This is a genomic window from Promicromonospora sp. NPDC050880 (assembly GCF_044456525.1).
In the GTDB taxonomy this organism is placed as follows: domain Bacteria; phylum Actinomycetota; class Actinomycetes; order Actinomycetales; family Cellulomonadaceae; genus Promicromonospora.
Map to the genome: position 1 here is coordinate 335,209 of NZ_JBITFV010000001.1, position 54,889 is coordinate 390,097.

56 protein-coding genes and 2 tRNA genes (2 of these 58 running past the window's edge) are annotated in these 54,889 nt (G+C 70.5%); 29 read left to right on the forward strand and 29 right to left on the reverse strand.

What is annotated here, in order from left to right; all coding sequences use genetic code 11:
- Positions 1 to 221, reverse strand: the beginning of a protein-coding gene (locus tag ACIBBF_RS01600) for an alpha/beta hydrolase family esterase (protein WP_397409791.1). 733 nt of this gene lie to the left of the window's left edge; 221 of the gene's 954 nt are visible here — the first part of the coding sequence; its start codon is at positions 219 to 221; its stop codon lies off the left edge, out of view.
- A gap of 54 nt (positions 222 to 275) precedes the next feature.
- Here ACIBBF_RS01600 and ACIBBF_RS01605 point away from each other — a divergent pair, with 54 nt between their 5' ends.
- Positions 276 to 617: a MerR family transcriptional regulator gene (locus ACIBBF_RS01605; RefSeq protein ID WP_397409793.1), complete on the forward strand. Its 342-nt coding sequence runs from the start codon at positions 276 to 278 to the stop codon at positions 615 to 617.
- 32 nt (positions 618 to 649) lie between these two features.
- Positions 650 to 1,246, forward strand: coding sequence for a histidine phosphatase family protein (locus ACIBBF_RS01610; RefSeq protein WP_397410665.1), 597 nt, complete (start codon positions 650 to 652; stop codon positions 1,244 to 1,246).
- A gap of 20 nt (positions 1,247 to 1,266) precedes the next feature.
- On the opposite strand, the gene ACIBBF_RS01615 is transcribed toward ACIBBF_RS01610, so the two are convergent.
- The 5 genes from ACIBBF_RS01615 to ACIBBF_RS01635 form a co-directional block, all read right to left on the reverse strand.
- Positions 1,267 to 1,848: a PIN domain-containing protein gene (locus ACIBBF_RS01615; RefSeq protein ID WP_397409795.1), complete on the reverse strand. Its 582-nt coding sequence runs from the start codon at positions 1,846 to 1,848 to the stop codon at positions 1,267 to 1,269.
- Positions 1,845 to 2,366: a helix-turn-helix domain-containing protein gene (locus ACIBBF_RS01620; protein ID WP_397409797.1), complete on the reverse strand. Its 522-nt coding sequence runs from the start codon at positions 2,364 to 2,366 to the stop codon at positions 1,845 to 1,847. The genes ACIBBF_RS01615 and ACIBBF_RS01620 overlap by 4 nt, the downstream gene beginning before the upstream one ends.
- Before the next feature lie 93 nt (positions 2,367 to 2,459).
- Positions 2,460 to 3,056 carry a pyridoxal 5'-phosphate synthase gene (locus ACIBBF_RS01625; RefSeq protein WP_397409799.1) on the reverse strand — a complete coding sequence of 199 codons (597 nt, stop codon included), beginning with the start codon at positions 3,054 to 3,056 and terminating at the stop codon, positions 2,460 to 2,462.
- Between the two features lie 27 nt (positions 3,057 to 3,083).
- The gene (argS, locus tag ACIBBF_RS01630; RefSeq protein WP_397409801.1) at positions 3,084 to 4,823 is read right to left on the reverse strand and encodes an arginine--tRNA ligase; all 1,740 of its coding nucleotides are present in this window, start codon (positions 4,821 to 4,823) and stop codon (positions 3,084 to 3,086) included.
- Between the two features lie 124 nt (positions 4,824 to 4,947).
- Positions 4,948 to 5,331 (reverse strand): hypothetical protein, encoded by a 384-nt coding sequence (locus ACIBBF_RS01635; RefSeq protein ID WP_397409803.1) that lies wholly within the window; start codon positions 5,329 to 5,331, stop codon positions 4,948 to 4,950.
- 516 nt (positions 5,332 to 5,847) lie between these two features.
- On the opposite strand from ACIBBF_RS01635, the gene ACIBBF_RS01640 reads away from it, so the two are divergent.
- The 3 genes from ACIBBF_RS01640 (at position 5,848) to ACIBBF_RS01650 (ending at position 7,929) form a co-directional block, all read left to right on the forward strand.
- Positions 5,848 to 6,891, forward strand: a complete 1,044-nt coding sequence (locus tag ACIBBF_RS01640) for a glycosyltransferase family 2 protein (RefSeq protein ID WP_397409805.1) — start codon at positions 5,848 to 5,850, stop codon at positions 6,889 to 6,891.
- A complete protein-coding gene (locus ACIBBF_RS01645) occupies positions 6,888 to 7,052 on the forward strand; it encodes a hypothetical protein (protein ID WP_397409807.1) in 165 nt (54 codons plus the stop codon). Before ACIBBF_RS01640 ends, ACIBBF_RS01645 begins: the two co-directional genes overlap by 4 nt.
- A 142-nt stretch (positions 7,053 to 7,194) precedes the next feature.
- On the forward strand, positions 7,195 to 7,929 hold the full coding sequence (locus tag ACIBBF_RS01650) for a response regulator transcription factor (RefSeq protein WP_397409809.1): 735 nt from the start codon (positions 7,195 to 7,197) through the stop codon (positions 7,927 to 7,929).
- Between the two features lie 13 nt (positions 7,930 to 7,942).
- On the opposite strand, the gene ACIBBF_RS01655 is transcribed toward ACIBBF_RS01650, so the two are convergent.
- From ACIBBF_RS01655 to ACIBBF_RS01665, 3 genes are read right to left on the reverse strand one after another with little or no spacing between them, the layout of a single operon-like run.
- Positions 7,943 to 8,320 (reverse strand): GNAT family N-acetyltransferase, encoded by a 378-nt coding sequence (locus tag ACIBBF_RS01655; protein ID WP_397409811.1) that lies wholly within the window; start codon positions 8,318 to 8,320, stop codon positions 7,943 to 7,945.
- Positions 8,321 to 8,371: 51 nt separating this feature from the next.
- Positions 8,372 to 9,268 (reverse strand): VOC family protein, encoded by an 897-nt coding sequence (locus ACIBBF_RS01660; protein WP_397409813.1) that lies wholly within the window; start codon positions 9,266 to 9,268, stop codon positions 8,372 to 8,374.
- Positions 9,269 to 9,293: 25 nt separating this feature from the next.
- Positions 9,294 to 9,803 carry a MarR family winged helix-turn-helix transcriptional regulator gene (locus ACIBBF_RS01665; protein ID WP_397409815.1) on the reverse strand — a complete coding sequence of 170 codons (510 nt, stop codon included), beginning with the start codon at positions 9,801 to 9,803 and terminating at the stop codon, positions 9,294 to 9,296.
- A gap of 89 nt (positions 9,804 to 9,892) precedes the next feature.
- Here ACIBBF_RS01665 and ACIBBF_RS01670 point away from each other — a divergent pair, with 89 nt between their 5' ends.
- Genes ACIBBF_RS01670 through ACIBBF_RS01680 form a run of 3 tightly spaced genes read left to right on the forward strand, consistent with a single transcriptional unit; the run spans position 9,893 to position 12,642 of the window.
- Entirely contained in the window at positions 9,893 to 10,963 is a 1,071-nt protein-coding gene (locus tag ACIBBF_RS01670; protein ID WP_397409817.1) for an LLM class flavin-dependent oxidoreductase, read from the forward strand.
- Positions 10,960 to 11,607: an NADPH-dependent F420 reductase gene (locus ACIBBF_RS01675; protein ID WP_397409819.1), complete on the forward strand. Its 648-nt coding sequence runs from the start codon at positions 10,960 to 10,962 to the stop codon at positions 11,605 to 11,607. The genes ACIBBF_RS01670 and ACIBBF_RS01675 overlap by 4 nt, the downstream gene beginning before the upstream one ends.
- 48 nt (positions 11,608 to 11,655) lie before the next feature.
- The gene (locus ACIBBF_RS01680) at positions 11,656 to 12,642 is read left to right on the forward strand and encodes a pirin family protein (RefSeq protein WP_397409821.1); all 987 of its coding nucleotides are present in this window, start codon (positions 11,656 to 11,658) and stop codon (positions 12,640 to 12,642) included.
- Here the strand turns inward: ACIBBF_RS01680 and ACIBBF_RS01685 are convergent.
- The gene (locus ACIBBF_RS01685; protein WP_397409823.1) at positions 12,639 to 14,549 is read right to left on the reverse strand and encodes a S9 family peptidase; all 1,911 of its coding nucleotides are present in this window, start codon (positions 14,547 to 14,549) and stop codon (positions 12,639 to 12,641) included. The two genes, ACIBBF_RS01680 and ACIBBF_RS01685, sit on opposite strands and share 4 nt — an antisense overlap.
- Before the next feature lie 118 nt (positions 14,550 to 14,667).
- Complete coding sequence (locus ACIBBF_RS01690) at positions 14,668 to 15,402, reverse strand: MerR family transcriptional regulator (protein ID WP_397409825.1); 735 nt, start codon at positions 15,400 to 15,402, stop codon at positions 14,668 to 14,670.
- 174 nt (positions 15,403 to 15,576) lie between these two features.
- Between ACIBBF_RS01690 and ACIBBF_RS01695 the strand changes: the two genes are divergently transcribed.
- Both ACIBBF_RS01695 and ACIBBF_RS01700 read left to right on the forward strand, forming a co-directional pair.
- Positions 15,577 to 16,527 (forward strand): CPBP family intramembrane glutamic endopeptidase, encoded by a 951-nt coding sequence (locus ACIBBF_RS01695; protein ID WP_397409827.1) that lies wholly within the window; start codon positions 15,577 to 15,579, stop codon positions 16,525 to 16,527.
- 22 nt (positions 16,528 to 16,549) lie between these two features.
- Positions 16,550 to 17,287, forward strand: coding sequence for a MerR family transcriptional regulator (locus tag ACIBBF_RS01700; RefSeq protein ID WP_397409829.1), 738 nt, complete (start codon positions 16,550 to 16,552; stop codon positions 17,285 to 17,287).
- A gap of 28 nt (positions 17,288 to 17,315) precedes the next feature.
- Here ACIBBF_RS01700 and ACIBBF_RS01705 read toward each other — a convergent pair whose 3' ends face one another.
- A complete protein-coding gene (locus ACIBBF_RS01705) occupies positions 17,316 to 17,873 on the reverse strand; it encodes an NAD(P)H-dependent oxidoreductase (RefSeq protein WP_397409831.1) in 558 nt (185 codons plus the stop codon).
- Positions 17,866 to 18,942, reverse strand: a complete 1,077-nt coding sequence (locus ACIBBF_RS01710; RefSeq protein WP_397409833.1) for an LLM class flavin-dependent oxidoreductase — start codon at positions 18,940 to 18,942, stop codon at positions 17,866 to 17,868. The genes ACIBBF_RS01705 and ACIBBF_RS01710 overlap by 8 nt, the downstream gene beginning before the upstream one ends.
- Positions 18,943 to 19,048: 106 nt before the next feature.
- Here ACIBBF_RS01710 and ACIBBF_RS01715 point away from each other — a divergent pair, with 106 nt between their 5' ends.
- The 3 genes from ACIBBF_RS01715 (at position 19,049) to ACIBBF_RS01725 (ending at position 21,299) form a co-directional block, all read left to right on the forward strand.
- Positions 19,049 to 19,507: a MarR family winged helix-turn-helix transcriptional regulator gene (locus ACIBBF_RS01715; RefSeq protein WP_397409835.1), complete on the forward strand. Its 459-nt coding sequence runs from the start codon at positions 19,049 to 19,051 to the stop codon at positions 19,505 to 19,507.
- A 9-nt stretch (positions 19,508 to 19,516) separates the two neighbouring features.
- Positions 19,517 to 20,245 (forward strand): ATP-binding cassette domain-containing protein, encoded by a 729-nt coding sequence (locus tag ACIBBF_RS01720; RefSeq protein WP_397409837.1) that lies wholly within the window; start codon positions 19,517 to 19,519, stop codon positions 20,243 to 20,245.
- An 82-nt stretch (positions 20,246 to 20,327) separates the two neighbouring features.
- Positions 20,328 to 21,299: an MsnO8 family LLM class oxidoreductase gene (locus ACIBBF_RS01725; protein ID WP_397409839.1), complete on the forward strand. Its 972-nt coding sequence runs from the start codon at positions 20,328 to 20,330 to the stop codon at positions 21,297 to 21,299.
- Position 21,300: 1 nt separating this feature from the next.
- Here the strand turns inward: ACIBBF_RS01725 and ACIBBF_RS01730 are convergent, their stop codons facing one another.
- Genes ACIBBF_RS01730 through ACIBBF_RS01740 form a run of 3 tightly spaced genes read right to left on the reverse strand, consistent with a single transcriptional unit; the run spans position 21,301 to position 24,376 of the window.
- Complete coding sequence (locus tag ACIBBF_RS01730; RefSeq protein WP_397409841.1) at positions 21,301 to 22,143, reverse strand: carbohydrate ABC transporter permease; 843 nt, start codon at positions 22,141 to 22,143, stop codon at positions 21,301 to 21,303.
- The gene (locus ACIBBF_RS01735) at positions 22,143 to 23,078 is read right to left on the reverse strand and encodes a carbohydrate ABC transporter permease (protein WP_397409843.1); all 936 of its coding nucleotides are present in this window, start codon (positions 23,076 to 23,078) and stop codon (positions 22,143 to 22,145) included. Before ACIBBF_RS01735 ends, ACIBBF_RS01730 begins: the two co-directional genes overlap by 1 nt.
- Entirely contained in the window at positions 23,075 to 24,376 is a 1,302-nt protein-coding gene (locus ACIBBF_RS01740) for an extracellular solute-binding protein (RefSeq protein WP_397409845.1), read from the reverse strand. The genes ACIBBF_RS01735 and ACIBBF_RS01740 overlap by 4 nt, the downstream gene beginning before the upstream one ends.
- A 191-nt stretch (positions 24,377 to 24,567) precedes the next feature.
- On the opposite strand from ACIBBF_RS01740, the gene ACIBBF_RS01745 reads away from it, so the two are divergent.
- Entirely contained in the window at positions 24,568 to 25,599 is a 1,032-nt protein-coding gene (locus ACIBBF_RS01745) for a LacI family DNA-binding transcriptional regulator (RefSeq protein ID WP_397409847.1), read from the forward strand.
- Positions 25,600 to 25,933: 334 nt separating this feature from the next.
- On the opposite strand, the gene ACIBBF_RS01750 is transcribed toward ACIBBF_RS01745, so the two are convergent.
- The gene (locus tag ACIBBF_RS01750; protein WP_397409849.1) at positions 25,934 to 26,347 is read right to left on the reverse strand and encodes a hypothetical protein; all 414 of its coding nucleotides are present in this window, start codon (positions 26,345 to 26,347) and stop codon (positions 25,934 to 25,936) included.
- Positions 26,348 to 27,200: 853 nt separating this feature from the next.
- The gene (locus ACIBBF_RS01755; RefSeq protein WP_397409851.1) at positions 27,201 to 27,506 is read right to left on the reverse strand and encodes a hypothetical protein; all 306 of its coding nucleotides are present in this window, start codon (positions 27,504 to 27,506) and stop codon (positions 27,201 to 27,203) included.
- A 169-nt stretch (positions 27,507 to 27,675) separates the two neighbouring features.
- Here ACIBBF_RS01755 and ACIBBF_RS01760 point away from each other — a divergent pair, with 169 nt between their 5' ends.
- Both ACIBBF_RS01760 and ACIBBF_RS01765 read left to right on the forward strand, forming a co-directional pair.
- Positions 27,676 to 27,816 (forward strand): hypothetical protein, encoded by a 141-nt coding sequence (locus ACIBBF_RS01760; RefSeq protein ID WP_397409852.1) that lies wholly within the window; start codon positions 27,676 to 27,678, stop codon positions 27,814 to 27,816.
- The gene (locus ACIBBF_RS01765; RefSeq protein WP_397409854.1) at positions 27,806 to 28,039 is read left to right on the forward strand and encodes a hypothetical protein; all 234 of its coding nucleotides are present in this window, start codon (positions 27,806 to 27,808) and stop codon (positions 28,037 to 28,039) included. Before ACIBBF_RS01760 ends, ACIBBF_RS01765 begins: the two co-directional genes overlap by 11 nt.
- Positions 28,040 to 28,171: 132 nt before the next feature.
- On the opposite strand, the gene ACIBBF_RS01770 is transcribed toward ACIBBF_RS01765, so the two are convergent.
- From ACIBBF_RS01770 to ACIBBF_RS01785, 4 genes are all read right to left on the reverse strand, one after another.
- A complete protein-coding gene (locus ACIBBF_RS01770; RefSeq protein ID WP_397409856.1) occupies positions 28,172 to 28,435 on the reverse strand; it encodes a hypothetical protein in 264 nt (87 codons plus the stop codon).
- Positions 28,436 to 28,720: 285 nt separating this feature from the next.
- Complete coding sequence (locus ACIBBF_RS01775; RefSeq protein ID WP_397409858.1) at positions 28,721 to 29,218, reverse strand: nitroreductase family deazaflavin-dependent oxidoreductase; 498 nt, start codon at positions 29,216 to 29,218, stop codon at positions 28,721 to 28,723.
- Between the two features lie 267 nt (positions 29,219 to 29,485).
- Positions 29,486 to 29,986 (reverse strand): nitroreductase family deazaflavin-dependent oxidoreductase, encoded by a 501-nt coding sequence (locus ACIBBF_RS01780; RefSeq protein ID WP_397409860.1) that lies wholly within the window; start codon positions 29,984 to 29,986, stop codon positions 29,486 to 29,488.
- A 493-nt stretch (positions 29,987 to 30,479) separates the two neighbouring features.
- Positions 30,480 to 30,550 (reverse strand) — tRNA-Gly (locus ACIBBF_RS01785).
- Between the two features lie 315 nt (positions 30,551 to 30,865).
- On the opposite strand from ACIBBF_RS01785, the gene ACIBBF_RS01790 reads away from it, so the two are divergent.
- From ACIBBF_RS01790 to ACIBBF_RS01815, 6 genes are all read left to right on the forward strand, one after another.
- Positions 30,866 to 31,657: a DeoR/GlpR family DNA-binding transcription regulator gene (locus ACIBBF_RS01790; RefSeq protein WP_397409862.1), complete on the forward strand. Its 792-nt coding sequence runs from the start codon at positions 30,866 to 30,868 to the stop codon at positions 31,655 to 31,657.
- Positions 31,658 to 31,872: 215 nt separating this feature from the next.
- A complete protein-coding gene (locus ACIBBF_RS01795) occupies positions 31,873 to 33,105 on the forward strand; it encodes a Gfo/Idh/MocA family protein (RefSeq protein ID WP_397409864.1) in 1,233 nt (410 codons plus the stop codon).
- The gene (locus tag ACIBBF_RS01800) at positions 33,102 to 34,409 is read left to right on the forward strand and encodes an ABC transporter substrate-binding protein (RefSeq protein ID WP_397409866.1); all 1,308 of its coding nucleotides are present in this window, start codon (positions 33,102 to 33,104) and stop codon (positions 34,407 to 34,409) included. Before ACIBBF_RS01795 ends, ACIBBF_RS01800 begins: the two co-directional genes overlap by 4 nt.
- A gap of 4 nt (positions 34,410 to 34,413) precedes the next feature.
- Positions 34,414 to 35,367 (forward strand): carbohydrate ABC transporter permease, encoded by a 954-nt coding sequence (locus ACIBBF_RS01805; protein WP_397409868.1) that lies wholly within the window; start codon positions 34,414 to 34,416, stop codon positions 35,365 to 35,367.
- Positions 35,360 to 36,220 carry a carbohydrate ABC transporter permease gene (locus ACIBBF_RS01810; protein WP_397409869.1) on the forward strand — a complete coding sequence of 287 codons (861 nt, stop codon included), beginning with the start codon at positions 35,360 to 35,362 and terminating at the stop codon, positions 36,218 to 36,220. The genes ACIBBF_RS01805 and ACIBBF_RS01810 overlap by 8 nt, the downstream gene beginning before the upstream one ends.
- A gap of 71 nt (positions 36,221 to 36,291) precedes the next feature.
- The gene (locus ACIBBF_RS01815; RefSeq protein ID WP_397409871.1) at positions 36,292 to 37,809 is read left to right on the forward strand and encodes a DUF4832 domain-containing protein; all 1,518 of its coding nucleotides are present in this window, start codon (positions 36,292 to 36,294) and stop codon (positions 37,807 to 37,809) included.
- 72 nt (positions 37,810 to 37,881) lie between these two features.
- Here the strand turns inward: ACIBBF_RS01815 and ACIBBF_RS01820 are convergent, their stop codons facing one another.
- From ACIBBF_RS01820 to ACIBBF_RS01835, 4 genes are all read right to left on the reverse strand, one after another.
- Complete coding sequence (locus ACIBBF_RS01820) at positions 37,882 to 38,799, reverse strand: carbohydrate ABC transporter permease (RefSeq protein ID WP_397409873.1); 918 nt, start codon at positions 38,797 to 38,799, stop codon at positions 37,882 to 37,884.
- A gap of 1 nt (position 38,800) precedes the next feature.
- Entirely contained in the window at positions 38,801 to 39,757 is a 957-nt protein-coding gene (locus ACIBBF_RS01825; RefSeq protein ID WP_397409875.1) for a carbohydrate ABC transporter permease, read from the reverse strand.
- Entirely contained in the window at positions 39,754 to 41,067 is a 1,314-nt protein-coding gene (locus ACIBBF_RS01830) for an ABC transporter substrate-binding protein (protein ID WP_397409877.1), read from the reverse strand. Before ACIBBF_RS01830 ends, ACIBBF_RS01825 begins: the two co-directional genes overlap by 4 nt.
- Positions 41,068 to 41,169: 102 nt before the next feature.
- Complete coding sequence (locus tag ACIBBF_RS01835) at positions 41,170 to 43,092, reverse strand: glycoside hydrolase family 127 protein (RefSeq protein ID WP_397409879.1); 1,923 nt, start codon at positions 43,090 to 43,092, stop codon at positions 41,170 to 41,172.
- A gap of 147 nt (positions 43,093 to 43,239) precedes the next feature.
- Here ACIBBF_RS01835 and ACIBBF_RS01840 point away from each other — a divergent pair, with 147 nt between their 5' ends.
- Entirely contained in the window at positions 43,240 to 44,265 is a 1,026-nt protein-coding gene (locus ACIBBF_RS01840) for a LacI family DNA-binding transcriptional regulator (RefSeq protein WP_397409881.1), read from the forward strand.
- A gap of 578 nt (positions 44,266 to 44,843) precedes the next feature.
- Positions 44,844 to 44,917 (forward strand) — tRNA-Pro (locus ACIBBF_RS01845).
- Positions 44,918 to 45,343: 426 nt separating this feature from the next.
- Here the strand turns inward: ACIBBF_RS01845 and ACIBBF_RS01850 are convergent.
- On the reverse strand, positions 45,344 to 46,351 hold the full coding sequence (locus ACIBBF_RS01850) for a LacI family DNA-binding transcriptional regulator (protein WP_397409883.1): 1,008 nt from the start codon (positions 46,349 to 46,351) through the stop codon (positions 45,344 to 45,346).
- 288 nt (positions 46,352 to 46,639) lie between these two features.
- On the opposite strand from ACIBBF_RS01850, the gene ACIBBF_RS01855 reads away from it, so the two are divergent.
- From ACIBBF_RS01855 to ACIBBF_RS01875, 5 genes are all read left to right on the forward strand, one after another.
- The gene (locus ACIBBF_RS01855) at positions 46,640 to 47,578 is read left to right on the forward strand and encodes a carbohydrate ABC transporter permease (protein ID WP_397409885.1); all 939 of its coding nucleotides are present in this window, start codon (positions 46,640 to 46,642) and stop codon (positions 47,576 to 47,578) included.
- A complete protein-coding gene (locus ACIBBF_RS01860) occupies positions 47,571 to 48,422 on the forward strand; it encodes a carbohydrate ABC transporter permease (RefSeq protein ID WP_397409887.1) in 852 nt (283 codons plus the stop codon). Before ACIBBF_RS01855 ends, ACIBBF_RS01860 begins: the two co-directional genes overlap by 8 nt.
- Before the next feature lie 59 nt (positions 48,423 to 48,481).
- Positions 48,482 to 49,798 carry an ABC transporter substrate-binding protein gene (locus ACIBBF_RS01865; RefSeq protein WP_397409889.1) on the forward strand — a complete coding sequence of 439 codons (1,317 nt, stop codon included), beginning with the start codon at positions 48,482 to 48,484 and terminating at the stop codon, positions 49,796 to 49,798.
- A gap of 125 nt (positions 49,799 to 49,923) precedes the next feature.
- Complete coding sequence (locus tag ACIBBF_RS01870; protein ID WP_397409891.1) at positions 49,924 to 51,105, forward strand: Gfo/Idh/MocA family protein; 1,182 nt, start codon at positions 49,924 to 49,926, stop codon at positions 51,103 to 51,105.
- On the forward strand, positions 51,102 to 52,184 hold the full coding sequence (locus ACIBBF_RS01875; RefSeq protein ID WP_397409893.1) for a Gfo/Idh/MocA family protein: 1,083 nt from the start codon (positions 51,102 to 51,104) through the stop codon (positions 52,182 to 52,184). Before ACIBBF_RS01870 ends, ACIBBF_RS01875 begins: the two co-directional genes overlap by 4 nt.
- 66 nt (positions 52,185 to 52,250) lie before the next feature.
- On the opposite strand, the gene ACIBBF_RS01880 is transcribed toward ACIBBF_RS01875, so the two are convergent.
- Both ACIBBF_RS01880 and ACIBBF_RS01885 read right to left on the reverse strand, forming a co-directional pair.
- Entirely contained in the window at positions 52,251 to 54,269 is a 2,019-nt protein-coding gene (locus ACIBBF_RS01880; RefSeq protein WP_397409895.1) for a beta-galactosidase, read from the reverse strand.
- Positions 54,266 to 54,889, reverse strand: the 3' portion of a protein-coding gene (locus ACIBBF_RS01885) for a carbohydrate ABC transporter permease (protein ID WP_397409897.1). 249 nt of this gene lie beyond the right edge of the window; the window shows 624 of its 873 coding nt (coding positions 250-873); its start codon lies beyond the right edge, outside the window — the gene reads right to left on this strand; it ends in the stop codon at positions 54,266 to 54,268. The genes ACIBBF_RS01880 and ACIBBF_RS01885 overlap by 4 nt, the downstream gene beginning before the upstream one ends.

The following is a 54,889-nucleotide window of genomic DNA, read 5'->3' on the forward strand; positions in this document are numbered from 1 at the left end:
CAGTTGCCGCGGTAGCCGTCGAGGTAGGCGACGACGGCGCCGCGGTCGCGGGCCAGTGTGTCGAACATGTGGCCGGTGAAGCGGCGGTGCGCGGCACCGGACTGCCGCGAGCCGTGCAGGACCAGGACGAGGTCCCTCCCCGGCGCGTACGGGCCGTCGACGACGTGGAAGGTACGACGCCGGCCGCCGACGTCGGTGCTCAGGTGGGTGAAGGAGGTCATGCCGGGAGGCTAAACTCTCACATCATGTGAAGGTCAACGGGACGGAGACCCCTGATGATCATCGGCGAGCTCAGTGCACGCAGCGGCGTCAGCCCGCGGCTGCTGCGGTACTACGAGGAACAGGGGCTGGTCACCGCGACGCGGGGACCGAACGGGTACCGCCAGTACGACGAGAGCGCGGTGACCACCGCCCGGATCGTGCGCATGATGTTCCAGATGGGGTTTGCGCAGGACAAGGTCCGTGCGGTGCTCGCGTGCGCGGGCGACGGGGCCGCCGAGGCCGACCACGACGCGGCACGTGTGAGCGTGGCGCAGATGCGCGACGACATCGACCAGCAGATGCAGCAGCTCGCGGCGACGCGCGAGGTGCTGACGGACTTCCTGGAACGGCGGTGACGGGCGGCCCGGACGGTGGCCGGCCCCGGGCGGTGGCACGGACCAGGCTGTGGTGCCTGCGGCACGGCGAGTCGGAGAACGTCACGGGTGCGACCGCGGGCGTGATGCCCGCCGCGCCGCTGACCGAGCGCGGCGAGCAGCAAGCGGCCGCTGTCGCCCACGCCTTGGGCGGGGAGCACATCCGGCGTGTGTACAGCAGTACTGCCGTACGGGCGTTCCGGACGGCGCAGACCGTCGCTGCTCGCGCGGGCGTCGGGGTCGTGGCATTCCCTGGGCTGGCTGAGGTCAGCGTCGGGCGATACGAGGGCAGTCGTGATCCGAGGGTCCGCCACCGGACCGCCGCGGTGCTGCGTTCCTGGGTGGTCGAGGGCCGCCTCAGCGAACGCGTGGGGGACGGCGCGTCCGGGCAGGAGGTCCTGGACCGGATGGCGGCGACCTTGGAACGTGCAGCAGATGCACACGTGGGTGAGACGGCGGCCCTGGTCGGGCATGTCGGCAGCCTGACCGTCGCACTCGCCCGGCTCTGTGGCCTTGGGCCCTCCGTGTGGGGAGCGCCGTTGCCGTATGCAGAGCCGTTCCTGGTCGAGCGCGGGCGTGGCGGGTGGAGGTGCTTGGAATGGCCTCGGTGACGGACGCGTCGGCCGACCGCTCAGAAGGTCTCGCGGATCATCGCAGTCGCTTCGTGCATGCCGTAGCGGGAGTCCAGGAGGTCGAGGAGGTCGTCGATGGTGCGCCGAGGGCTCGCGTACCTCGCACTGATCTTGCCCAGCGCGCGCACCGCGATCCTCGGTGAAACCGAGACGGAGTCCGCTGCGAAACGTGCCGCCGGGACCACGGCCAAGCCGTCCGGCAGGAGCTTGGCCGGCAGGTCCTTCACGTTGTTGCTGACGATCACCCCTGCGCCGCCGACAACTGCCGCGGCGACAAGATGCTCGTCGTCCGGGTCGGGCAGGCCGTAGGTGCCGTCCAGCGGCTCCCAACCCTCGACGCACGAGTCGTCGAAAGCCCAGCCCATCTGGTCGATCAGGCGACGGGCCGCGGTCTCTGCCTGCTCGGGCTCCGCACCTCGACGCACGCGCTTGTCCGCCTCGACGCGCACGAGCTCGTCCAGGACAGCCTGGGACCAGATAGGTCGGTAGAGGCCTTCGGCGGCCATGCTCAGCAGGAAGTCCCGCTGCAGGCTCGGCCAGAGGACCGACGTGTCCAGCAGTGCCGTGAACAAGGCGGTCACCCCCGCCGATGCGCGGCGACGGCCTTTCGGGCCTCGCGCAATCGCTCGATCATCGTCGCGGGGTCGTCCTCGTCGTCCGGGTCGACCGCCGTCGCCTCGAGCATCGCGTACTGGCGTGCCCGTCGTCGCTCGCGATAGGCAAGGACGTCGCTCAGCAGCAGCCTCCGGCGGTTGCCGTTGCGCTCCGCGGCCAGTTCGCCGGACTCGATCATCCGCACGACCGTCGGACGTGACACGCCGAGCAGATCGGCTGCCTGCTGGGTTGTCAGCTGCGGCTCTGTCGGCGAGACCGTGACCGCCTTGCCGGCGGCGAGGGCCTCGACCACCTGCAGCAGCGCCCGGTAGACCGTCGCGGGTAGCTCCACCTGCTCGCCTTCGCTGCTGCCGACCAGCAGGAACCGGTGCTCTGGTTCGCCTCCACGCTTCTCTGCGTGTGCGGCCAGGAAGCTGAGCACCTCTGCCGCTTCTGGTTCTGACCCCTCAGGTACGTAGGTGTGCGTCACCAGGTCTGCGCTCATGGCTCCTCCTCGATCGTTTCTCGAACATAGCGTATCTGCTTTCGTAATGTTCGAATAGATGTGGCTGATCGAAGGTCCACGTCTCCGCCGGCGTCAGCCCGGTAGCGGCTCCCGCGCCCAGCCGTTCGGGGTCAGGCGGTAGCGGACGCGGCGGCTGGGTCCGTGCTCCGATCCTTCCCAGAACAGGACGTCGACGGGGCGCAGGGCGTAGCCGACCCACGTCGGCGGAGGGTCGAGCACCGGGTGCTCAGCGTCGAACGCGGCCCACCGCCGTTCCCGTTGGAGCCTGCCGAGGGCAGCCGTCTCGGCCGTGTTGAGCCAGGCGAGAAGCTGCAGGTACCGCGGCAGGCGGCCGAAGGCGGTCGCCTGCTCCTCGGCCGACGTCTCCGCCGTCGTCCCGCGCAGCACGACCTGCCGCGCCTGCTTTTCCCACCGCACGACGAGGGCGGCACGCGGACGTGCCCGCAGCTGCTCCGCCTTCCGGCTGCGGGAGTCGGTGTGGAACGTCACGGCGTCGCTGCCCACCGTGGACAGGAGCACCGTGCGCGCGTCGGGCAGGCCCGCGTCGTCCACGGTCGCCAGGGTCGCGGCCGGCCGGGCGGGGTCGTCGTCCGGCGGGGTCCACGTCCTGAGCAGGGTGAACGGGTCCGGAGGGAAGGGGCCGTCGTCCTGTACCAGTCGGTCCGTCACCCGAGCCAGGGTAGTCAGGCCGCCGTCTCACATCCTCTCGGGCGCCGGGATCCCCAGGAGGTCGAGGCCCGTGGCGAGGGTGCGGCCCGTGAGGTCGCACAGGGCGAGGCGGTTGGTGCGGACGGCGTCGTCGTCCGCCCTGAGGACCGGGCAGGCGTCGTAGAACCGGGTGAACGCCGTGGCCAGGTCGTAGAGGTACCCGCACAGCCGGTGTGGTTCGAGGGTGCCGGCGACGTCGCGCAGGGTCGCCTCGAACCCGTCCAGGGTCAGGGCCAGCGCCTTCTCCGCCTCGTGCAGCGGCAGGGTCGTGTCCACGTGCCCGACGGCGGTCGCCCCGGCCCGGCGTAGGATCGAGCGGACCCGGGCGTGCGCGTACTGCAGATAGACCCCGGTGTCGCCGGTCGTGGCGACCATCTGCTCCACGTCGAACACGTAGTCCCTCGTGCGCGTGGTGGACAGGTCCGCGTACTTGATCGCCGCGATCGCCGCGGCATGCACGACGGCGTCGAGCTCGGCGTCCGTGAAGCCGTGCGCCCGGCCGGCCAGCACCGTCCGGACGGCGGCCTCGGCGTCGTCGAGCAGGTCGGCCAGCCGCACGGTCCTGCCCGAGCGGGTCTTGAACGGGCGCCCGTCGGTGCCCAGCACGGTGCCGAAGGGCACGTGCTCGGCGTCGACGGCCGCGGGGAGCCAGCCGGCGCGACGGGCGGTGTCGAACACCATGCGGAAGTGCAGGGCCTGCCGGGCGTCCACGACGTACAGGATGCGGTCGGCCCGGTAGTGCTCCACCCGCAGCCGGATCGTGGCCAGGTCGGTGGCCGCGTACCCGAACCCGCCGTCCTTCTTGCGCACGATCAAGGGCACGGGGTCACCGTCCGGTCCCGTGACCCCGTCGGTGAAGGTGACGACGGCGCCGTCGGACTCGGTGGCGATGCCGCTCGCGAGCAGGTCCGCGACGACGGCGGGCAGGGCGTCGTTGTACCGGGACTCGCCGTCGAAGTCGCCTCCGTCGAGCAGCACCCCGAGGCGGCGGTAGACGGTCTCGAACGCCTTCTCGGACTCGGCCACCAGGTCCCGCCACACCGTCAGCGTCGCGTCGTCGCCGGACTGCAGCGCCACGACACGGGCGCGGGACCGGTCCGCGAACGCCGGGTCCGCCTCGAACGCCGCCCGCGCGGCCTTGTACAGGGAGTCCAGGGCCGACATCGTCTCGGCGCCCTGCCCCTTCCACGACACCTCGGGGTGCTCCTCCAGGTACTGGATGAGCATGCCGAACTGGGTTCCCCAGTCGCCGATGTGGTTCTGCCGGGTCACCCTCGCCCCCAGGTGTCCCAGGACGCGGACGAGGGCGTCACCGATCACGCTGGAGCGCAGGTGACCGACGTGCATCTCCTTGGCCACGTTCGGCGCCGAGTAGTCGACCACGACGCGCTCGCCGTCGTGCGGCGTCGCCAGGCCGAGCCTGGCGTCGGCCAGGCGCGCCGCGACGGCGGACCACACCGCCGCGTCGGGCACCGTGACGTTCAGGAAGCCCGGCCCGGAGACCTCCGCGGCGAACCCGTGCAGGCGGACGGCGACGTCGGCCCCGATGTCCCGGGGCGCGCGGCCCGCCTTCCTGGCCACGGCGAGCGTGCCGTCGGCCTGGAAGTCGGCGCGGTCGGATCGTCGGACCACCGGGTCGGCGCCGGCCAGCTCGGCCGGGAGCACCTCGGTCAGGGCGGCCCGGACGGCCGCCTCCACCTGGTCCTTGATCGCGACGACGTCGGACACGCGCGAAACCTTCCCGTCGGGGACGTGTGAGCGCCCCGGCCGGGGTCGGGCGAGGCGCTCGCCAGTCTAGGAAGGCAGCCCCGCGCCGTCGGCCTGAATATCGGCCCGAGCCCGGGCCCGAGCATCAGGCCGGCTCGGCGCCGACCGCAGCGCTCTGCCGCTCGTGGTGCTCGAGGTAGTCGACGGCGCGAGGGACCACGTACGAGCCGGCGGCCGTCACGACGAGCGCCGTCACCAGCACACCACCGATCCAGTTCAGGACCACGCCGTCCAGGGCCCGCTCGCCGTGCGTACGGCGCTCGCGGTGCAGGGCGACGGTGATCACCCAGGTCAGCACGGGGATCACGAACAGCCCGATCCCGGCGACGCCGCCGGGTGGTCCTCCGGTGGTGCCGAGATCGCCCAGGCCCCCGCCCACGAGTGGGAAGAACGCGACGACGGGCAGGATCAGGTAGCCGAGGACGGCGATGACCCACACCCACGCTCGCAGGGATCTGCCGTCGTGCATCCGATGTGCCCCTTTCGCTGCGGTGGTCGGTGGCATGTCTACCAGGACTGGGCTCGTGTGCACGCGGACGGGCTGTGATGTGGCCTCGGGCGGGCCTCGACGAGCGTGCGGCAGTGGCCCGGGAAAGCGGATGTTCTTCCAGTCTCCGGCGATTGAGAAAGGGGGTTCATTCACCCGCTCCGGGGCGTTGATCGTATTACCTCAAGATCCTCAAGAATCTCAAGGAAAATCTTGAGGTGCCCTTGATGAAATTCGGCTGGGCGTTGAGTTCTGGATCACACGCTGGACGTGGTCATCCAGATACTCACGAGAGGCATCGCCATGGTGGAGATGCGACCTTCCTACAGGCCGGAAGAACGTCAAGAATGTCATGACGAGCCGGGCCGCCAGGTGTATTCCGGTGGTCTTTCAGAAAGCCATTCGAAAAGCCGCGAGCAGTCCGGTGAGCTCACCGCGGCGCGTGGCACGGCTGTTCTCACCGAGGCCCCGGCGACCACGTCGACCGGCAGCCGTCTCGTGGTACTGATCCCGGCGCACAACGAGGCGGACGGGATCACCGAGACCGTCACGGCGCTGAGCCGTCAGACCCGGCCGCCCGACGAGATCCTGGTCGTCTCGGACAACTCCACCGACGACACGGTCGACCTCGCCGAGCGTGCCGGCGCCTACGTCGCCGAGACGGTCGGGAACACGCACAAGAAGGCCGGAGCCCTCAACCAGGTCCTGTCCGTCGTGCTCCCTCGGCTGCAGGACGACGACTTCGTGCTGGTGCAGGACGCGGACAGCGTGCTGGACCCGGGGTTCATCGAGAGCGCGCTCGCCCGGCTGACCGCCGACCACCGGCTGGGGGCCGTCGGGGGCGTGTTCCGGGGACAGGACGGCGGCGGATTCGTCGGTCACCTGCAGCGCAACGAGTACGCGCGGTACGCCCGGGACGTCCGGCGGCTCAAGGGGAAGTGCCTGGTCGTCACCGGCACCGCCGCGGTGTTCCGCGTCTCGACGCTGCGGCACGTGCAGGCGGCGCGGCTGTCGGGGGAGATCCCGGCCGGTGACGGGCACGGCGGCGTCTACGACACGACCGTGCTGACGGAGGACAACGAGATCTCGTTCGCCCTGATGCACCTCGGCTACACGATCCTCTCGCCCAAGGGCTGCACGCTGACGACCGAGGTGATGCCCACCTGGCGGGACCTCTGGAACCAGCGCCTGCGCTGGAAGCGTGGCGCCATCGAGAACTGCGTGCAGTACGGGTTCACCCGGGTCACCGCGCCCTACTGGGGCCGGCAGATCGTGACCATGCTCGGGGTCCTGGTCACCGCGGCCTACCTGGCGACTCTCGTCTGGTCCGTCGTGGCGTACGGGGCGTTGAACATCCAGCCGTTCTGGCTGGCACTGACGGGTGTCTTCGCCCTGGAACGTGTGATCACCCTGCGTGACCGGGGCCCGTTCCGGCAGATCCTCGCCGGCACGCTCTACGAGCTGCCGTTCGACATATTCCTTCAGGTGTGCCACGGAAAGGCATATCTCGACTCCGCACTGAACCGAGAAAGGAGATGGTGACAATGTACAACGGAGCAGCACTGACCACGGTCGGCGGCGGCGGCGCGGCAGCCCTGGCCTCCACGGGCCCCGAGAACCTGCTGTGGATCGTCCTGGCGTCCTTCGCCCTGATCGCAGCCGGAGCAGCCGTGCGGCGGATCATCCCGCGCAAAGAGGGGTGACCTCGGGGCGCCGGAGGGGGGCTTGTCGTCGACCCGGCGGCAAGCACCCCTTCGCACGACGCCGGAGGAACCCGCCGAGGCGGGCGCCGCGAGTCGCCTGCCTGGGACGGCGGCGCAGGGCCCGCGTTGTTACGTTCGGCAGATGGATGAAACCTGGGACCGGGGAGTCGCGGTCGTCGTCGAGGACGACGACGACATCCGCGCGCTCATCGAGTTCACCCTGCGGCAGGCCGGGTTCACCGTTCATGCCGCGGTCACCGGCGCGCAGGGCGTGGCGCTGGTCAAGGCGCACGATCCCGTGGTGACGACCGTCGACGTGTCGTTGCCCGACATCGACGGGTTCGAGGTCGTGCGGCGGCTGCGGACGTTCTCCGACACGGTCGTGGTCATGCTCACCGCCCGGGTCGGCGAGCCGGACACGCTCATGGGCCTGGAGGTGGGTGCCGACGAGTACGTGACCAAGCCGTTCCGGCCCCGCGAGCTGCGGGCGCGGGTCGACGCGCTCCTGCGTCGTGCCGGCCGGGTCACGGTGCCGGTCGCGGACGTGCCCGGACCCACCACTGTCGACGGCCACCTCGAGATCGACCCCGCACGCCGCACGGTGCGCCTGGACGGCGAGCTGGTCCAGCTCACCCGCACCGAGTTCGACCTTCTCGCCGTGCTGCACGGGGCGCACGGCCGCACGGTGGCCAAGGGAGACCTGGCGGCCGAGCTCTGGCCCGACCAGTACCGCTACGGGGGCCAGGTCACGGAGGCGGACCACCGCACGGTCGAGGTGCACGTGGCCAACGTGCGGCGCAAGCTCGGCGACAGCCCCACGAGCCCGCGCTTCATCCGCACGGTCCGGGGGCTGGGGTACCGGTTCGAGGGTCCCTGAGGCGGACGTCCGCTCAGGCCAGGGCGCGCAGGTGCTCCCGGCGCACGTCCTCGACGGCGTCGTCGAAGTCGTGGTGCGTGGTGAGCCACTTCTTCACGTAGGGGCAGACGGCCACGATGCGGTGCCCCGCCCGGACGCTGGTGTCCAGCGCCGTGCGGGTCAGGATGGCGGCCAGGCCGCGCCCCTCGAACTGGTCGAAGACCACCGTGTGGTAGAAGATGCGCGGTCCGGCGGACGCCGTTCCGGTGCCCGCCTCCGGGTCCGCCTCTGCCTCCGGGTCCAGGTCCTTGTACATCGAGAACCCGGCGTGGGCGCCGTCGACGAGCACGTCGAAGCGGCTCTTGGCGGGGTTGTCGCGGACGGTGACCTCGGTCTGGCTCTCGTCGCTCATCGGGGTGGGTCCTCTCGGTCGGTGGGCGGCATCGGAACCGCGCCGGTCAGGTCAGGCGGTCGTCTCGGTCGGGTGGTCCGGGCTGGGCTCGGTGCTCAGGCGGACGGCGTTGGCCCAGGGGTCCTCGAAGCTGACGGTCCGGCCGTCGTCCCGCACGGCGACCCGGTGGTACCTCAGGCGTTCGGTCAGCTCGCCGACGTCGTCGGCGGAGGGTACCTGGATGTCCACGCGGCCCAGGCCGAGGGTCTGCTGGCGGCGGCCCGCGCCGCGGCTGCGCCACACGTTCATGGCCATGTGGTGGTGGTAGCCGCCGGCGCTGACGAACAGCGCCTGGTCGCCCAGGGCCAGGGTCACGTCGAAGCCGAGCCGCGTGGCGTAGAAGTCGCGCGCCGAGGCGATGTCCCCGACGGACAGGTGCACGTGGCCCACGCGTGCGTCGCCCAGCGCCTCCCCGGCCAGTCCGCGCTCGTCGAGGTGCTCGCGCAGGTAGGCGTTCGGGTCGAGGAAGATGGTGCCCATCTCCACCTGGCCGTGGACCCAGCTCCACTGCGTGCGGTCGCGGTCCCAGTAGAGCTCGACGCCGTTGCCCTCGGGGTCGTCGAAGTAGAACGCCTTGCTCACGAGGTGGTCGCTGGAGCCGGTGAACGACCCGGGGCGCAGGCGGGCGACGGAGTAGACCGCCGCGGCCAGGGCGGCCTCCGAGTCGAAGAGGATCGCGGTGTGGAACAGGCCCGCGTCGTGGGGCGAGGCGTGCCGCAGGGCGGGCGTGTGCACCAGCACGACGACGGCGCGGCCGGGCCGGCCGAGGACCACCCGAGGGCCGGTCTGCTCCAGCACGGTCAGCCCGACCCCGTCGCGGTAGTAGGCGGTCATGCCGTCCAGGTCCGCGACGTTGAGGGTGACCGCGCCCATCGAGGTGTCGGCTGCGAGCCGTGCGTCTGTGCTCATGGCCACCGCCAACTCAATTGAAGCATCAACTATTCCGGGCGGTGTCACGCCGCCGAGCCAGGCCGGTGTCCTCCGGGTCGAGGTGCCGGCGCAACGCCGTCGTGGCGTCGTCGAGCGCCGCGAGCTGCTCGGGGGAGAGGGCGTCGAGGAAGAGCTCGTGCACGTCCTGCAGGTGGGGCACCGAGCTGTGCCGGAACGACTCGGCACCCAGGTCGGTCAGCCGCACGTCGATGCCGTGCACGTCGTCGGGGCACGGGGCACGGTGCACCAGCCCGCGCTTCTCCATCCGCCCCAGGTGGTGCGACAGGCGGCTGCGCTGCCAGCCGATCAGCTCGGCCAGCTCGGAGGAGCGCAGGGTCCTGCGGTCCGCCTCGCTCAGCGCCAGCAGCACACGGTAGTCGGCGGACGACAGCGACGACTCGCTCTGCAGGCGCCCCTCCAGGCGCGAGCGCAGCGTCTCGGCGGTCTCGATGTAGCTGCGCCAGATGCGCAGCTGCTCGCGCGTGGGCATCGCGCGGCGCGTGCTCTGTGCCACGGCACCTCCCGGGATTGACACGTCAACTTTGCACGTTACAGGATTGACACGTCAATCCCGACGTGGTCGGAGCCCCTGCAAGGAGAAACATGACCGACAGCCAGACCGTCCAGTTCGGTATCGACAGCTTCGGCGACCTGCCCCGCGACGACCAGGGCCGCGTCGTCTCCCACGCCCAGGCGATCCGCGCGACCGTCCAGGAGGCGGTGCTCGCCGACCAGACCGGGGTGGACGTCGTCGCCCTCGGCGAGCACCACCGTCCCGAGTACTCGATCTCCACGCCCGAGACCGTGCTGGCGGGCATCGCGACCAGCACCGAGCGCATCCACCTGGCCTCCGGTGTGACCGTCCTGTCCTCCGACGACCCGGTGCGCGTCTTCCAGCGGTTCGCCACCCTCGACGCGCTGTCGGACGGGCGCGCCGAGGTGATCCTCGGCCGGGGCTCGTTCACCGAGTCCTTCCCGCTGTTCGGCTACGACCTGGCCGACTACGAGATCCTCTTCGAGGAGAAGATCGACCTGTTCCACAAGCTGCTGGACGAGGGACCCGTCACCTGGGAGGGCACCACGCGTGCCGCGCTCAAGGACGCGGAGGTCTTCCCCAAGACCGACTCCGGCCGGCTGACCACGTGGGTCGGCGTCGGCGGCTCCCCGCAGTCGGTCATCCGCACCGCGCAGTACGGGTTCCGCCTCATGCTCGCGATCATCGGCGGTGCGCCCGACCGGTTCGCCCCCTACGTCGACCTGTACCGGCGCGCCACGCAGCAGCTCGGCACCACGGCCTACCCGGTCGGGATGCACTCCCCGGGCTTCGTCGCCGAGACCGACGAGGAGGCCAAGCGCCTGTTCTACCCCGGCTACAAGGTGATCCGTGACCGGATCGGTGCCCTGCGCGGCTGGCCGCCCCTGCGCCGCGAGGAGTTCGACGCCGACGTGGAGCACGGCTCGCTCTACATCGGCTCGCCCGAGACCGTCGCCCGCAAGATGGCCCACGCCATCCGCGCGCTCGACGTCGGCCGCTTCGACCTGATCTACTCCGCCGCCGGCGCGGTCTCGGCGAGCGCCCGCCTGCGCGCCGTCGAGCTGTACGGCACCCAGGTCATCCCCATGGTGCGTGAGCTGCTCGCGGAGAAGGCCGACACCCTGGAGGTGGCCCGATGACGGCTCGCACCGTCGGCATCCTCGGGGCCGGCAAGGTGGGCACGGTCCTGGCCCGGCTGGCGCTCGCCGCCGGGTACCGGGTCCTGGTCGCGGGGTCGGGGGAGCCGGACAAGATCGCCCTCACGGTCGACGTCCTGACCCCGGGCGCCACCGCGGTGCGGGCCGCCGACGCCGCCCGGGAGGCCGACGTCGTGCTCCTCGCGCTGCCGCTCGGCAAGTACCGTGCGCTGCCCGTCGACGAGCTGCGCGGCAGGCTCGTCGTCGACACGATGAACCACTGGTGGGAGGTCGACGGGCCGCGCGACCGGTTCCTCGCGCCGGGCGTCTCGTCGAGCGAGCACGTGCAGGAGTTCCTTGACGGCGCGCGCGTCGTCAAGGCTTTCAACCACATGGGCTACCACGACCTGGAGGACGGGGCCCGGCCCGCCGGGGCGCCGGGCCGCAAGGCGATCGCGGTCGCCGGGGACGCGGAGGCGGACGTCGCCGAGGTCGCGGCCCTGGTCGACGACCTCGGCTTCGACCCCGTGCTGATCGGGCCCCTCGCCGAGGGCGTCCGGCTCGAGCCGGGCACACCGGCCTTCGGGGCCAATGTCCAGGCTGCCGAGCTCCACCGGCTCACCGGGGTGGCCGTACCGACGCCGTAGGCGAGCACGACCAGAGTCCCATCGACGACAGAGAAGGAAGTGGCCCAGGTGAGCAATCAGGAAGCGGTCTCGGAAGCGGTGCGCTGCGGGGCGGACGCCCGGAGCACGGACAGGGTCGAGGTGCTCTCGGCGCGCGAGGTGCCCCTGGGCGGGACGCGGGCCCTTCAGGTACGGCGCACCATCCCGCAGCGGGCCCGGACGCTGATCGGCGCGTGGTGCTTCGCCGACCACTACGGCCCGGTCGAGGTCACGGCGGGCGGCATGGACATGCCGCCGCACCCGCACACGGGTCTGCAGACGGTGAGCTGGCTGTTCAGCGGCACGATCGAGCACCGGGACAGTCTGGGCACCCACTCGTACATCCGGCCGGGGGAGCTGAACCTCATGACGGGCGGTCGCGGCATCGCCCACTCCGAGGTCTCCACGACGGACACCACGCGCCTGCACGGCGTCCAGCTCTGGGTGGCCCTGCCCGACGCCGACCGGGACGCCGCACGCAACTTCCAGCACCACGTGCCGGAGCCGGTCCGGATCGAGGGGGCCGAGCTGCGGGTCTTCCTCGGGTCGCTGCACGGCGAGACGTCGCCGGTGCGCACGTTCACGCCCCTGCTGGGCGCACAGGTCGACGTCGAGCCGCACGCCACGGTGACGCTGCGCGTCGATCCCGGGTTCGAGCACGGCCTGCTCGTCGACGCCGGTGACGTGCGGCTGGAGGGCACCCCGGTCCCGGCGGCGGAGCTCGGCTACGTGGCGCCCGGCGTCGGCACCCTGACCGTGACGAACCACGCGGACACCCCGGCCCGCACGATCCTGCTCGGCGGCCCGCCGTTCGAGGAGGAGATCGTCATGTGGTGGAACTTCGTCGTGCGGGACCACGCGGAGATCCTGCAGGCCCGCCAGGACTGGGAGGCCGCGTCCGGCCGGTTCGGGAGCGTCGAGGGTTACCACGGGCAGCCCCTGCCCGCACCGCCGGTGCCGGACGTGATCATGACGCCACGACGCAACCCGCCGGTGCGGACCGGGCGCCCGTCCTAGCCGGCTCGCCCGCCCAGGTGCCGGGCGAGGAACCGGTCGAGCGTGCGGTACAGCTCGATGTTGCTGTCCGGGTTGATGAACCAGTGACCCTCGTTCTCGTTGAGCAGGTACTCGACCTCGGCGCCGCGGGCGCGCAGCGCCTCGGCCACGCGGTCGGAGTGGCTGCGGGCCACGCGGACGTCGTTGGCGCCGTGGATCAGCAGCACCGGCGCGGTGATGTCGTCGACCCGGCTGATCGGTGAGCGGGCGAGCATGTCGGCGCGCTGGTCCGGGTCGTCCGGGTCGCCGATGTACCGCAGATAGCTGTTCGCGACGGCGCGGCGGGCGAACGGCACCACGGACTCCACGAGGTCGACGAGGTCTGACATGCCGGTGTAGCTGACCGCCGCGGCGAACCGGTCCGGGGTGAACGCGGCACCCACGAGAGCGGCGTACCCCCCGTAGGAGGAACCGTAGACCGCCACCCGGTCCGGGTCCGCCCAGCCCTGTCCGGCCGCCCAGTCGACGGCGTCGATCAGGTCGTCGTGCATCCGGCCCGCGAACTGGCCGATCGCCGCCTGCATGTGGGCCTTGCCGTACCCGGTGGAGCCCCGGAAGTCGACCTGCAGCACCGCGTAGCCGCGGTTGGCCAGGAGCTGCACCTCCGGGTCGTAGGTCCAGCTGTCGCGGTACCACGGCCCGCCGTGGACCAGCAGCACGGTCGGCAGCCGGTGCGGCTCCACCCCGACCGGCAGGGTGACGTGGCAGGGCAGGTCGATGCCGTCACGGGCGGTGACGGTGACCGGTGCGACCGGGGCGAGCCGCTCGGGGTCGAGGTGGGGAAAGGGGCGGAACAGGCGGCGCGACCGTCCCGTGGCATGGTCGTAGAACCAGGTGACGCCGGGGTCCCGGTCGTGCGTGAAGTCCACCACCCACCGCCGTGCCGTGGCGTCGCAGGACACATGGGCCAGGTCGCCGTCGGACAGTTCGGCCAGCCGGGGCAGGACCTCGGCGAAGTGCTCGTCCAGCGCGTGGATCTCCTGCCGTGCGCCGAGGTAGCGGGCGCCGAGCAGGTCACCGGTGCCCGGGTGCAGGATCAGCGAGGACGGGTAGCGGGGGTCGGCCTCGGGGCGGGGCGTGTCCAGGTCGAAGGTGGGGTGGCCGTCCACGCCGGTCTGCTCCCCGGTGGCCAGGTCGAGCCGGACCAGGCGGGTGCGGTCCGTCCCGCGCGTCGAACCGGTCCACAGACCCGTCCCGTCCGGTGTGGGCACCGCCGGCTGGAACCCGAACGGGTGGTCGACACCGGAGAGCCGCGCGATCGGTCGCCGCTCGTCGCGGTCCCACCACGAGAGCACGTGGTCACCGCCCTCCTCCATGGTGTGGGCCAGCAGCCCGCCGGAGGTGGGCAGCCAGCCGACGACGTCGCCCGGGTTCTCCGCGACGGTGGTGAGCTCCGCGGTCACCAGGTCGAGCGCGAAGACGTCGATCAGGTCGGGGCGGCGCAGGTTGAGCTGCACGAGCGCGGTACCGGGCAGGTCCGGCGAGAGCTGGGCGTGGAGCAGCCGCACGCCCGCGTAGGGGGTCAGGTCGGCGGCGGGCTCGTCGGGTCGGTCCGCGTCGGCGCGGTGCAGGTGCCAGTTCTCGTCGCCGTCGGTGTCCTGCAGGAACAGGAGCCAGCGCCCGTCGGCGGACCAGAAGAAGCTGTCGATGTTCCGCCGCGTGTCCGACGTGACCCGGCGCGCGGCGCCGTCGTCCTCGCCGTCGGGGGTGGCCCAGTCGGAGTCCACGTCCCGGAGGAAGACGTTGAGCCGGTCGCGCCACGGCGCGAGGTAGGCGACCCTCGTGCCGTCGGGGGACAGGACCGCCCGGCTGCGGACGGGCAGGCCGAAGAGGTCTTCGACGGGGATCAGGGTCGGCGGTGCGGTCATGGCGGGTCCTCGCTCTCGGTCGGTGCGTGCACGCCCGAGTCCAGACCCCGACGTCGCGTCGGACTCAACCCCCGCACGCGTGACCCCGGTCACACGGCGCCGGTCGGCCGCGCCCTGGTCACGCCCCGTCGAGGCGGGCCAGCCGCCGCTGGACGCGGCGCAGGACGCCGCGCTGCACCGGGCGCAGCGTCTGCTCCGACAGCTCCTTCAGCAGGGCGGCGGACCGCGCGTCGACACCGGGCGGGTCGGTCAGCCGCGCCAGCGCCCGCCCGAGGTGCGTCGTGAGCTCGCCGACGAGCGCCGCGACCTCGTCGTCCGGGGTGGCGTCGTCCAGGGCGTAGAACCGTGCCGTCAGGTCAGCGGGCACGACCGGCTCCCCGGGCGTACCGAGCAGCGCGGCCAGGCCCGCGAGGTCGGCCGTGCCGAGCAGGTGCGCGGCCAGGACGAGCTGTTCGTGCTCGTAGCGCGCCATGTCCGGCGGAAGGCCGTCCGCGGGGGACCGCCAGACGGAGACCTCGGGAGGAAGGTCGGGCGGCACCCCCGCGCGGCGCAGCGCGGCGATGTCGGCCCGGCGCGCCGTCAGCCGCTCGATCTCCTCGGCCGCCCGGCGATCCAGCTCGTCCAGCAGCTCCCCGGCGGCCGCCGGGTCGTCCAGCACGGCCGGCAGGTCCGACAACGGGACGCCGAGCGCCGCCGTCCTCGTGATGCGCAGGAGCCGGACCAGGTGGCCGACGTCGTAGCGCCGGTAGCCCCCTGCCGTGCGCGGGGGTTCGGGCAGCAGCCCGATCTGGTGGTAGTGGCGCAACGTCCGGACGGTGACGCCGGCCAGGGCAGCCAGCTCGCTGGTGAGCACAGGGACCCTCCTCTCCGTTGTCGGCGGCTCGGCGAGCCGCGGTCCCAGCCGGTCCAGCGTGACGTACGGCCCCCGCACCGGCCTCCCGGCCGAGCACTTGCCTCTGCCCCGAGGGCACAGTGTCCACTCGGGAGTGGATCCATCGATCCGCCACCGAGAAGAGGAAGACCGATCGTGAGTACCTCAGAGTCCGGCGCCCCCTGGGCCCCGGTGACCCGACCCGGCAGCCGCGTCCCGGACGGGACGGACGCACCGCCCCCGGGCCTCGACGGCTCGCGGCCGTTCGGTGCCCACCTGCGCATGAGCTGGTGGAAGCCGCTGGTCGTCATCATCGTGCCCGCCCTGGTCATGGTGGTGCTCCAGGTGGTCTTCTACCAGATCGTCGCCGTCATCGAGGGCTCCGACGACCCGTTGTCGCCCACCTTCACGCCGCTGAAGCTCCTCGCGATCAACCTGAGCGTGGGCCTGTCGGGCCTGCTCGCGATCGTGCTGCTGGCCACGCTCGCCAAGGTGCCGTGGCGCAGCCTGATCAGCTCGCCGCGCGCGTTCGACGGCCGCCGGCTGGGGCAGTACCTGCTCGGCGCGGCCGTGCTGGTGGCCGTGGGCATCGGCGTCGTGGCGCTCGTCGCGCCCGAGTCCCCGGGCTGGGTCGCGTTCGGGTTCACCGGCACGACGATCTTCATGCTGGTGGTCACGCTCGTGAGCACCCCCGTCCAGTCGGTCGGCGAGGAGCTGATGTTCCGCAGCGCCGTGCTGCCCGCCGCGGCCTCCTGGGTGCGCGCGGTGCGCCCGGCGCTCGCCGTCGGGATCGTCGTCTCGGCCGTGGGCTTCGCGATGCTGCACGGGTCCAGCGACCCCTGGCTGTTCGGCTACTACACCTTCATCGGCCTGGCCACGGGCCTGATGGCGGTCATCAGCCGCGGCATCGAGGCACCCGCTGCGTTCCACATCGCCAACAACGTGCTGTTCTCGTCCGTCAACACCCTGATGTCCGACGGCAAGGGCTACACCATCGACCGGTCGACCGACACCGGCGACGCGGCCCTGCTCATCCTCGCCGCCGTCAACGTCGCCATGGTCGTGCTGGTGTGGATGCGCGAACGCCGCGCGCGCGTTAGGAAGTAGACCACCGACGAAGCGAGGCACCATGGCGTGGAGCACCCGTGAGATCGCCGAGCTGTCGGGCACGACGGTCAAGACGGTGCGGTACTACCACGCGATCGGCCTGCTCGACGAGCCCGACCGCGCGCCCAACGGCTACAACAAGCGCTACGAGGTACGCCACCTGACCCGGCTGCTGCAGATCAAGCGGCTGACGGGCCTGGGGCTCTCGCTCGCGCAGGTGGCCGAGCTGGGCGCCGTGTCGGGCGGTGACCCGTCCGTGTTCCAGGAGATCGACGCCGAGCTCGCGGCCACGGTCGAGCGGATCCAGGGCATCCGGCAGGAGCTGGCCGCGCTGTCCCGTCCCGGTGCGACGCCCGACGTGCCCGCCACGTTCCACGACGTCGCCCGGCCCCTGCGTGACAACGACCGGGCGCTGCTGACGATCTACGCCCAGCTCTTCACCGAGGAGTCGATGGCCGCGTTGCGCGAACTGCTCGCGGCCAACCCCCACGAGGCCCTCGACGAGGAGTTCCGCGACCTCCCGACGGATGCGGACGAGGCCACGCGGCAGGCGCTGGCCGAACGGATGGCACCGTTCGTCGGCGCCAACGGTTCGGTGACGATGGAACCCAAGGCCGCGTCGCCTCGTCAGGCCGAGGCGACGCGGCAGGCCGTGGGGCAGGCACTGCAGGCGCTGTACAGCTCGGCGCAGCTGGACGTGCTGCGGCGGGCGCACGCGCTGAGCTCGGCCTCGGGGCCGGTGGGAGAGAAGAGCGCTTGACCCCCGGACCTGGCGTTCGGACGGCGGCTCAGACGGCGACCGACCGACGGCGCAGCAGGCCCGCCGCGTCGTCGAACGCCGTCTGGATGCGGCCGTAGACGCGCGGGTTGAGCAGGGCCGTCCCGTCGAAGTCGCCGGAGGACGCGTAGACGGCCACGGGCAGGGTGAGCGCCTGGAAGAACGCGAACAGCGGCCGGAGCGCGTGGTCGAGGACGAGCGCGTGGTGGTCGCCGCCGCCGGTCGCCAGCAGGAGCACCGGCCTGTTGGCCAGGGCGTACTGCTCGACCAGGTCGAAGAAGTGCTTGAACAGGCCCGTGTAGGAGCCGCGGAAGACCGGGGTCGCCGCGATGAGCAGGTCAGCGTGCTCGGCGGCGCGCAGCTCGGCCTCGACCTCCGCCGTGACGCTCTCCCGGTCGAGGGCACCGGTGAAGCCGGCGCCGAGCCGGTAGACGTCGACGCGGTGCACCTCGACCGGCGTCATCCGTTCCAGGGTGCGGACGGCGACGTCGGCGAGCGCCGCCGTCCTGGACCTCTCGCTGGGGCTCCCGTTGACGACGACGACGCGCAGCGGCGCGGGCTCAGGCATCGCCGGGCTCCTCGTCAGTGGTGTGCTGCTCGCCGAGTGCCTTGCGGACGGCCGGGGCGACCTCGGTGCCGAGGCGCTCGACGGCGTCCAGGAGCTCGCGCTGCGGCATGCTCCCGGCCCCCATCTGGATGATGATGCGGGTCAGGCCGTACAGCTCCTGGAAGCGGAGGATCTTGTCGGTGACCTCGTCCGGGTCGCCGACGATGTAGCTGCCGCCGTGCGAGGCCCCGGCGTCGAAGGCGTCGCGCGGCAGCAGCATCCCGCGGCCGCGCTGGTGGTTGTGCTCCATCATGAACCGGGCGAAGGAGGGGTACATGGTGTCGCGCGCCTGCCGCGCGCTGCTGCCCACGTAGCCGCCGACGCTCATGCTCACGGGCAGGGCCGACGGGTCGTGCCCGGCCTGCTCGGCGGCCGCGCGGTACAGCTCGACCGACTCGCGGTGCAGGTCCATCGGGCCGAACAGGATGGCGAGGGCGAGCGGGAGGCCGAGCGTGCCCGTGCTCATCGCCGACGCGGGGGAGCCCCCGACGCCGACCCAGACCGGGATGGTGTCCCCGTACGCGCGCGGCCCGATGTCGGCGTTCACGAGGGGCGGCCGCAGTCTCCCGGACCAGGTGACCGGGTTCTCCTGGCGGATGCGGAGCAGCAGGTCGAGCTTCTCGCGGAACAGCTCGGAGTAGTCCGCCAGGTCGTACCCGAACAGCGGGAACGACTCGGTGTAGGAGCCCCTGCCCGCGATGATCTCCGCGCGGCCGGCGGAGATCAGGTCGATGGTGGCGAACTGCTCCCACACCCGCACCGGGTCCTCGGAGCCCAGCACGGTGACGGCGCTGGTGAGCCTGATGCGCCGGGTCGCCTCGGCCGCCGCCGCCAGCACGATGGTGGGGGCGGAGCCGACGAAGTCGGTGCGGTGGTGCTCGCCCATGCCGAAGACGTCCAGGCCCACCTCGTCGGCCACCCGCGCCAGCTCGATGGTCTCCCGGGCTCGCTGGTGCGGGGTGCGGACGGTGCCGCTCACCGGGTCGGGTGTGACCTCGCCGAAGGTCATGATGCCGATCTCGAATGCCATCGCCTACGTCCTCTCCGTGGTGCCACGACCTGTGGCTACCTGGAACAACCTTCCTGCGCAAGCAACTATTCCGTCAACCGCGCCGCGTGTGGACTAGGTTTTGTCCATGGCGACCGAACGGCTGACCGAGCTCGAGGACGAGGCGTGGCGCGGCTTCCTGGTCACCCACGAGCGCATCTGGCGCGAGATGGAGGCGGGTCTGGTCCCGCTCGGGGTCAGCATGGCCGAGTACAGCGTGCTGGGGCTGCTGGGGGAGGCCGGGCGGGACGGGATGCGGCTGACGGAGCTGGCCGAGCTGCGGATGATGTCGACCGGAGGGTTCTCCCGGCTCGCGGACCGCCTGGAGAAGCGTGGCCTGATCGAGCGCCGCCGCGTCCCCACCGACGGCCGAGGGTACGAGATCGCGCTGACCCGAGCGGGACGGTCGTTGCTGCGCGCGGCCTGGAAGCAGCAGCACGCCGACATCCGGCGGCTCTTCCTCGGCAGGCTGAGCGACGAGCAGCTCCGGGCGCTGGCCGGCGTCTGGGCGAGCCTTGCGGACCAGGAGGGCGACCGGCGTCGCTAGCCTGGTGCGGTGCTGATCGAGAACGTTCGTGTTCCCGCAGGGGCGGTCGAGGACCGCGCGACCTGGCCGTGGACGGTGCCGGCGATCGGTGAGCTGCTCACCCGTGGCGTGGCGTTCACCAGCGACATCGTGGTCCTGGTGGGGGCGAACGGGTCGGGCAAGTCCACCCTGCTCGAAGCCATCGCCGAGGGGTACGGGCTGGACGTGCGTGGCGGGCACGGCGGCCGGAGGTACGCCAGCGGTCAGGACGTGAGCCCGCTGGGCGAGGTGATCGCCCTGGACCGGTCGGCGGTGGGGGCCCGGATGACGCGTCGTCAGGCGAAGGGGTTCTACCTGCGGGCCGAGACCGCGTTCGGGATGCTCGCCTACATGACCGAGGCCGGGGTGCAGGGGTACGGGGACCGGCTGTCGACGGAGGTCAGTCACGGTGAGTCCTACCTCCAGGCGATCGCCGGCCGGTTCGACGGCCCCGGCCTGTACCTGCTCGACGAGGCCGAGGGGCCGCTGTCGTTCGAGTCGACCCTGCAGCTGCTCTACCGGTTGCAGGACCTGGTGGCCGACCATGCCGCGCAGGTGATCTACGCGACGCACTCGCCGCTGGTCGCGGCGATCCCCGGGGCGCAGATCCTGGAGATGACCGAGCAGGGCATCGCGGAGCGCACGTGGTCCGAGCTGGAGTCGGTGGCGCTGTGGAAGAGGTTCCTGGGGCGGCCGGGCACGTTCTTCGACGGGGCGTGAGCGGTCGGGCGGTCCGGGGAATGTTCCGGCCCGGCCGCCAGGTTCGCCAGAGGGGACCAGCCCCGAACCGAGAGGACCCGCCGTGCGCATCTCGCTCCTGGACCGCACCCGAACCCGCCTGGGGGAGTCGGACGCCGACGCGGTCACCGGGACCGTCGAGCGCGCCGTCCGGGCCGAACGCCTCGGCCTGCACCGGTTCTGGGTGGCCGAGCACCACTCCGTGCCCGGCATCGCGAGCGCCGCGCCCACCGTGCTGCTGGCCGCGATCGGCGCGCGGACCCGCACGATCCGCCTCGGCACCGGGGGCATCATGCTCCCGAACCACACCCCGCTCGTGGCGGCCGAGCAGGTGCGGCTGCTCGAGGCGCTCCACCCGGGACGGATCGACGTGGGCATCGGGGCGTCGCTCGCGTTCACCTCCGCGATCCGCCGTGCGCTCGGTCGCACCACCCTGGATCCGGCGGAGCACGCGCGCGCCGTCGAGGAGCTTCGCTCCTACCTGCACGGCGGTCCCGACGACGCCGTCGTCGCCCGGCCGCACGTCGCGCCACCGCCGCTGTTCCTGCTGGCGATCAAGAACGGCCTGGAGCTGGCGGCGCGACTCGGGCTGCCAGCCGTCATCGGCGGGCCGCTGCTGCGGGACACGGACGCGACCAGCGCCTACGTCCGCGACTTCCGCCCCAGCCCGGCGGTGCCCGAGCCGTACCTGGTGGCGAGCGTCGACGTCGCCGTGGCCGGCTCGGAGGAGCGAGCGCGCGAGCTGCTGCTGCCCGAGATCTGGGCGCTGGCCAGCTCACGGGAGACCGGCGGGTTCACCGCCCTGCGCCCGCTCGACGACGTGCGCCGCCTCCTCGACACGGCCAGCCCCAAGGTCCGGGCGGCGGTGGACCGGGGGTACGGCGGCGTGATCGCCGGCACCGCGGACCAGGTGGCGGCGGAAGTCGCGGCGCTGACGGCACGGACCGGCGCGGCCGAGGTGCTGGCGACGACCAGCACCTACGACCGGCACGAGCTTGCCGAGGCCGACGAGGCGCTCGCCGCGCTCGGCCGGTGAGCTACCGGCCGAACCCGGCCGTCAGACCGGACACGAGCTGGCGCCGTCCGATCACGTAGGCGGCCAGGATGGGCAGCACGGACAGCACCACGGCGGCGAGCACGGCGGGCACGTTCAGCGAGAACTCGCCCTGGAACGCCCACAGGGACAGCGGCAGCACGCGGGTCTCGGCGCTCTGGGTGAGCACCAGGGGGAAGAGGAACCCGTTCCAGACGTGCAGCGCGTTGTAGACCCCGACCGTGACGATCGCGGGGCGGGTCAGCGGTACCGCCAGGCTCCACAGGGTGCGCCACTCGCCCGCGCCGTCGACCTTCATCGACTCGAACAGCTCGCCCGGCACGTCGCGCAGGAAGTTGGTCAGGATCAGCACCGACAGCGGGATCGCGAACGCGATCGAGGGCAGGATCAGCGCCCACAACGTGTCGTACAGGCCGAGCTGGACGATCAGGTAGTAGACGGGGACGATCGTCGCCTGGATCGGGATGGCGATCCCCAGCAGGAACACCTGGAAGATCCGTGCCGTGGAGCGGCGTCGCGACCGGACCACGACATAGGACGCCATGAGCGAGACGGCGAGGATCACCGCGACGGAGACGACGGTGACGACCACGGAGTTGCCGAAGTACCGCAGGAAGTCGTTCGCCAGCACCTCGCCGTAGGCGTCCAGCGTGGGGCGGGACGGCCACGACAGGGTGTTCTCGGAGTGGTAGTCCTCCTGCGGTCGCAGGCTGGTGACCAGGATGTAGTAGATCGGCACGATGATGACGGCCAGCCACAACCAGCCGGCCAGCCCGCCCAGGACGTTGGGCGTGGTGCGCGCGGCGCGCGCGGTGGGTGCGGACATCAGACGCCCTCCATCTGGGACTCCATGCGGTGGGCGCCCGAGAGCCGGTTCAGCGCCAGTGACACGGCCAGCCCGACGACGACGAGGATGACCGCGATCACGCTGGCCCGCCCCATGTCGTAGCTGCGGAACCCGGTCAGGTACATGTCCAGCGGCAGGATGCGGGTCGCGTTGCCCGGGCCGCCCCCGGTCAGCACGAAGATCAGGTCGAAGTACGTCAGGGAGCCCACGATCATCAGCGTCGAGGACGTGATGATCGTGTACTTGAGCTGCGGCAGCGTGATGTGGAAGAACTGCTGCACCCGCCCGGCGCCGTCCAGGAGCGCCGCCTCGTACAGGGACACGGGGATCTGCCGCACCCCGCCCTGGTAGAGCAGCGAGTGGAACGGTACGAAGCACCAGCCGATGACGAACAGCACGACCCACAGCGCCAGGTCGGGGTTCCCGATCCAGTCCTGCGCCAGCCACGGCACGCCCAGGGCCGGCCCGAGGCCGAAGTTCGGGTCCAGCAGGGCACGGAAGGCGATGGCGACGGCCGCCGCGGAGAACAGCAGCGGCAGGAAGTACAGCACCGACAGCACCGCTCGGTATCGCTGCCGGCCGGCCATGAAGACGCCGAGCAGCAGCGACACCGGGGCCTGGAACAGCCACGACACGATCGTGACGACGGCGGTCAGCCGCATCGCGTTGAGCGTCACCGGGTCCGACAGGGTGCGCCCCCAGTTGTCGGTCCCGGTCCAGGCCGGGTCGCCCAGCCCGTCCCAGCTCATGAAGGACAGCACGAGCACCCCGACGAGCGGGACCACCGCGAAGAGCCCGAACAGCGCGAGGGCCGGGGCGGACATCCAGACCGACGGGCCCTGCGCGCGGCCCGTTCCCGGGCGGCGGTCCGGACGGGAACGGGCGGGGCTCTCGGAGGGGGCCGCCACCGTCACAGCGTCGCGTCCATGGCGTCGGAGAACTGCTGTGGGTCGATCTGCCCGAGGAAGAGCTGGCTCAGGTTGTCCAGCAGCGCCTGCGACTGGGCGGGCGGCAGCGCCTGGTCCCAGGAGAGCTGGAAGTGCGGCGCGTCGCTGACCAGGCCGTAGACGAACGACAGGTAGTCGGCGTCGTCCTGCTCGGCGATCTTGTCCTCGATGCCGACGATCGGCGGCACGGTGCCGATGGCCAGGAGGTCGTCGACGGCGGCGTCGTTCAGCACCTCGGTCTCGATGAACTTCTTCGCCGTCGCCTGCGCCTCCTCCGAGGCGTCGGCGGACACCGACCAGAAGTTCGACGGGTTGCCCACGATGTTGGCCGGGTCGCCGGCGCCGCCGTCGACGAGCGGGAACGACGTGTAGCCGAGCCCGCCGGACTCGACGAGCTCCGGGGCGCCCGCGGCGAAGTCCGGGTAGACCCAGCTGCCCTGCAGGATGAACGCCGCCTTGCCGGTCTGCACCAGGGCGGTGTCGCCGTTCTGGTCGGCGTTGACCGAGCCGAACGTGTCGCCGAACGCGCCGGCGTCGACCAGCTCGCGGATCTTGGTCGTGGCCTCGACGATCGCCGGGTCCGACCACGCGCCCTCCTCGCCGTCGAGCACGGCCTGGAAGACCTCCGGGCCGCCGATACGGTCGGTCAGGTACTGGATCCACATCAGCTCGGGCCACACGCTCTGGCCCGCCAGCGCGATCGGGATCACGTCGTGGTCCTGGAGCGTGCCCACGGCGTCGAGCAGCTCGTCGTAGGTGGTCGGGACCTCGACGCCGGCGGCGTCGAGGACCTCCTGGTTGTAGTACAGGACGACCGGCTGGCTGTGCGTGGTGGGGACGGCGTACGACGTGCCGTCGGCCTGGCCGTTGGCGGCGACCGAGGGGATGAGCTCCTCCTCCAGCCGCGCCGTGCTGTCGCCCAGGTCGACGACGTTGCCGTTCGCGACGTAGTCCTCCAGGGTGCCGCCGGCCCACGAGTAGATGAGGGTCGGCGCGTTCCCCGCGCCGACGGCGGTGCGGATCTTCTCCTTGTAGGCGTCGTTGGCGAAGTACTCGACGGCGAACTGTTCGTCCGGGTTCGCCTCGTTCCACGCGTCGAACCGGGCGCCGAGCACGTCGCCGCTCTCTCCGGTCAGAGCCCACGCGCTCGCTCCGCCCTGAGGGGCCCCGCCGGGCTGCCTGCCACCTCCGCACGCCGCCAGCACGGCCGCCGCGGTCACGGCAGCCACGACGGCACCCGTGCGTCGTCCGATCCTCAGCCTCATTGTCCGAGTCCTCTCCTGCCGACAGCGTCGTCGACCGTTCTGAAATAGTTTCGACTGTTTCAAAAACGTTCTCGACCGTAGGGAGGCTGATCGGACACTGTCAAGACTTCACCCCCGTCGAAGGTTGCTCAGCATGGCGAAACTTTTTCCTTCGCGTAGCCTGGGGCGTGCCATCGCCCGAGGAGGCCCCCGTGACCGCTGCACGCCCCACGCTGGAACAGGTCGCCCGCGCAGCCGGCGTCTCCAAGGCGACGGCCTCGAAGGTGCTCAACCGCCGGCCGAACATCTCCACCGAGACGCGCCGCCGGGTGCAGCAGGCGATCGACGAGCTCGGCTACGTCCCCACGACCGGACCCCGCGAGCGCGCCCCGCTGCAGAAGGTGAACGTCGTCTTCCACACCCTTGTGAACCTGTACGCGATGCACGTGCTGGAGGGGATCCTCGCCGCGGCGCACGACCAGCGGGTCGAGGTGCTCGTCGACCTCACCGACCCGGAGCTCGGGGACGACGACGGTCCGCTCTCCCCGGCCTGGACCCGTCGCCTGGCGGCGCACGGCAGCACGGGCGTGATCCTCGTGACCCTGGAGCTCACCGCCGACCAGCGGGACCTGATGCGCGCGCTCGGGCTCAGCGTCGTGCTGATCGACCCCATCGACCCGCTCGACGACGAGGTGGTCTCGGTGGGGTCCACGAACTTCACCGGCGGCATGCAGGCGACCCGGCACCTGCTGGACCTCGGGCACCGGCGGATCGCGTTCGCCGGCGGGCATCCGGGCTCGATGGCCTCCCGCGAACGGCTGCAGGGCTACCTCAGCGCGATGAGCGCCGTCGGTGCGCCGGTCGATCCTGCGCTGATCCTCGAGCGGGAGTTCAGCGTTGCGGCCGGCCTCGAGATGGCCGCCCAGCTGCTCGCCGAGCCGGAGCCGCCCACGGCGATCTTCGCGGGGTGCGACGCGTCTGCGCTCGGGGTCTTCGAGGCCGCGCGGCGGCGTGGGCTGCGGGTGCCGGAGGACCTGTCCGTCGTCGGGTTCGACGACACCTACATGGCCGTGTCGTCCGCGCCGCCGCTCACGACGGTGCGCCAGCCCATCAAGGACATGGGGCGGGTCGCGCTCCGGACCGTGCTCCAGCAGGTACGGGGGGAGCGGGTGGACTCGCACCATGTGCAGCTTGCGACGCAGCTTGTGGTGCGGGGGTCGACGGCGGCGGTGGGTGCGGGTTAGTTCGTGTCGTCTGGCGGCCCGTTCGTTTCGGGTTGCGGACCGTCAGGGCTTCGGCCCGGTCTTGCCTTGCCGGCCCGCCGTCAGGTCGTGGGCGACCACGGTGATGGTGCCGCCGGTGAACGCCAGCTCGTGGCGCACGCCGTCGGGGTGGGGGAGCAGCTCGTCGACGAGCAGACCCGAACGGGCTCGTCGGTCGCGGTCGACGTCGCCACCGCCCCCACCCGGCCCCGCACGCGAGGCATGGCTGGCCGCCGTGCGGCAGGTCCTGGCCCCCGTGCGTCCGTACGTCCGTTCGCTCGTCCGTTCGGTCCGCGGGGAGGCGCGGTCGTCCGCCTCAGCAGCGTACGGTCGTCCGGATCTGAAGCTCACCGCTGCCGCTGGACGGTCCGACCCACCGGTACGCTGCATTGGCCGTCACGGTCGAACCGCACCGTACGGGCTCGGCAACTGTCGCCTCGACGTCGTCCACGGTTTCGAGCCCACCGCTTCCAGGCCTCACCGTCACATACCCATTACCCGACGGGTCGGTGAATTTCATCGAGACCCAGTAGATCTCGACGCTGTAGTTCGCCGACAACGCCTGGTCGTCCGTGACCGTGGCCCGTGCGTAGACCGTGCCGTTCGAGTTCTGCCGGATCGACAGGCAGCGGTCGACCTGCACGCCCTCGCACTTGCCCGCGAGTCGCGTCCATGCCGATGCCGGTGCGGCGGTGAGCAGCGTCGTTGCGGTCGCGAGTGCGACCACCATCGCCGACACACCAAATGCCCTTTTCCGTGTTCTCATTGCTGCCCCCTGATGCTCGAACCAGCATGCCTTGGCCCCTGAAGCGTAAGCAGCAGGTCCCGCCGTCGCACACCGGAGCGCGGCGAGCTGCATCGTGGAGGGCCCGGTCCGCGGGTCGCGTACGACTGGTACGAACCGTCCAGCGTGGTACCGATTGGGAGGACCATCATCCCGTCCCATGCGCCGTCGTGCGTGTACCCGCTGGCCAGCTCCGTGGGACTGCCCCAGGAACGGGCGACATTGACCTGCCCCACGGGTTGGTTTCCAGTCTCAGTGATGTGTCGAGGCCTGACTGCAAGACTTCGAGGAAACCACCATGGGCGGTCGGCTGCGGGTCGGGTGAAGCAGACATTGCGGCTCCGGTTCTGGGCCCAGCCGCGAGCGACTTAGGGCTATTTAGGGCCAGCCAGCGCTGCTTCCAGCCCTCCAGAATGCACGAAGCCCAGGTCAGAAACACTCTCTGACCTGGGCTTCCGCACTCTGAGCGGGCGACGGGAATCGAACCCGCGTAATTAGTTTGGAAGCCATGGGGGTGGCGTTCGGATGGTGCGGGCCAATCAGTCGAAAATGGCCGCTGACCTGGTCTTAGCGTAATGCTGGATTGGGCTCGTGTGGGGTCGGGGCTGAACCTTATTGGTCCTAACTAGGGCCAGTTTGGCGGAAGCTAGGGCCAATAGGGGTCAGCCTCACGGATCTCCGTCAGCGATGGGCGGAGGCGATGGCTGAAGGATCGATCGGCGAGCCAAGGGTTCCTCGTGGCCGGAGGTCTGTCTGCTCTCCGATGCGGTCCTGGGGTGCGTTTCGCCTCGAGGAGCCGTCAGTCGTGGTCCCAGGGAAAGTCCGCGTGCCACCAGCGGTGGTAGTGGTCGAGCTGGACTGGGAACTTGGCAAGGATGCGGCGGTCGAGTTCGTGAACAAGGTTTCTCAGCTCACGTGCGGGGCGGCGTGGCAGGCGATGCATCGCTTGCTCAAGGGTGTCGCGATCGTCGAGCGGGCTGCCGCAGCACTCCCTTATTCCGCAACCGTACCCGTGCCTGCCCCACGGTCTGTGGGTGCGGGCTTCGCGGTCCCAGTTCTGGAGAGCGCCGAAGACTTCACCGGGAATGGTCTCGGCGAGCGTCATGGCCGCCTGGGTCGAACCCGAAAGACGTCCGTCCTTGGTGGATTGCCAACGGAACGCGATCGGTCGGTACTTGCGGAGCCGACGTGCGGCGTGCTGCCGCACTTGAACAGGACGCCTACGCGGCATGTCCCTTCGTGGTAGTCATGGCGCAGATCCTAGCTGGACCGGCGTGGTCGCTTCGATGTTCCTGAACCACTCGACGGTCGATGACGGCGCCCGCAGCGAACTCCTCAGTCTGCTCACCACGATCAACGACGGGTTCACCGCTGCACGTCGTGCACCTGACGAGGTGGCCAAGGATGAGCTTTGACCTGACGATCCTCGCGACGATGCCTGACACCTCCGACGACGAGATTCGCGCCCAGCCACTGCGATGCGCCGCCGGGCGGGACCATCCGGAGGGCGACCTCGACGCGCGCATCGTCCGGTTCTACGAGGTGCTCCGCGGGGTACACCTGGATAGCGGCCCGACGTCACGCCGCGAGGAGACCCCTGGGCGTCATCACCGCTGGACACTGGAATCGACCACGTAACCATGAACCTGCGACACGGCCGCGCCGGCGACATCATCGACACGATCGTCGAGCTGGCGCCCTCCATGGTCTTGTGGTCTTCGATCCGCAGGACGGAACGATCATCCGTCCGAACCAGCCAGGCAGCACAACTCACAGGACCGCGACGCTATGACTTCGGTCGCCGACCGCGCCCTCCAGATCCTGGAGCGCGCACGGCTCGCCCTCGGACCCGGACTGACAGTGGACCAACTGGCCGAGATACAGCACACCTACGGCTTCACCTTCAACGACGACCACGCTGCCCTGCTCCGACACACCACGCCCGAGGGCTGGGTCGAATGGTTCGGCGACGACTCCGTCGTCCGGGACAGGCTCGCGTGGCCGATCGAAGGCATCCTCTTCGATGTTGAGCAAAACGCCTTCCACCCTGGTGCGGGATCTGCGCTCTGGCTATGGTCGCGTTCGTTTACGCGACCTACTCAGTTCCTGGGCGGCTCTGGTCTGCGCAGCGTTGGCGGCCCGCACCAGACCCGTGCCCAGGCGGGACAGCCGCGGCCGTCCCAGCAGGTGATTGAGTCCGCCATGTTCAGCGAGGCGCTCCTGACCCGGACGACCACCTCGCCGGGACCAGGAGCCGGGGTTCGACCGGTGGCGACCCGCAGGACGCCGACCGGGCCGTACGCGCCCGCAGCACCGACCTCACAGAGGGCCGCCCGAAGTGACCGGTACACGTCGCAACGCGAGGAAGTCGGTGATGCCGAACAGCTGCGTAGACCGGCGTTCCCGCGCCGACAGGTAGGCCAGCGCCTCGGCTGGTTCGACCATCCGCGGGGACACCGTATGGGTGATCCCGTCGACCCGGAGTTCCGCAGACCCCGCAGCACGGACGTTCCGCAGCCAGTCGACCTCGGGTCCGTACGGGAGGTAGACGAGGAACTCGCCGTCCATCGGAAGCACTCCGATCGGCGTCACGTACGGCGCTCCCGACCGGCGCCCGACGTGGCGGATCAGCGCCGTGGACGAGCCGGGTTCCCCTGCGCTTCGCGCCATCCCGTGGTTGGTGCCCCACCGGCCGAGTCTGCGGATCATCAGCAGCGCGCGCCGGTTCTTGGTGCGCATGGCCATCAAGAGCGTGGTGAACGCGCCGAGCGCCACCACCAGCAGTCCCACGACCACCCAGAGAATCCACACCCACATGACGTCCTGCCCTGCCTTTCCGAGGATCTACGATGCATGGCTGAGGTGGACTGGCTGCCCGAGGCCGGCAAGGGTTTGGGCGGCGCAAGATCGCGACGCCATGACTTCACTCCGCACGGCAGACACCGAACCACGGGGTGCCCTCACACGGCCCGAGTGCTCGAGTCTGCGGGCGCCCTGGTCGACCGGGACGGCCTCGGGGCTGGGAGCCACGCATCGGTAGCGACCACCACGGCGTGGACGTCCCGGACGACGGCCCTCATGTCCTCACCGGCCGTCGCTCGACGTGACCGGGACGCGCTGCAGCACGAGGAACTCGGTGACGCCGAGGAGGCGCACGAGAAAGGTGTGCCTCGGGAACAGGTGGGGCGTCGCCTCGGTCAGCCCGATGACGCGCGCGGCCGATACCTGGTGCGACTGGCCGTCGACCACCAGCTCCGCGGTGCCCGCCGCGCGGAGGTTGCGCAGCCAGTCCGTCTCCTGCCCGTACGACAGGTTGACGAGATAGCCCTCCTCCAGCGGGTACACCCCGATGGGCGTCTCGTAGGGCTTGCCCGAGCTCCGTCCCACGTGCCGGAGCACGCTGAGCTCCGCGCCGGGCCGGCCGGCCCGGCGCAGTGCCCGGGGGTTGTTCAGCCGCCGGTTGAACCCGCGGACGACGGCGAGGGCCCGCGGGTGCTTGGTGCGCATGGTGAGCACGAGCGCGAGGGCCACGCCCAGCACCAGTGCGACCAGGCTGACGATCATCCAGAGGACCCAGCTCCACATATGTTCCCGCTTCCGTGACGTCGTTTCCCTGAGTGCAGCTGAGGGTCGGACTGACCTCCGGCAAACGTGATCGACTGAATGGGCCTCGGGGCATGCCGGAAAGTGTCAGCACCCACCCGACGACAGCAGCGCGGGCGCATCAGGCCTTCCATGCCCACCTTGCAGCCTTTTCGCCCCGCACTGCCGGCTTGCCGAACTTAAGGCAGACGCCGCCCGGACGGGCAAGTCCTTCAGGATCGTAAGAAATCGAATCGTCCCGATGGGCCAGTGCTGTGGCGTTGACCGGTCCTGATCCCACAGCAGGTCAGGGACCAGATCCTCGATCACGAGCCCGCAGCCTGCCCCGAACCCGCAGGTCAGGCATAGCGGACACGCCGACCATTCTGAAACGAGGTCTTCGGGCCCATTAGGGCCCACGCAGCACCGCTTCCAGCCCTCGGAACGCACGAAGCCCAGGTCAGAAAAAGTCTCTGGCCTGGGCTTCCGCACTCTGAGCGGGCGACGGGAATCGAACCCGCGTAATTAGTTTGGAAGACTAAGGCTCTACCATTGAGCTACGCCCGCAAGCCCGTGCCGTGGAGCACGGTGCGGGCCATACCTTAGCAAACCTCGCGTGCCCGTCTCTCCGTCACGCGTGTGCGGCCCTGTACCGTCCACCGACGTCACGCCCGCGACCGGCCCCCAGGCGGCATGCTCCCGCTGGCCCCATGACCGCCCTTCCCGGCCGCGCGACCAGTTCTCAGACCTCACGACGAACGCGACCAACACGACCCACCCCCGTGAACAGTTGTGCTCGTTCTTCCCTCACCTGAGCAGTATTGGTCACACCACTCGCCCCACCCCGTGCGAAGATGCTGCCGTGAACGACAGGCCATCCCGATGACGCAGCAGCAGCGACTCAACCTCGTGCTCGAGCTCGTGAGCGAGCGGGGCAGCGTGTCGATCACGGAGATCAGCGAGAAGCTCGACGTGTCGACGGCCACGGTCCGGCGTGACCTCAACACCCTCGCCGAGCAGCGCCTGGTCACCCGCACGCACGGCGGCGCCACGTCGCTCGGTTCGGGGTACGAGCTGCCGTTGCAGTACAAGATCGCGCGCCAGGCGGAGGCCAAGAAGGCCATCGCCCGCGCGGTGGCCGACCTGATCGGCCCGGGGGAGTCGGTGGGGCTCAACGGCGGCACCACCACCACCGAGGTCGCCCGCGAGCTGGGGCGCAGCGAGCGGCTGCGCCGCGCGGAGGCCCCCGGGGTCACCATCGTGACCAACGCGCTGAACATCGCCTACGAGCTCTCCGTGCGGGACCACGTGAAGATCGTGGTGACCGGTGGCGTGCCGCGTCGCCAGTCGTACGAGCTCGTCGGCCCGCTGGTCGGTGCGTCCCTGCAGGAGTTCAGCCTGGACACCGCGGTGCTCGGCGTCGACGGGCTCAGCGCCGCGTTCGGTGCCACCACCGTGCACGAGGGTGAGGCGGAGGTCAGCCGCCACCTCGGCGCGGTCTCGCGGCGGGTCGTGGTGGCCGCCGACGCGACGAAGCTCGGCCGCTCCACCTTCGCGCGGATCTGCCCGCTCGCCGACATCGACGTGCTGGTGACCGACCAGCCGGTGTCCGCGGAGATCGCGGCCGAGTTCGCGACCGCCGGCGTGCAGATCGTGGTCGCCACCTCGGCCTGAGCTGCCGCTGCGGGTCCTCTCGCCGGGTGCTGCCCCCGGGGGGAGGCGGGTTCGGCGCATGTTACGGCGCCGTAAAAGGTCTTGACGCCCCTACTTGCGCGCGCCCGGAACCTCTACTGTCTGAACATGCTCAATTCAGAGTCAAAAGTTGCAAGTTCGAGCACGCATCCTCTGATCGCAGGCACGACGTCGTGCCCGACCGGATGCGGCTCGGCATGAGCGCGTCAGACCCGGCGTCGGCCGAGCAGGGGATCCGTGTCGCCGTCGTCGGCTACGGGGCTCGCTCACCGATCGCCGCGCACGTGCCGAACGCCCGGCCCGGTGCGTACGTCAGTGCCGTCGTCGACACCACGCCGGCAGGCCGCGAACGCGGACGGGCCGCGCACCCCGAGGCCGCCGTGCACGCGAGCGTCGACGAGCTGGTCGCCGCCGGCACCGCCGACGCCGCGCTCGTGCTCACCCCGGACGACACGCACGAGGAGATCGCCGTCGCGCTGCTGCGGGCCGGTGTCGCCGTCTACCTGGAGAAGCCGCTCGCGATCACCGTCGAGGGCGCCGACCACGTGCTGGCCACCGCCGCGGAGACCGGGACACCGCTCTACGTGGGCCACAACTTCCGGCACTCCGGGGTCGTGCGCACCATGCGCGGCGTGATCGAGCGCGGCGAGATCGGCGAGGTCCGCGCCGTCTGGGTGCGGCACTTCGTCGGCAACGGCGGCGACTACTACTTCAAGGACTGGCACGCCGACCGCTCCCGGACCAACACCCTGCTGCTGCAGAAGGCCAGCCACGACATCGACGTCGTGCACTACCTCGCCTCCGGGTACACGCGCCGGGTGGTGGGCATGGGCGACCTGATGATCTACGGCGGTATCGAGGACCGCCGCGACCGCACCGGCGAGACCATGCCCGACTGGTTCTCCTTCGACAACTGGCCGCCCGCGTCGCAGACCGGCCTGAACCCCGTGGTCGACGTCGAGGACGTCTCGATGATGCTGATGCGCCTCGACAACGGAGTGCAGGCCAGCTACCAGCAGTGCCACTTCACGCCCGACTACTGGCGCAACTACACGGTCATCGGCACCGAGGGCCGGCTGGAGAACGTCGGCGACACCGGCGGCGGCGTGGTCAAGGTCTGGAACCGCCGCCACGAGTGGCAGGTCGCGGGCGACGTCGAGCACCCCATCGACGGTGTCGCCAGCGGTCACGCCGACGCCGACCTGCTGACCATGACCGAGTTCCTCGACCACGTGCTGGACGGGGCGCCCACCGTAGTCTCGCCCGTCGCCGCACGCGAGGCCGTGGCTGCCGGGGCGCTGGCCGCCGAGTCGCTGCGCGACGGCTCCCGGCCCCGTGACGTCCCCGACCTGCCCGAGCACGTGCTCGCGCACTTCGCCCGCCGAACAGCAGTTCCCGCACCCCCCGCCCCCGGAAGGACCACCCCATGAGAGCGACACCCCGAACTTCACCCGCCGCCCGCCGCACCGCGGGCGCGGCCGTCGCGGTCGCCGTCGCGACGGCCCTCGCGGCCTGCGGCTCCACCTCGCAGGACGAGGCGGCCGGCGCGTACGCGGCGCCCGACGCCGACCTCGCCGCCTCGATCACCTACGGCGTCTGGGACCAGAACCAGGTGCCCGCGATCGAGGAGAACATCGCCGCGTTCAACGAGATCTACCCGGACATCGACGTGACTGTGAACGTCACGCCGTTCGCCGAGTACTGGACCAAGCTGCAGACCCAGGCCTCCAGCGAGACGCTGCCGGACCTGTTCTGGATGAACGGGCCCAACATCGGCCTGTACGCGTCCAACGGCATGCTCGAACCGATCACGGGCGCCGTCGACGCCGGCGACATCGACCCCGCGAACTACCCGGAGGCGCTCGTCGACCTCTACACGATCGACGACGTGTCCTACGGGGTGCCCAAGGACTTCGACACCATCGGCGTCTGGGTCAACACCGCGCTCGTCGAGCAGGCCGGGGTGGAGCTCCCCGAGGACGGCTGGACCTGGGACGAGTTCCAGCGGACCGCCGTCGAGATCTCCGACGCGCTCGCCGACGAGGGCGTCTACGGCGCGGCGGGTGGCATGGACGGCCAGACCACGTACTACAACACCATCTTCCAGGCCGGCGGGACCGTCGTCGAGGACGGCACCTCCGGCTACGCGTCCCCCGAGGCACAGGCCGGTCTGCAGTTCTGGACGGACCTCATCGCCTCCGGCGGCTCGCCGTCCGTCCAGCAGCTCACCGACACCACCGCCGACCAGTGGTTCACCTCGGGCAAGCTGGCGATGTACTGGGGCGGCAGCTGGTTCCGGTCCGCGCTCACCGACACGGACCTGGCCGAGGACGTCACGGTGCTGCCGCTGCCGTCGGGCCAGGAGCAGGCGACGGTCATCCACGGCGTGGCCAACGTGGTGTCGGCGACCTCGAAGGAGAAGCAGGCCGCGCAGGCGCTCCAGGTGTTCCTCGCCGGCGAGGAGGCACAGCAGCAGCAGGGCGATGCCGGCGCCGTGATCCCCGCCTTCACCGGCACGCAGGGCGCCTTCACGGCCTCGATGCCCGACGCCGACCTCCAGGTGTTCCTCGACGCCGTCGACTACTCCCGTCCGCTGCCGGTCAGCCTCAACTCCGCCGAGTGGAACGCGCTGGAGACCGAGCTGCTGCCCCAGGCCTTCTCGGGCGAACGGCCCGTCGCCGACGTCGCCACCGAGCTGGCGGACCAGATGAACGCGGCGCTGGCCGAGGAGTGATCGCATGACCACCACCCAGCAGGCCCCGCCCGCGCCGTCCCTCGTGGGGCGGCCCGGGCGGGGCGGCCGGCCCCCGCGCGGGCCGCGACCCGGCGGGGCACTGTGGCCCTGGCTCTTCGTCGCGCCGCTCGTGGCCGGGATCGCCGTGTTCTACCTGTGGCCGATCGTCCAGACCGCCTGGTACTCGCTGACCGAGACCGGCCCCTTCGGCGGCTCGACGTTCGCGGGCGTCGCGAACTACGCCGCACTGTTCCAGGACACCGAGCTGTACCTGTCGCTCGGCAACACCCTGCTCTACACCGTCGTGGTGCTGCTCGGCATCCCGATCGCGGTGGGCCTGGCCAGCCTGCTGAACCTGCCCGGCCTGCGGCTCGCCGCGCTCTACCGCGTGCTGTTCTTCCTGCCGTACGTGGCGATGCCCACCGCGGTCGCCATGGTCTGGCGGGTCATCTTCAACGGCGACTTCGGCATCCTCAACCGGGCCCTGGCCGTGGTCGGCATCGAGGGGCCGTACTGGATCTCCACGCCCGGGGCCGCGACCGTCGCCGTCGCCGTCGTCGGCCTGTGGTCGTCGCTCGGGTTCAACATGATCGTGCTCGCCGCGGGGCTCAAGAACATCCCACCGGAGCTCTACGAGGCCGCCGAGCTGGACGGCGCCTCCCGGTGGCGGCAGTTCCGGTCGGTGACCGTACCGCTGCTGACCCCGAGCATCTTCTTCGTGCTGATCATCACGGTCATCGCGAGCTTCCAGGTGTTCGACCTGCTCTACGCGATCCTCGGCAGCAGCAACCCGGTGCTGCCGCGCAGCATGTCGCTCGTCTACTTCTTCTACCGCGAGGGGTTCGTGGCCAACGACAAGGGGTACGCGGCCGCCATCGCGATGGTCATCTTCCTGCTCATCGGCCTGCTGACCGCGCTCCAGTTCCGGCTCCAGAGGCGGTGGGTGCACAGTGACTGACACCGCCGCACGCCAGGCCCTTCCCCGCCGTCCGCGTGGCCGTGGCGGCTCCCACGTCGTCGCGCACGTGGTGCTCGGGCTGGGCAGCCTGGTCATGGCCTTCCCGTTCGTCTGGCAGATCATCATGTCGCTGTCGACCAACGCCGAGGTGCAGAGCGTCACACCCGTGTTCTGGCCCGCAGAGCTCCGGTGGGACAACTACGCCCAGGTCTTCGACCGGATGCCGTTCCTCCAGCAGCTCGGCAACTCCGTGCTCGTCACCGTGCTGCGCACCCTCGCGCAGATCCTGTTCTGCACGCTCGCGGGCTACGCGTTCGCGCGGATGCGGTTCCGCGGGCGCGGCGTGCTCCTGGCCCTCGTGCTGTCCATCCTCATGGTGCCGTCACAGGTCTACCTGCTGTCGCAGTACCAGATCATCCAGGGGTTCGGCCTGCTCGACAGCGTGGGCGGCCTCGTGCTGCCCGGCCTGTTCAGCGCGTTCGGCACCTTCCTGATGCGGACGGCGTTCCTGGCGATGCCGGACGAGCTGGAGGAGGCCGCGCGCCTCGACGGCGCCAACCCCTTCCAGATCTTCTGGAAGATCATGCTGCCGCTCGCCCGGCCCACCGTCGCCGTGCTGGCGATCACCACGGTGCTGTGGTCGTGGAACGAGCTGCTCTGGCCCCTGGTGGTCACCACCTACAGCGAACGGATGCCGCTCTCGGCGGGGCTCGCCACGCTCATCGGCGACCGCACCACCGACTACCCGGTCGTCATGGCGGCGAGCCTGCTCGCCATGGCCCCCGTGCTCGTCCTGTTCGTGCTGCTGCAACGCCGGGTCATCGACGGCCTGGCCTCCAGCGGCCTCAAGTGAGACCTCACGTGAGACCCGGTGCGCCGCCCGGCGCACCGGCGCAGGCACCACCAGGCACCACGAGGAGGAACATGCGCACCGTTCACGGCACCGGACAGCACTCGCCGCGCACCGCTCACCCGTCCGCCACCACCCGCAGGGCCGCCGGCATCGTCGCGGCGCTCGCGGCCGCGGCCCTGCTCGGGTCCGCGGCGCTGCCCGCCGCCTACGCCCAGGGGCCCGGGCACGGGCGGCACCACCCCCGGCCGCACCCGCAGGTGAGCACGGCGACGTACACGCCGAGCGACGAGAACATCGCCAACCCGCAGCGCGGCTTCTACCACCACACCGAGACGCACTACCGCGCCGACGGGTCCGGGTACACCCCGCTGGACCAGGCCACGCTGGCCGGCTACCGCGCGGAGGGGATCACCCAGATCCTGCGCGTCTTCTACCTGGAAAAGTTCGCCGGCACGCCGCAGCTCGACCAGGCGTTCCTCGACCTCGTGCAGGCCGACTACGACACCGCCCGCGCCGCCGGCGTCTCGGTGATCACCCGGTTCGCCTACGCGCAGGGCGGGGAATGGCCCTACAGCCCGCCCTACGGTGACGCGCCGCTGAGCACGGTCCTGGCGCACATCGACCAGCTCGGCCCGCTGCTGCGCGCCAACGCCGACGTCGTCCCCGTGGTGCAGAACGGGTTCGTCGGGCTCTGGGGCGAGGGCTACTACACCGACCACTTCGTGGCCGACCCGGCCGACCCCGGCGTCGTCACCGACGCCGACTGGGCCAACCGGTCGGCCGTGACGCAGGCCCTGCTCGACGAGCTGCCCGAGAGCCGTGCGGTGCAGGTGCGCACGATGCTCTCCAAGCAGCGCCTGCTGGGCGTGCCCTCCGGGGCGGGCAGCGCGGTAGGCCCCGGTGAGGCCTGGACGGGGGAGACGATCGCGCGCGTGGGCCACCACAACGACTGCCTGCTGGCCTCGCCCGACGACTTCGGCACGTTCCTCTCCGACCCGATCACCCTCGACCAGGAGTACCTCGAGGCCGAGAGCCGGTACGTGCCCGTCGGCGGCGAGACCTGCGCCGTCAACGCGCCCCGCTCCGAGTGGGCCAGCGCGTCGGCGGAGCTGGCGCGCTACCACTACAGCTACCTCAACCGCGACTACAACCAGGACGTCCTGAACTCCTGGGGCCAGGAGGGCATCGCGGAGACCGCCCGCCGGCTCGGCTACCGGTTCGTGCTGGAGTCGAGCTCGGTCTCCGCGCGGGGCAGCGCCCCGACCGTGAGCGTGACGGTCCGCAACGACGGCTGGGCCGCGCCCTACACCCCGCGCCCGGCCACGCTGGTGCTGACCCGCGCCGACGGCACGGAGGTGACGGTGCCGTTCGGCTCCGACGCCCGGTCGTGGCTGCCCGGCACGACGACGACGCTGACCGCCGCGCTCGCCGACGTCCCGGCGGGGACGTACACGCTCGCGCTCGGGCTGCCGTCCGCCGACGCGGGGACGAGCGGGGACCCGCGCTTCGCGATCCGCACGGCGAACGTCGGCACCTGGGACACGACGCGCGGCGTGAACGTGCTGGAGGGGACGGTGACCGTCGGGTAGGCCCGGCGCACAGACGGAGCCCGGGTCAGGACCGTGCCTGACCCGGGCTCCGCCGACGAGGCGGCGACGTCGTCAGCCCTTCACCGACCCCGAGGCCAGCCCGGCCACGTAGTACCGCTGCAACGCCACGTACAGCAGCACGCAGGGGATCATCGCGATCACCGACCCCGCGGCCAGCAGCCCGAAGTTGACCTGCCCGTACGCCCCCTGCTGCAGGTTCACCAGCGACACCGGCAGCGTGTACAGGGTGGAGTCGGTCAGGAACGTCAGCGCCCCGAGGAACTCGGTCCACGACGCCAGGAACGCGTACAGCGCGGCGGTGGCGGTGCCCGGCACCACCAGGGGCCGCAGCACCGACACGAGGATCCGCATCGTCCCCGCCCCGTCCACGTGCGCGGAGTCCTCCAGCTCCGCGGGCACGGCGGCGAACGTGTTGCGCATGACGAAGATGCCGAACGGCAGGTTCACCGTCGTGTAGAACAGCACGAGCCCGAACAGGCTGTCCGTGAGGCCCATGACGTTCATCTGCAGGTACAGCGGCGTGAGGATGGCCTGGAACGGGATCATCAGCGTGACGAGCACCAGCCCGAACAGGATCCCGCGGCCCCGGAACGGGAACCGGGCGAACCCGTATCCCGCCAGCGTCGCGAGCGCGGCGGTGAGCACCGCCGTCGAGACCGACACGATCGCCGAGTTGAGGATGCCGCGCCACACCTCCGGCTGGTCGATCACCGCCCGGAAGTTGACCCAGGAGAGGTCGAAGAACCGGTCGTCCGGGGCCGCCACGATCACGTCGCCCGGCTGCCCGGCCCGCACGAACGCGACCGCCAGCGGCACCAGGAACACCAGCGCGGCGAGCGTGCCGCCCACCAGGTAGAGCGTCCGCTTGACCCGCGTGTCCCGCTCGGGCCCCGAGGGGCGGGACGCCGCGGCCGAGCCTGCGGAACGTCCCACGGCGGCACCCCGCGGCGCCGAAGTCACAGCAGTCATGTCAGCTCCTCTCCCGCAGCAGCCAGAACTGGGCCGCGGTGACCAGACCGGTGATGACCACCAGCACGAGCGACATCGCCGTGGCCGCCCCGAGCTGGAGCTGCACGAACGCGCGCCGGTAGATGGCCATGACGATCGTCGTGGTGTCTGACCCGGGCCCGCCCTGGGTCAGGATGTAGAACTGCGTGAACGCGAGGAACGAGCCGATCACCGACAGGATCACGGTCATCGCGATGGTCCGGCGCAGCATCGGCACCGTGATCTGCACCTCGCGCTGCCACCACGAGGCGCCGTCGATCTCCGCCGACTCGTAGACCTCGCGCGGGATGCCCTGCATGCCGGACATGAGCAGCACCATCGTCAGCCCCGACACGCCCCAGATCACCATGACGCACAGCAGCCCCGTGGCGAGCGGGCCGTCCACGAGCCACGCCGTCGTCCCGTCCGTGAGACCCAGGAACCGCAGCGCCACGTTGACCATGCCGCTGTTCGGCTGGGCCTCCAGCAGCATGAGGAAGCTGAGCGTCGTCAGCCCGATGACGAACGGGACGAAGAAGATGGTGCGCAGCAGGGTCGCGCCCCGCCGGTTGGACCGCACCAGCACGGCCAGCCCGTACCCGAGCAGCAGGATCGGCAGCGTGACGATCGCCGTGTACAGCAGGGTGTAGCCCAGCGCGCTCCAGAACGTGGGGTCCGTGAGCACCGAGGCGTAGTTGTCGAGCCCGATGAACCGGTACGGCCCGATCAGCGGGAAGTTGGTCAGCGAGATGTACACCGCCACGACCAGCGGCACGAACACGAAGACGACCACCAGTGCCACGGCGGGCGTCACCAGGGCCAGCCCGGTGCGGTGGGGGTGCGTCAGGGTCCCGCTCCGGCGGCGGCGCGGGGGCTGCGGGGCCGACGGCGTCGCCGGGCCCGACGTCGGCGGGCGGCCCGCCACGGTGGGCGCGCTCATGCCTGCGCCTGCCTCAGGATGCGGTCGTACGTGGTCTGGGCCTCGTCCATGGCGGCATCGACCTCCCCGTCGAAGACGGCAGAGCGGAACATGCGCAGCCATGGTCCGTCCTGCTGGTTGTAGATGAGGTTGTAGGCGAGCGTGGTGGGCGCGTAGCCGCGGTCGATCGCCTCCAGCGGCGGCAGCACGAACGGGTTCTCCCGCGCGAACTCCGGCGTGACGACGTCGGACCGGACGGGCGAGTAGAAGCCTTTGGGCATGCGCGACTGCTGCTCCACCGAGACGGCGAACTTCATGAACTCCCACGCCGCCGACGGGTTCCTGGCCCCGTTGGGCATGCACAGGTTGTCGCCGCCGTCGAAGAAGGCACGCCCGCCGTCGGGCCCGGGCAGCATGACGACCCGCGTGCGCTCCAGGAGCGCCGGGTCCGCGTTCGGCACGACGACGCCGTACCCCGCCGGGAACATCCCCAGCCGGCCGGCGGTGTAGTCGGCGGACCAGCGCGACGCGTCGTCGGAGAAGCTGCCGGGCGGCACGAGCTGCTCCGCCCACAGCGTGCGCTCCAGGTCGAGCGTGCGCCGCAGGGCCTCGTTGCCGGCGACGTCGCCGCGCTGGCTGCCCACGTCGCCCGCGATGAGGTCGCGGTCGGTGGCCCACACGTGCGGCTGCACCGTGAACCCCAGCGCGCCCGAGGCGTTGCCGGGGAAGGACCAGCCGTAGACGTCGTCGTCCAGGGCGGTGATGGCGCGGGCCGCCTCGAGGATGCCGTCGAAGTCCGCGGTGTGCTCCTCCACGTCCAGGCCCGCGCGGTCGAACAGCTCGGTGTTGCAGAACAGCACCGAGAAGTCGCCGATGAACGGCAGGCCGTAGTGCCGCCCGTCCTTGGTGCTCAGGGCGAGGTGCCCGGGGCTGAGCGCATCGCCGATGCCCAGGTCCTCGATGAGCGGCGTGAGGTCGGTGAACGCGCCACGGTAGGCGAACAGGGTCGAGTAGATGTCGTCGATGTCGATCACGTCGGGCACCCGCCCGCCGCGGATCGCGGTGGCGAGCTTGGTCACGTACTGCCCGTTCTGGATGGGCGTGACCTGCACCCGGATGCGGTCCTGGGCCCGGTGGAACGCGTCCACCACGGCCTGGGTGCCGTTCACGGTGTCGGATCGGCACCACAGGTTGAGGGTGCCGCTCGCGTTCTCGCCGAAGCCCGGGGCCTCGACGTCCGCCGGCCGCAGCGTGCCGCCGCAGCCGGCCAGCGCGGCGGCGACCGTCGCCGAGCCGGCCAGCGTGAGGAGCTGGCGTCTGGTGAGCTCCATTGCTCTCCTTCCGTACGCGTCGTCGCGTGGGGGGTTACGGGCCGGAGCCCGGGGTGCGGGGCCGGCCGGGTGCGACCGGCCCCGCGTGGGACAGCGGGTGGGTCAGCGGGTGGGCACCCAGACCCGCATCGGCTGCGGGCCGCGGTTGGCCCACGCGTAGTAGGGGATGGCGGTCAGGGTCACCTCACGCCCCGGGCCCTCGGCCGACGGCGCGGCCGAGTACGGCGTCGTCGCCTCCGCGTCCGGCCCGGGGACGACGGCGCCGCGTGCGCGCACGACCGTGACGCCGCCCAGCAGGTCGGGCCGGAACTCGTCGGACAGCGTGGCACCGGCGTCGATCCGCAGGTCGTCCACGACAGCGCCGTCCTCCTGGTCGGGCTGCTCCAGGGCGTAGACCAGCGGGCCGCGCTCGACGGCGACGCAGCCGCGGACGGCGTCGACCCGGGGGTCGGCGACCGTGAGGCGCGGCGTGAGCGGCAGGTCGAGCACCACCGTGTCGCCCGCGGCGAACCGGCGCGTCACGCGGGCGTACGTCCCCGCAGCGGCGGGGGAGCCGTCCAGCGTGGCGCCGTCGGCCCAGGCGGGGACGCGCAGGGCGAGCGTGGCCTCGCCGTCCGGTGCCTCCTCGACGTGCAGGGCGATGCGGCCCTCGTCGGGGTAGCGGGTCTCGACGCGCAGGCGCAGCGTGCCGCCGTCCAGGGGTGCGGTGACCGTGCCCGGCGCGTACTGGTGGAGCTGCAGGCCGGAGCCGTCCGCCGTGGCGAGGTAGCCGGTCAGGCTGGAGACCGTGCGCATGATGTTGGGCGGGCAGCACGCGCAGCTGAACCACGAGCGGCGGCCGTGGGCCGGGCTGCGGTCCTCCTCGGCGTGCGCGTCGCTGCGCAGCTGCAGGGGGTTGACGTAGAAGTACTCGGTGCCGGTCAGCGACACCCCGGCCAGGAAGCCGTTGAGCAGCATGCGCTCGATCTGGTCGGCGTACCGGGGCTCGCCCGTGGCCAGGAGCATGCGCCACGCCCACTGGACGCCACCGATCGCCGCGCACGTCTCGGCGTAGCCGCGGTCGGTGGGCAGCTCGTACGGGTCGCCGAACGACTCGCCCTCCCAGCGGGCCCCGAGGCCGCCGGTGACGTACTGCTTGCTGCGCTCCATCGCGCGGTACTGGGTGTCGAGGGCGGCCAGCAGCTGGGCGTCGCCGGTCTCGATGGCCACGTCGGCGGCGCCCGCCCCGAGGTACACCGCGCGGACGGCGTGCCCCTCGACCGTGGTCGCGTCGCGCACCCGCACGCGGTCCGAGAAGTAGGTGGGCGCCTTGCCGTGGCCCTCGATGATGCCGGTGCCGCGCGCCTCCACGAACCAGCTCGCGAGGTCCAGGTAGGCCCGCGTGCCGGTCTCGCGGTACAGCTCCACCAGGCCCATCTCGACCACCGGGTGGCCGTCCACGTCGCGCAGCTGCCCCTCGCCGTCGCCGAACGTGGCCACGAGGTGGTCGGCGAGCCGGACCGCGACGTCGAGCAGCTCGGTGTGGCCCGTGCCGCGCACCTGCGCGACCGCGGCCTGGAACAGGTGGCCCGCGCAGTACAGCTCGTGGCTCCACGGCAGGTCGCTGTACCGGGGCACGTTGCGCAGCGCCGGCACGGAGTCGAGGTAGCCGTCGTCGGCCTGGGCTGCCGCGAGGAGCGCGGTGACGCGGAGCTGGTCGGCCAGGAGCTGCTCGTCGGGTTCGCGGGCGTACTCCCAGGCGGCGGCCTCCAGCCACTTGTGCACGTCCGAGTCGGCGAAGATCGGGCCGATCGCCTCGCCCTCCGCCTGGCCCGCGGCGATCTCCAGGTTGCGCAGGTTGCCGGCCTTGCCGAGCTGGTCGAGGCCCTCGGGGATGGCGGCCGCCCGGTTGACGTCGGCCGTACGGCGCCACAGCCCGCCGTCGATGGTGACGTGCCCGGGGGCGAGGGGCCGGAGCAGCACGCGGGCGTCGGCGGAGGGTTCGGCGGGGCCGCGGGTGGTGCCGCTGGGCGTGAGGGTCGTCATCGGTCGCTCCTTCGGGACGGGAATCTCGGAAACAAGGAATCCGATTTCCTGATCGTAGAGAGTCCGGCTCGTGCACGTCAAAGGTCTGGGGAGGATCTACGATGACGGTCTGGACGGAAACAGCGGAAACGAGAAGGTGGGTGCGGGATGGAGCGGGGACGGGTGGTGCGGATCACCGACGTGGCCGCCCTGGCGGGCGTGGCGCCCGGCACGGCGTCGAAGGCGCTGAACGGGACGGGGTCGCTGCGCGAGAGCACCCGGGAACGGGTCCGCGAGGCGGCGGAACGCCTGGGCTTCGTCCCGGACGTGACCGCGCGGTCACTCTCGGCGCGGCGCAGCTTCACCGTCGGGCTGCTCAGCACCGACTCGGCCGGCCGGTTCTCGCTGCCCGTGGTGCTCGGCGCGGAGAACGCGCTCGTCGGCGGCGAGCTGTCGGCGCTGCTGGCCACCGCCCGGCACGACCCGGTGCGCGAGCAGCACCACGTGCGTGCCCTGGTGGCCCGGCGGGTCGACGGCATCATCGTCACCGGCCGCACCACCGAACCGCGCGAACCCATCCGCGTGCCGATGCCGGTGGTGTACGCGTTCGCGCCGTCCGCCGACCCGGACGACGTCTCGGTGGTGCCCGACGACGCCCTCGGCATGCGACTGCTCGTGGAACACCTCGTGGGACTCGGCCGGCGCCGCATCGCCTACGTCGGAGGGCGCGCCGAGCAGGCGGCGTCGGTGGTGCGGCACGACGCCCTGGCCGCCGAGCTGGCAACCCGCGGCCTCGCGCTGGTGGGCCCGCCGCTGTACGGCGACTGGTCGGAGCAGTGGGGTCGACGGGCGGTGGACCTCGTTCTGGGCCTCGACGCCGCTGCCGGGGGTGACAGACCGGCCGTCGACGCCATCGTCTTCGCCTCCGACCAGCTGGCGCGGGGCGGGTGCGACCGGCTGCGGGAGCTCGGGGTGCGGGTGCCCGACGAGGTGGCCGTCACCGGGTACGACGACTGGGAGGTCATGTCGCTGGCCAGCCGCCCCCCGCTGACCACCGTGGACATGCAGCTCGAACGGCTCGGCCAGCGCGCGGCGGAGCTGCTGATCGCGGCGATCGAAGGTGATCCTGGGCGAGGGGTCGAGCGGCTGGCGCCGCGGTTGGTGGTGCGGGCTTCTACGTTGGGGGATGCGTAGGCGGGGGTGCCTGGGGTGCCTGGGGTGCCTGGGGTGCCTGGGGTGCCTGGGGTGCCCGGGGTGCCCGGGGTGCCCGGGGTGTCGGTGGGTTGGGGTGTTCTCGGCCCGGGGCGGGCGTACCGGGGGTGCTGGGTGGTGCTCGCCCGGGGTGCCGGGGCGGGCGTGCTTGCCTGGGTGTGCTGGTGGCGCGGATGCATGCCGGGGCATGCCGATCGGGGGCCGCGCTCGGACGGCCGCCGAAAGTCATGTTCTACCCAGTCATCAGGCCCAGAATCCCGCGTCATTGTGGGCCTGATGACTGGGTAGAACGTGACTTCGCGGCGGGCACGCCGGGCGGGAGGGGACAGGTGGGGCGGTGGTCAGCCAGCCGGGGAACGGGCACGACGCCGTGCCGCCTCTGCATCGTTGGTCAGCACGGTCAACGGCACAGCCCCAGCGCGGTCGCCAGCGCGGTCGCCAGGGCGGCCACCCGGTGTATTCGGCTGGCGTCGCCGCCGTGCCGACCGGATATGATCGGTCCGTCGGCCGGGGCCGTCCGGGCGAAGCCTCAGGTGACGGCCGGTTTCCTCCGCCGACGGCGGGCTGTGGCGCAGCTTGGTAGCGCATCTGCTTTGGGAGCAGAGGGTCGCTGGTTCGAATCCAGTCAGCCCGACTCGTCTGGCCTGGTGAGCCTCTGGTTCGCCAGGCCAGAACGGACCCGAGACTTGAACTCCCCGACAGAAACCCGACACCTTGGTGTTCTGGACGCCCGTCCCACGACGGGCTTCGCAGAGCGTGACGGTCACCTCGCATCGTCGCCCATGGCGCCGGGTTGTCGGGTAGCTCCCCACGCCTTCCTCGGATACCTCAATGGCATGCGACAGGTGGGGCGCAGCCTCTCCGGGCAGCCACCATCATGACCAAGAAGCCGCTCCGAGGTCGATGAGGTCACCCCTGTTCCCGGTGTCGACCGGAGTGCCGAGCTCACGCTTTGCGCTCCCGCTGGAGGGTCCTTCGTCGACGGCAGGTCCCCGTCGAGGGTGCGAATGTGAGTCTGATGGGAGTCTCCGCTGTCCGCCGGATGCCAGGCCGCCGGTGGCTACTGCCGTCCTGCGTGTACGTCGGGGGAGGCGATCGACTCTCGCCAGATGATCTGGTTGAGGGGTTCTTCGTGCTCGGGTGGTGCTTCCTTGCGCAGAGCTGCTACGAGCCGGAGCATCGCTCGGCGCCCGGCCTCAGCTCGGTTGGTGTCTACCGTGGTCAGCGAGGGGAAAAGGAACGGGCCGACGTCGTAGTTGTCCCAGCCGGTGATGCTCAGGTCTGCGGGTACGGTCCAGCCGCGCTCGGCAGCGCCGCGCATCACTCCGACCGCCACGAGATCGTTGACGGCGATGACAGCGACCGGCGGAGTGCCATCGGGAAGGGCTCGCACCGCCTGAACGCCGGTCTCGCCGGTCCAGCCGTGGCCGACGACTCCGAGCGACTCGAGCCCGAGGTGTTCGATCGTCTCGGTGAACACGTGTTCTCGTGCTCGTGCAGAGAGGAAGTCGGAGGGCCCCGCGACGTGCAGGAAGCGCGTGTGGCCGAGGGATGCCAGGCGCTCGATGAACAGCCTCACCGGAGTGGCATCGGCGAGCTCACCGGCTGAATGCATCTCGTCGTTGAAGTTCGCCGACATGACGATCGGGACATCGGGCGGAGCCTTGGTCTCGAGGCCGGGCTCGACGGGGGCGAAGGACAGAACGCCCTCGAACTCTCCTGATCCGGCCAGTTCCAGCACGCGCTGGCTACGGAGCCCGATGTGGCCGTCGACGCTGTGGACCTCCATCGTGTAGCCGGCGTGCTCTGCCGCGGCACCGGCACCGGCGAGCATGCGTACGGGGTTGTAGATCGGGAGTCCCATCACCACGGCGACGCGGCCGGTGCGCCTCGTGCGCATCGCGCGCGCCACGAGGTTGGGCTGGTAGTTCAGCTCCTCGACGGCGCGTAGCACCCGCTTGCGAGTCTCGGCCGAGATCGACCCCTTGCCCGCGAGGACGTACGAAACCGTCGACTGCGCCACGCCCGCACGGCGTGCGACATCGCGGCTGGTGGCCCGCTCCGCCATGGTCCGTTCCTCTCGTCGTCGTCCCGGACGCACCAGTGTGCCCGCCCTGTCCGTCCGACAACGTTCTTGACACCGGTCGCCGGCGCAGACACTATACCGATACGTATCACCACCGATACGTATCACTGCCCGTGCCGCCGAAGCGGTCGCCACGGGCCTTGCGACCTCAAGGAGGAGGGAAAGTGTCGTGAGCGCGATCATTCCGCAACGCCGCCGTCGGCGATCCTGCAGTCGATTCCCCTGGAGCTACCTGTCGGGCGCGCGGCCCGGGACACGGCGGTGCCCGCGATGAGTGCACTGGGCGAGCTTCGTCAGCTGCGTGCCCACCGTGCGGGTGGAGCTGGCGGCAAGAGCGCGAAGGCTGACGGCCGGGCCGCGCTCGGGTTCCTCGCGCCGTGGCTCGTGGGGTTCGTGGGCATCACGCTCGGTCCGATGCTGGTGTCGCTCTATCTGGCGTTCACCAACTACAACCTGCTCCAGGACCCGGTCTTCACAGGTCTCGACAACATCGAGCGGATGCTCGGCGACGAGCGCCTCGCCCGGTCTCTCGGGGTGACGTTCGCCTATGTCCTCGTGTCGGTGCCGGTCCAGCTTGCTGTCGCGCTGGGTATCGCGGTCCTCCTTGACCGGGGCCTACGCGGTCTCCCGCTGTACCGGTCGGTGCTCTATCTGCCCTCCCTCCTAGGTGGGAGTGTGGCCATCGCGGTCCTGTGGCGCCTTGTCTTCGGGGCCGAGGGCCTTCTGAACTCGTTCCTGGCATTGTTCGGCATCCATGGACCGGCGTGGATCGCCGAACCGAGCACAGCGCTGGGCACCATCATGGTGCTTCACGTGTGGACCTTCGGCTCGCCCATGGTCATCTTTCTTGCGGGTCTTCGCCAGATTCCTACGGAGCTTCAGGAGGCGGCACAGGTCGACGGGGCGTCCCGATGGAGGCGGTTTCGCTCGATCACCCTGCCGCTGCTGAGCCCGATCATCTTCTTCAACCTGGTGCTCGGGATCATCGGATCGTTCCAGGCGTTCACGCAGGCCTTCATCATCTCGAACGGCAGCGGTGGACCGGCGGACTCGACCCTCTTCTTCTCCTTGTACCTCTACCAGGAGGGATTTGCCGGCCTGAGAATGGGCTACGCCTCGGCCCTCGCGTGGTTGCTGCTCATCATCATCGGAGCGTTCACGGCGATCAACTTCTGGCTCTCCAAGTATTGGGTCTTCTACAATGACTAATCGCCAGCGAAAGATCCGCTCGTCGATACGGAGCGTGACGACACACGGCGTACTCATCCTCGTCGTGCTGGTCATGTTGTATCCGCTCCTGTGGATGCTCGCGAGCTCGGTCCGGCCCAACAGCGAGATATTCACGAACTCGGGAATCTTCGTCGACACGTTCGACTTCTCGCACTACCCGGATGGCTGGAACGCCCTGCAGCGCCCTTTCGGCGCATATCTTGCGAATTCCGCGATCGTGGTGGCCGGTTCGGTCATCGGGAACGTGCTCTCGTGCTCGATGGCGGCATACGCTTTCGCGCGCCTGAACTTCTCGTGGCGGCCGGTCGCTTTCGTCGTCATGATCGTGACGATCATGCTGCCGGTCCACGTCCTGATCATTCCGCAGTACGTGCTCTACGCGCAGCTGGGCTGGATCAACACCTTCCTGCCGCTCATCGTGCCCAAGTTCCTCGCCACGGATGCGTTCTTCATATTCCTCATGGTGCAGTTCATCCGTGGAATTCCGCGCGAGCTGGACGAGGCGGCTCGTCTCGACGGTGCGGGGCACGTGCGGATCTATCTGCAGATCATGCTTCCGTTGATGGTGCCGGCGATCGCCACCACCGCGGTGTTCACGTTCATCTGGACCTGGAACGACTTCTTCTCCCAGCTCATCTTCCTCACCAAACCCGACGGGTACACCGTGCCTGTCGCCCTGCGCTCGTTCATCGACGCGCAGTCCCAGTCAGATTTCGGCGCGTTGTTCGCCATGAGCGTCGTATCGCTCGTCCCGGTGTTCTTCGTCTTCCTGTTCGGCCAGCGGTTCCTCCTGCGAGGGATCGCGACGACCGGCGGGAAGTAGACGCCGAACCATCGAGCACCACCCATTTCACGTCAAGCTGACACGGAAGGCAGTTTTCAATGCGACGGATACACAAGGGCGGGGGGCTGGCGGCGCTGGCAGCCGTCGGCATGCTCCTCGCGGGCTGCGGGATCGCTTCTACCGGAAGTGGCGATGTCGAGCTCTCTGAGCAGGACGTCACGATCTCCATGACCTGGTGGGGCGGGGATGCCCGGACGCAGGCCACGCTGGAGGCCATCGAGCTCTTCGAGGCAGACCATCCGAACATCACCGTCGAACCGCAGTTCGCCGACTGGAGCGGCTACTGGGACCGGCTGGCGACGACGACAGCCGGAGGCGAAGCCCCGGACGTGATGCAGTTCGACGAGGTCTACCTCGCCTCCTACGGGGCAAGGGGCGCCCTGACGGACCTGGAGTCTCTCTCCGGCGTCCTGAAGACGGACGACCTCGATGACTCGGTGCTCGACTCGGGTCGGGTGGGCGAGCAGCTGCTGGGCCTGCCGATCGGTGCGGCGCCGAACGGCGTCATCATCAACAAGAGCCTGTTCGAGAAGTACGACGTGCCGCTGCCCGACACCACGTCGTGGACGTGGGACGAGTTCAACGCCACAGCGGAGGCGCTCTCCGACGCCTCGGGCGGAGAGGTGCGCGGCGTCAACCTCTTCGGGGCCGACACGTTCAGCCTGCGGATCTGGGCGCGACAGCACGGTGACGAGCTGTTCGACGCCGACGGCAACGTCGCCATCAGCGCCAAGACCGTCGAGGACTACTTCAACCTCGAGCGGAGCTGGATCGACTCGGGCGCCTCGGCGTCCGCCGCCGAGTGGGCCGAGACCAGCGGAGTTCCCCTCGACCAGAGCTCGATCGTCACCGGTGGTGTCGGCATGATGTTCATCGCGGCCGGCTCGTTCCCCTCCTACCAGGCGGCGGCACCGGACTTCGAGTACACGATCGCGAACTGGCCGACGGACGACTCGACCCAGGACGGATTTCAGTATCTGAAGCCGTCCATGTACTGGTCGGTCTCCTCCAGGAGCGAGCACCCGGCCGAGGCCGGTCTGCTCGTGAACTTCCTCAACAGCGACGAGCGCGTCGCCAAGCTGTTCGGGGTGGAGCGCGGCGTCCCGGTCAATCCGGCCATGAACGACGCCATCGCGGGCTCGCTCGACGAGGCGAATCAGCTGGTGGTCGACTTCACGGAGGACATGGGTCAGGAGTCCGGGCCGAGCTCCCCGGTCACACCGAACGGCGCCAGCGACGTCCAGACCGTCATCGGCCGTTACAACGAGCAGGTGCTGCTGGGCCAGATGTCCGCCGAGGAGGCGGCGGCGGGCTTCATCGACGAGGTCCAGAACGCGATCGACGCCGCGTCCTGACCTCCCGCGGCGACCACCAGGCGAGGCGCTGTCCAGCGGTCACAGCTCACTGACCGCTGGACAGCGCCGGTATCGCCGTCGTCCCGGCGGACGACCTATCACGTTCCCCACGACAGGAGACAGAAGTGATCAAGGTTGCCATCATCGGCACCGGCAACATCTCGATACTCCACATGGAGGCCTACAAGGCCTTCCCGGACCGCTGCTCCGTCGTCGCGCTCGTCGACGAGTCGATCGACAGCGCCGAGGCGAAGCGGAACCAGCTCGGTCTTCGCGACGCGCGTGTCTACGGCTCGCACGAGGAGCTCCTCGCGCAGGAGGACATCGACCTCGTCAGCATCTGCACCCCGCCGTCCACCCACGAGCAGATCGCCGTCGACTGTCTCACCGCCGGCGTGAACGTCCTGTGCGAGAAGCCGATGGCGCCCTCGCTGGCCGCGTGCGATGCCATCCTCCGGGCAGAAGCCGCCAGCGGAGCACTGTTCTCCTCCGTGGCGCAGAACCGGTTCCGGGACGACGTCGTCACGCTGAAGTCGGCCGTCGACTCCGGCCTGATCGGTCCGGTCACGCGTGTGCAGGTGGACTCGGCGTGGTGGCGCGGGCTGTCGTACTACGACCTGTGGTGGCGCGGGACCTGGGAGCAGGAGGGCGGAGGCCCGACGCTCAACCACGCGGTGCACCACATCGATCTGCTCCTGTGGCTCCTGGGGGAGCCGGAGGCCGTGACGGCGGTCCTGACCAACGCCGCTCACGAGAACGCCGAGATCGAGGACCTGTCGGTCGCCGTCCTGCAGTACGAGCGCGCCCTGGCGACCGTCACGAGCTCCGTGGTCGACCACGGCGAGCGGCAGCAGATCGTCGTCCAGGGACGGGACGCCGGCGTAAGTCTCGACGGGGTCGTGGTCGCGGACGTCGCTCAGCCCAACGGCTTCCCCGCACCAGGGGGCAACACCACGTTGGTGGACCGCCTGCACGCGCTGGCCGACGAGCACGTCCCGCTGTCGCACCTGGGGCACCAGGGGCAGGTCGACGACGTCCTGAGAGCGATCGAGCAGGGCGGGCGTCCCGCCATCGACGGCCGGGCAGGGCGGCTGACCATCGAGGTCATCACCGCCATCTACCAGGCCGGCATCGAGCGTCGAACGGTCGAGCTGCCCCTGACCACCGATGATCCCTACTACCGCAGCGGCACCATCGCGGAGCGCGCGCCGAGGTACTTCACCAAGTCGGCGTCCGTACGGCATCAGGCCGGTGCGATCAGCGTGTCCGGCGAACATGGCGTCGACGTCGCCGGGCGAGCACGATGAACGCCGGCGACGGGGCGACGTACGCACCGGCACCCCTGCCTGCACCGGTCGTCGAGGGGGGAGAGTTCGTCTTCGCCGCGGTCGGGCTGGACCACGGTCACATCTACGGCATGTGCGAGGGCCTCATCGGGGCCGGCGCCACGCTCAAGTGGGTGTACGACCCCAGTGCCGCGCGAGTTGCGCAGTTCCGGGACCGGTTCCCGGACGTTCGCGTGGCTCGCGACGAAGCCGAGATCCTGAACGATCCCGAGGTCCAGCTTGTCGCTGGCGCGGCGATCACCAACGAGCGATGCGCCCTCGGTCTGCGGGTGATCGAGTCGGGCAAGGACTACTTCACCGACAAGGCCCCCTTGACCACGCTCGAGCAGCTCGCGAGCGCTCGGGAGGCGGTCGACCGCACCGGGCGGAAGTACGCGGTCTACTACAGCGAGCGCATCCACGTCGAGGCCGCGGTGTTCACCGAGCAGCTCATCGAGCAGGGCGCGATCGGCCGGGTTCTGCAGGTGGTGGGGTTCGGGCCGCACCGGCTCAACGCGGGCAGCCGGCCTGACTGGTTCTTCCAGAAGGACAGGTACGGCGGCATCCTGACCGATATCGGCAGCCACAACGTCGACCAGATCCTGTACTACACGGGCTCGACCGACGCCCGGGTGGTCAACAGCCAGATCGCCAACTACGCCCATCCCGAGCACCCCGAGCTGGACGACTTCGGCGATGCCAACCTGGTCACCGACACCGGCGCGACGGGCTACTTCAGGTGCGACTGGTTCACCCCCGACGGCCTGCAGACGTGGGGGGACGGCCGCACCTTCATCCTGGGTACAGAGGGGTTCATCGAGCAGCGCAAGTACATGAACCTCGGCACCCAGGACGGCCCCGGGCACGTGTACCTCGCCAACGGCGAGGGGGAGACCCACTTCGAGGTCAGCGGAAAAGTGGGCTATCCGTATTTCGGCAAGCTCATCCGTGACTGCCTCGAGCGGACCGAGAACGCGATGACCCAAGCCCATGCCTTCAAGTCCGTCGAGCTGGCGATCATCGCCCAGGACCAGGCGACCGACCTGTCAGTGAGGCGCTGAGTCGCGTCCTGGCTGGCACGTGGGTCCTTCTCCCGCATGGAGGAGGACCCACGTGCGAGTGGCCGGTCAGACCTCCCTGCGACGGTGGACCACGCGGACCTCGCCGGCGGGCACGACGAGCGCGTTATCGATGGTGAGCCCGGTGAGCAGCTCGGAGCCCCGGATGCTGACCTTGGCGTCGTCGGCTCGATGGTTGATGAGGAAGACGAACTCGTCGGTGTCGGTCTCGCGCATCCCGACCTCGAGGCCGGGGAGCTTGTCAGTGACGGGCGGGGGAGTCGGCTCGATCAGATCGGTGACGAGCGCGTCGATCGACGGACTGTCGATCCCGGCCGAGACGTAGATGGCCCGGCCGCCTCCCGGATGGGTCCGAACGGTCACAGCGGGCCGGCCGTCCAGTGGCCCACCCTGGTACCGCGTGACGACGTCGGCCTCGTCGGCGTGGACGTGTTCGGTCCATTCCCGGCCGCTCCAGCCGTTGTCGAGCTGGAAGGTCTCGCCTTCTTGCAGGGGGTAGAACTCCTCGGTCCATGCGCCGAGTACGTCACGGAACGCTCCGGGATAGCCGCCGAGGCGGACCTGGTCGTTCTCGTCGACGATCCCGGAGAACGCCGTGACGACCAGAGTGCCGCCGGCCGTGACGAACTCCTCGGCGCGCCTGGCCGTGTCGTCCGCGACCAGGAAGAGCTGGGGTACGACAAGAGTGTCGTAGCCGGCGAAGTCGTTCCACGGTGGGAGGACGTCGACGCCGTCGCCCCGGCGCCAGAACGCGGCGTGCCACGCGCGGACCGCCGCGCCGTAGGGCAGGAAGTTGTTCGGCTTCACACCACGGCGAACCGCCCAGCCTGCCTCGTTGTCGAACAGGATGCCGACCTTGGCGGCCGGTACGCGGGAACCGAGGACGGGTGCCAGGCGCTGGAGGTGGGCGCCGAGTGTGCTGACCTCGCGGAAGATCTTGGTGTCCGGTCCGGCATGGGGGACCATCCCGGAGTGGAACTGCTCGGCTCCAGCTCGGGAGGCGCGCCACTGGAAGTACATGACGCCGTCGGCGCCGTGCGCGACGTGGCTGATCGCGTCACGGATGAGCTCGCCGGGGTTCTTGGCGCGGTTGCGTGGTTGCCAGTTCACCGCGCTGGTCGAGTGCTCCATGAGGAGCCACGGCCGCCGGTCGGTGGTCAGGGAACGCATGCGGTCACCGGAGAACGCGACATCCTGCTGCGGCACGGGGTCGGGTGACCGCGTGTAGTGATCGTTGGCGAGGATGTCCATGTGCGGCGCCCAGCGGGCGTAGTCGACGGCGTCCGGCTCGGCACCGACCATGAAGTTGGTGGTCACGGGCAGGTCGGGGGTGATCTCCTTGAGCAGAGCCCGCTCGGCGAGATAGTGGTCGAGCAGCTCGTCGGAGGAGAACCGGTCGAAGTCGAGCATGAGAGACGGGTTCTTCGCGTCGTTGCCACGGGGCGGCAGGATGTGCTCGAAGCTGCGGTAGTAGTGGCCCCAGAACGCTGTGCCCCAGGCCTCGTTGAGCTTCTCGACCGTCCTGTACTTCCGCTCCAGCCAGCCGCGGAACGCGGCGGCGGACACGTCGCAGTAGCAGTGCCCGTTCCCGCCGCCGAGCTCGTTGCTGACGTGCCACATCACGACGTGCTGACGGGAACCGTAGCGTTCGGCGACGGCCCGGACGATGCGCAGGGCGTGCCTGCGGAAGTCGGGGTTGCTGGGGCACCAGCCCAGCCGGGCGCCGGGCCAGTGCCGCGTCATGTCGTGGTCGACGGGTGGAAACTCGGGGTGCTCGGCCAGGAGCCAGCTGGGCGGGGCGGCGGTGGGTGTGGCCAGGTCGATCGAGATGTCGTTCTGCTCGAGCAGGTTGATGATCTCGTCGAACCACCCCCAGTCGTAGACACCCTCTGCCGTCTCGAGCAGGCCCCAGGAGAAGATGCCGAGGGAGACCATGTTGACCCCGGCCCGGCGCATGAGTTCGACGTCTTCGCGCCAGACCGACGGATCCCACTGTTCGGGGTTGTAGTCGCCGCCGAAGCTGATGCCGGCCGTGGGCCAGGGCTGGTCGGTGTGGGACAGGGTCATCCTTTGACTCCTCCGGAGATGAGGTCGAGCCGCCAGAAGCGCTGCAGGAACAGCACGAGGGCGATGAGGGGAATGATCGCGACGGCGGCGCCGGTGATCGCGAGCGAGTAGAGGGCGGGGGAGCCCGAGCCTTGGTACAGCAGTGAGCTCAGTCCAACCGTCAGGGGGAACGTGGACGGGTCGGCGAGCATGATGTAGGGCAGGAGGAAGTTGTTCCAGATGCCCACGAACTGCAGCAGGAAGACGGTGACCATGCCGGGCACCATCAGGGGCAGCACGATGCTCCGGAAGATGCGCCACTCGCCCGCGCCGTCGATCCGCGCGGCTTCGAGGGCCTCCTGGGCGATGGATCCTTCGGCGAACACCTTGCACAGGTAGATGCCGAAGGGACTGATGATGCTCGGAAGCAGCACGGACCAGCGGGTGCCGGCCAGCTGCAGCTCGGAGAGCAGGAGGTACTGCGGTACCGCGAGGGTGATGCCCGGGATGAGCAGACCGGCGAGAAGGGTGACGAAGAAGATGCGTCCTCCGGCGAAGTCGTACTTTGCCAGCGCGTAACCGGCCGCTGCCGACACGAGCGTGGACAGCAACCCGCCCAGCCCGGCATACAACGCGGAGTT

Bases quoted from the DNA above. Each gene is read 5' to 3' on its own strand.
- ACIBBF_RS01705 (WP_397409831.1), bottom strand. From the start codon at position 17,873: ATGCCTGAGCCCGCGCCGCTGCGCGTCGTCGTCGTCAACGGGAGCCCC.
- ACIBBF_RS01820 (WP_397409873.1), bottom strand. From the start codon at position 38,799: ATGACTGCTGTGACTTCGGCGCCGCGGGGTGCCGCCGTGGGACGTTCC.
- ACIBBF_RS01710 (WP_397409833.1), bottom strand. From the start codon at position 18,942: ATGGCATTCGAGATCGGCATCATGACCTTCGGCGAGGTCACACCCGAC.
- ACIBBF_RS01835 (WP_397409879.1), bottom strand. From the start codon at position 43,092: ATGACGACCCTCACGCCCAGCGGCACCACCCGCGGCCCCGCCGAACCC.
- ACIBBF_RS01805 (WP_397409868.1), top strand. From the start codon at position 34,414: ATGACCACCACCCAGCAGGCCCCGCCCGCGCCGTCCCTCGTGGGGCGG.
- ACIBBF_RS01860 (WP_397409887.1), top strand. From the start codon at position 47,571: ATGACTAATCGCCAGCGAAAGATCCGCTCGTCGATACGGAGCGTGACG.
- ACIBBF_RS01850 (WP_397409883.1), bottom strand. From the start codon at position 46,351: ATGGCGGAGCGGGCCACCAGCCGCGATGTCGCACGCCGTGCGGGCGTG.
- ACIBBF_RS01730 (WP_397409841.1), bottom strand. From the start codon at position 22,143: ATGTCCGCACCCACCGCGCGCGCCGCGCGCACCACGCCCAACGTCCTG.
- ACIBBF_RS01685 (WP_397409823.1), bottom strand. From the start codon at position 14,549: ATGACCGCACCGCCGACCCTGATCCCCGTCGAAGACCTCTTCGGCCTG.
- ACIBBF_RS01700 (WP_397409829.1), top strand. From the start codon at position 16,550: ATGGCGTGGAGCACCCGTGAGATCGCCGAGCTGTCGGGCACGACGGTC.
- ACIBBF_RS01800 (WP_397409866.1), top strand. From the start codon at position 33,102: ATGAGAGCGACACCCCGAACTTCACCCGCCGCCCGCCGCACCGCGGGC.
- ACIBBF_RS01790 (WP_397409862.1), top strand. From the start codon at position 30,866: ATGACGCAGCAGCAGCGACTCAACCTCGTGCTCGAGCTCGTGAGCGAG.
- ACIBBF_RS01830 (WP_397409877.1), bottom strand. From the start codon at position 41,067: ATGGAGCTCACCAGACGCCAGCTCCTCACGCTGGCCGGCTCGGCGACG.
- ACIBBF_RS01655 (WP_397409811.1), bottom strand. From the start codon at position 8,320: ATGAGCGACGAGAGCCAGACCGAGGTCACCGTCCGCGACAACCCCGCC.
- ACIBBF_RS01780 (WP_397409860.1), bottom strand. From the start codon at position 29,986: ATGTGGAGCTGGGTCCTCTGGATGATCGTCAGCCTGGTCGCACTGGTG.
- ACIBBF_RS01755 (WP_397409851.1), bottom strand. From the start codon at position 27,506: ATGACGCTCGCCGAGACCATTCCCGGTGAAGTCTTCGGCGCTCTCCAG.
- ACIBBF_RS01750 (WP_397409849.1), bottom strand. From the start codon at position 26,347: ATGGTGGTCGCACTCGCGACCGCAACGACGCTGCTCACCGCCGCACCG.
- ACIBBF_RS01840 (WP_397409881.1), top strand. From the start codon at position 43,240: ATGGAGCGGGGACGGGTGGTGCGGATCACCGACGTGGCCGCCCTGGCG.
- ACIBBF_RS01795 (WP_397409864.1), top strand. From the start codon at position 31,873: ATGAGCGCGTCAGACCCGGCGTCGGCCGAGCAGGGGATCCGTGTCGCC.
- ACIBBF_RS01880 (WP_397409895.1), bottom strand. From the start codon at position 54,269: ATGACCCTGTCCCACACCGACCAGCCCTGGCCCACGGCCGGCATCAGC.
- ACIBBF_RS01775 (WP_397409858.1), bottom strand. From the start codon at position 29,218: ATGTGGGTGTGGATTCTCTGGGTGGTCGTGGGACTGCTGGTGGTGGCG.
- ACIBBF_RS01825 (WP_397409875.1), bottom strand. From the start codon at position 39,757: ATGAGCGCGCCCACCGTGGCGGGCCGCCCGCCGACGTCGGGCCCGGCG.
- ACIBBF_RS01605 (WP_397409793.1), top strand. From the start codon at position 276: ATGATCATCGGCGAGCTCAGTGCACGCAGCGGCGTCAGCCCGCGGCTG.
- ACIBBF_RS01715 (WP_397409835.1), top strand. From the start codon at position 19,049: ATGGCGACCGAACGGCTGACCGAGCTCGAGGACGAGGCGTGGCGCGGC.
- ACIBBF_RS01620 (WP_397409797.1), bottom strand. From the start codon at position 2,366: ATGAGCGCAGACCTGGTGACGCACACCTACGTACCTGAGGGGTCAGAA.
- ACIBBF_RS01675 (WP_397409819.1), top strand. From the start codon at position 10,960: ATGACGGCTCGCACCGTCGGCATCCTCGGGGCCGGCAAGGTGGGCACG.
- ACIBBF_RS01765 (WP_397409854.1), top strand. From the start codon at position 27,806: ATGAGCTTTGACCTGACGATCCTCGCGACGATGCCTGACACCTCCGAC.
- ACIBBF_RS01670 (WP_397409817.1), top strand. From the start codon at position 9,893: ATGACCGACAGCCAGACCGTCCAGTTCGGTATCGACAGCTTCGGCGAC.
- ACIBBF_RS01650 (WP_397409809.1), top strand. From the start codon at position 7,195: ATGGATGAAACCTGGGACCGGGGAGTCGCGGTCGTCGTCGAGGACGAC.
- ACIBBF_RS01815 (WP_397409871.1), top strand. From the start codon at position 36,292: ATGCGCACCGTTCACGGCACCGGACAGCACTCGCCGCGCACCGCTCAC.
- ACIBBF_RS01740 (WP_397409845.1), bottom strand. From the start codon at position 24,376: ATGAGGCTGAGGATCGGACGACGCACGGGTGCCGTCGTGGCTGCCGTG.
- ACIBBF_RS01660 (WP_397409813.1), bottom strand. From the start codon at position 9,268: ATGAGCACAGACGCACGGCTCGCAGCCGACACCTCGATGGGCGCGGTC.
- ACIBBF_RS01875 (WP_397409893.1), top strand. From the start codon at position 51,102: ATGAACGCCGGCGACGGGGCGACGTACGCACCGGCACCCCTGCCTGCA.
- ACIBBF_RS01635 (WP_397409803.1), bottom strand. From the start codon at position 5,331: ATGCACGACGGCAGATCCCTGCGAGCGTGGGTGTGGGTCATCGCCGTC.
- ACIBBF_RS01865 (WP_397409889.1), top strand. From the start codon at position 48,482: ATGCGACGGATACACAAGGGCGGGGGGCTGGCGGCGCTGGCAGCCGTC.
- ACIBBF_RS01855 (WP_397409885.1), top strand. From the start codon at position 46,640: ATGAGTGCACTGGGCGAGCTTCGTCAGCTGCGTGCCCACCGTGCGGGT.